Source organism: Synechococcus sp. HJ21-Hayes (assembly GCF_024345835.1).
Lineage (GTDB): Bacteria > Cyanobacteriota > Cyanobacteriia > PCC-6307 > Cyanobiaceae > Vulcanococcus.
The window spans coordinates 1-54,277 of sequence record NZ_JAGQBW010000017.1 but is presented as its reverse complement, the minus strand read 5'-3'; the positions used below and the strand labels follow the sequence as shown (position 1 = coordinate 54,277).

General features: G+C 63.9%; 58 protein-coding genes and 2 pseudogenes (1 of these 60 cut by a window edge). 35 read left to right on the top strand and 25 right to left on the bottom strand.

Annotation, left to right across the window (positions count from 1 at the left end; genetic code table 11):
* Window positions 1-730, top strand: partial view of an RAD52 family DNA repair protein gene (locus tag KBZ14_RS12800; protein ID WP_255118730.1) — the 3' portion only. It extends 38 nt beyond the left edge of the window; the window shows 730 of its 768 coding nt (coding positions 39-768); the start codon falls outside the window, past its left edge; its stop codon occupies window positions 728-730.
* Window positions 731-733: 3 nt separating this feature from the next.
* Here KBZ14_RS12800 and KBZ14_RS12795 read toward each other — a convergent pair whose 3' ends face one another.
* The gene (locus KBZ14_RS12795; RefSeq protein WP_255118729.1) at window positions 734-928 is read right to left on the bottom strand and encodes a hypothetical protein; all 195 of its coding nucleotides are present in this window, start codon (window positions 926-928) and stop codon (window positions 734-736) included.
* 38 nt (window positions 929-966) lie between these two features.
* Here KBZ14_RS12795 and KBZ14_RS12790 point away from each other — a divergent pair, with 38 nt between their 5' ends.
* The 4 genes and pseudogenes from KBZ14_RS12790 to KBZ14_RS12775 all read left to right on the top strand — a co-directional run.
* Window positions 967-1,311, top strand: a complete 345-nt coding sequence (locus KBZ14_RS12790; RefSeq protein ID WP_255118728.1) for a galactose oxidase — start codon at window positions 967-969, stop codon at window positions 1,309-1,311.
* A 7-nt stretch (window positions 1,312-1,318) separates the two neighbouring features.
* Window positions 1,319-1,603 (top strand): DUF1651 domain-containing protein, encoded by a 285-nt coding sequence (locus KBZ14_RS12785; protein WP_255118727.1) that lies wholly within the window; start codon window positions 1,319-1,321, stop codon window positions 1,601-1,603.
* Between the two features lie 33 nt (window positions 1,604-1,636).
* Window positions 1,637-1,903 (top strand): hypothetical protein, encoded by a 267-nt coding sequence (locus KBZ14_RS12780; RefSeq protein ID WP_255118726.1) that lies wholly within the window; start codon window positions 1,637-1,639, stop codon window positions 1,901-1,903.
* A gap of 9 nt (window positions 1,904-1,912) precedes the next feature.
* A pseudogene (locus tag KBZ14_RS12775) lies at window positions 1,913-2,099 on the top strand (NUDIX domain-containing protein); the annotation flags it as partial.
* Between the two features lie 51 nt (window positions 2,100-2,150).
* Here KBZ14_RS12775 and KBZ14_RS12770 read toward each other — a convergent pair.
* Together KBZ14_RS12770 and KBZ14_RS12765 are read right to left on the bottom strand one after the other, a co-directional pair.
* Window positions 2,151-2,246: pseudogene (locus tag KBZ14_RS12770) on the bottom strand (DUF4236 domain-containing protein); the annotation flags it as partial.
* A 5-nt stretch (window positions 2,247-2,251) separates the two neighbouring features.
* Entirely contained in the window at window positions 2,252-2,578 is a 327-nt protein-coding gene (locus KBZ14_RS12765) for a hypothetical protein (RefSeq protein ID WP_255118725.1), read from the bottom strand.
* A gap of 55 nt (window positions 2,579-2,633) precedes the next feature.
* On the opposite strand from KBZ14_RS12765, the gene KBZ14_RS12760 reads away from it, so the two are divergent.
* The 12 genes from KBZ14_RS12760 (at window position 2,634) to brxL (ending at window position 24,603) form a co-directional block, all read left to right on the top strand.
* Window positions 2,634-3,314 (top strand): thermonuclease family protein, encoded by a 681-nt coding sequence (locus KBZ14_RS12760; protein ID WP_255118724.1) that lies wholly within the window; start codon window positions 2,634-2,636, stop codon window positions 3,312-3,314.
* A gap of 386 nt (window positions 3,315-3,700) precedes the next feature.
* The gene (locus tag KBZ14_RS12755; protein ID WP_255118723.1) at window positions 3,701-4,606 is read left to right on the top strand and encodes a PP2C family protein-serine/threonine phosphatase; all 906 of its coding nucleotides are present in this window, start codon (window positions 3,701-3,703) and stop codon (window positions 4,604-4,606) included.
* Between the two features lie 66 nt (window positions 4,607-4,672).
* Window positions 4,673-5,686 (top strand): serine/threonine protein kinase, encoded by a 1,014-nt coding sequence (locus KBZ14_RS12750; RefSeq protein ID WP_255118722.1) that lies wholly within the window; start codon window positions 4,673-4,675, stop codon window positions 5,684-5,686.
* Window positions 5,683-6,777 carry a serine/threonine-protein kinase gene (locus KBZ14_RS12745; RefSeq protein ID WP_255118721.1) on the top strand — a complete coding sequence of 365 codons (1,095 nt, stop codon included), beginning with the start codon at window positions 5,683-5,685 and terminating at the stop codon, window positions 6,775-6,777. Before KBZ14_RS12750 ends, KBZ14_RS12745 begins: the two co-directional genes overlap by 4 nt.
* 835 nt (window positions 6,778-7,612) lie before the next feature.
* The gene (locus KBZ14_RS12740; RefSeq protein ID WP_255118720.1) at window positions 7,613-8,173 is read left to right on the top strand and encodes a BrxE family protein; all 561 of its coding nucleotides are present in this window, start codon (window positions 7,613-7,615) and stop codon (window positions 8,171-8,173) included.
* A 95-nt stretch (window positions 8,174-8,268) separates the two neighbouring features.
* Window positions 8,269-9,165: a BrxA family protein gene (locus KBZ14_RS12735; RefSeq protein ID WP_255118719.1), complete on the top strand. Its 897-nt coding sequence runs from the start codon at window positions 8,269-8,271 to the stop codon at window positions 9,163-9,165.
* Window positions 9,162-9,761, top strand: coding sequence for a BREX protein BrxB domain-containing protein (locus tag KBZ14_RS12730; RefSeq protein WP_255118718.1), 600 nt, complete (start codon window positions 9,162-9,164; stop codon window positions 9,759-9,761). The genes KBZ14_RS12735 and KBZ14_RS12730 overlap by 4 nt, the downstream gene beginning before the upstream one ends.
* A 2-nt stretch (window positions 9,762-9,763) precedes the next feature.
* Window positions 9,764-13,294, top strand: coding sequence for a BREX system P-loop protein BrxC (gene brxC / locus KBZ14_RS12725; RefSeq protein WP_255118717.1), 3,531 nt, complete (start codon window positions 9,764-9,766; stop codon window positions 13,292-13,294).
* 14 nt (window positions 13,295-13,308) lie between these two features.
* On the top strand, window positions 13,309-17,775 hold the full coding sequence (pglX, locus tag KBZ14_RS12720) for a BREX-1 system adenine-specific DNA-methyltransferase PglX (RefSeq protein WP_255118716.1): 4,467 nt from the start codon (window positions 13,309-13,311) through the stop codon (window positions 17,773-17,775).
* Window positions 17,772-19,640, top strand: coding sequence for an ATP-binding protein (locus KBZ14_RS12715; RefSeq protein WP_255118715.1), 1,869 nt, complete (start codon window positions 17,772-17,774; stop codon window positions 19,638-19,640). Before pglX ends, KBZ14_RS12715 begins: the two co-directional genes overlap by 4 nt.
* Window positions 19,637-22,324 carry a PglZ domain-containing protein gene (locus KBZ14_RS12710; RefSeq protein ID WP_255118714.1) on the top strand — a complete coding sequence of 896 codons (2,688 nt, stop codon included), beginning with the start codon at window positions 19,637-19,639 and terminating at the stop codon, window positions 22,322-22,324. Before KBZ14_RS12715 ends, KBZ14_RS12710 begins: the two co-directional genes overlap by 4 nt.
* A gap of 254 nt (window positions 22,325-22,578) precedes the next feature.
* Window positions 22,579-24,603, top strand: coding sequence for a protease Lon-related BREX system protein BrxL (brxL, locus tag KBZ14_RS12705; RefSeq protein ID WP_255118713.1), 2,025 nt, complete (start codon window positions 22,579-22,581; stop codon window positions 24,601-24,603).
* A 76-nt stretch (window positions 24,604-24,679) separates the two neighbouring features.
* Here brxL and KBZ14_RS12700 read toward each other — a convergent pair whose 3' ends face one another.
* Complete coding sequence (locus KBZ14_RS12700; RefSeq protein ID WP_255118712.1) at window positions 24,680-25,312, bottom strand: HNH endonuclease signature motif containing protein; 633 nt, start codon at window positions 25,310-25,312, stop codon at window positions 24,680-24,682.
* Between the two features lie 1,153 nt (window positions 25,313-26,465).
* Between KBZ14_RS12700 and KBZ14_RS12695 the strand changes: the two genes are divergently transcribed.
* Window positions 26,466-26,789 carry a hypothetical protein gene (locus KBZ14_RS12695; RefSeq protein ID WP_255118711.1) on the top strand — a complete coding sequence of 108 codons (324 nt, stop codon included), beginning with the start codon at window positions 26,466-26,468 and terminating at the stop codon, window positions 26,787-26,789.
* A gap of 45 nt (window positions 26,790-26,834) precedes the next feature.
* Here the strand turns inward: KBZ14_RS12695 and KBZ14_RS12690 are convergent, their stop codons facing one another.
* From KBZ14_RS12690 to KBZ14_RS12660, 7 genes are all read right to left on the bottom strand, one after another.
* A complete protein-coding gene (locus tag KBZ14_RS12690; RefSeq protein ID WP_255118710.1) occupies window positions 26,835-27,395 on the bottom strand; it encodes a collagen-like protein in 561 nt (186 codons plus the stop codon).
* A gap of 72 nt (window positions 27,396-27,467) precedes the next feature.
* Window positions 27,468-27,935 carry a hypothetical protein gene (locus KBZ14_RS12685; RefSeq protein WP_255118709.1) on the bottom strand — a complete coding sequence of 156 codons (468 nt, stop codon included), beginning with the start codon at window positions 27,933-27,935 and terminating at the stop codon, window positions 27,468-27,470.
* Window positions 27,935-28,726, bottom strand: coding sequence for a hypothetical protein (locus KBZ14_RS12680; protein WP_255118708.1), 792 nt, complete (start codon window positions 28,724-28,726; stop codon window positions 27,935-27,937). The genes KBZ14_RS12685 and KBZ14_RS12680 overlap by 1 nt, the downstream gene beginning before the upstream one ends.
* Complete coding sequence (locus KBZ14_RS12675) at window positions 28,727-29,140, bottom strand: hypothetical protein (protein WP_255118707.1); 414 nt, start codon at window positions 29,138-29,140, stop codon at window positions 28,727-28,729.
* Between the two features lie 4 nt (window positions 29,141-29,144).
* Window positions 29,145-29,582 carry a hypothetical protein gene (locus KBZ14_RS12670; protein WP_255118706.1) on the bottom strand — a complete coding sequence of 146 codons (438 nt, stop codon included), beginning with the start codon at window positions 29,580-29,582 and terminating at the stop codon, window positions 29,145-29,147.
* A 3-nt stretch (window positions 29,583-29,585) separates the two neighbouring features.
* Entirely contained in the window at window positions 29,586-30,515 is a 930-nt protein-coding gene (locus tag KBZ14_RS12665) for a major capsid protein (RefSeq protein ID WP_255118705.1), read from the bottom strand.
* Between the two features lie 84 nt (window positions 30,516-30,599).
* The gene (locus tag KBZ14_RS12660) at window positions 30,600-31,004 is read right to left on the bottom strand and encodes a hypothetical protein (protein ID WP_255118704.1); all 405 of its coding nucleotides are present in this window, start codon (window positions 31,002-31,004) and stop codon (window positions 30,600-30,602) included.
* A 91-nt stretch (window positions 31,005-31,095) separates the two neighbouring features.
* Between KBZ14_RS12660 and KBZ14_RS12655 the strand changes: the two genes are divergently transcribed.
* Window positions 31,096-31,842: a C39 family peptidase gene (locus KBZ14_RS12655; RefSeq protein ID WP_255118703.1), complete on the top strand. Its 747-nt coding sequence runs from the start codon at window positions 31,096-31,098 to the stop codon at window positions 31,840-31,842.
* A gap of 17 nt (window positions 31,843-31,859) precedes the next feature.
* Complete coding sequence (locus KBZ14_RS12650) at window positions 31,860-32,117, top strand: hypothetical protein (RefSeq protein WP_254935723.1); 258 nt, start codon at window positions 31,860-31,862, stop codon at window positions 32,115-32,117.
* Between the two features lie 39 nt (window positions 32,118-32,156).
* On the opposite strand, the gene KBZ14_RS12645 is transcribed toward KBZ14_RS12650, so the two are convergent.
* On the bottom strand, window positions 32,157-32,831 hold the full coding sequence (locus KBZ14_RS12645; protein ID WP_255118702.1) for an HD domain-containing protein: 675 nt from the start codon (window positions 32,829-32,831) through the stop codon (window positions 32,157-32,159).
* A 216-nt stretch (window positions 32,832-33,047) separates the two neighbouring features.
* Here KBZ14_RS12645 and KBZ14_RS12640 point away from each other — a divergent pair, with 216 nt between their 5' ends.
* Window positions 33,048-33,263, top strand: coding sequence for a hypothetical protein (locus tag KBZ14_RS12640; RefSeq protein ID WP_254935721.1), 216 nt, complete (start codon window positions 33,048-33,050; stop codon window positions 33,261-33,263).
* Between the two features lie 75 nt (window positions 33,264-33,338).
* Here the strand turns inward: KBZ14_RS12640 and KBZ14_RS12635 are convergent, their stop codons facing one another.
* The 5 genes from KBZ14_RS12635 to KBZ14_RS12615 all read right to left on the bottom strand — a co-directional run bounded on the left by KBZ14_RS12635 (window position 33,339) and on the right by KBZ14_RS12615 (window position 37,018).
* A complete protein-coding gene (locus tag KBZ14_RS12635) occupies window positions 33,339-33,623 on the bottom strand; it encodes a hypothetical protein (RefSeq protein WP_255118701.1) in 285 nt (94 codons plus the stop codon).
* 5 nt (window positions 33,624-33,628) lie between these two features.
* The gene (locus KBZ14_RS12630) at window positions 33,629-34,489 is read right to left on the bottom strand and encodes a hypothetical protein (protein ID WP_255118700.1); all 861 of its coding nucleotides are present in this window, start codon (window positions 34,487-34,489) and stop codon (window positions 33,629-33,631) included.
* 70 nt (window positions 34,490-34,559) lie between these two features.
* Window positions 34,560-35,153, bottom strand: coding sequence for a hypothetical protein (locus tag KBZ14_RS12625; RefSeq protein ID WP_255118699.1), 594 nt, complete (start codon window positions 35,151-35,153; stop codon window positions 34,560-34,562).
* 3 nt (window positions 35,154-35,156) lie between these two features.
* A complete protein-coding gene (locus KBZ14_RS12620) occupies window positions 35,157-35,684 on the bottom strand; it encodes a hypothetical protein (RefSeq protein ID WP_255118698.1) in 528 nt (175 codons plus the stop codon).
* Window positions 35,681-37,018, bottom strand: coding sequence for a DUF4055 domain-containing protein (locus KBZ14_RS12615; protein ID WP_255118697.1), 1,338 nt, complete (start codon window positions 37,016-37,018; stop codon window positions 35,681-35,683). The genes KBZ14_RS12620 and KBZ14_RS12615 overlap by 4 nt, the downstream gene beginning before the upstream one ends.
* Window positions 37,019-37,614: 596 nt before the next feature.
* Between KBZ14_RS12615 and KBZ14_RS12610 the strand changes: the two genes are divergently transcribed.
* Entirely contained in the window at window positions 37,615-37,854 is a 240-nt protein-coding gene (locus KBZ14_RS12610) for a hypothetical protein (protein WP_255118696.1), read from the top strand.
* Between the two features lie 83 nt (window positions 37,855-37,937).
* On the opposite strand, the gene KBZ14_RS12605 is transcribed toward KBZ14_RS12610, so the two are convergent.
* From KBZ14_RS12605 to KBZ14_RS12575, 7 genes are all read right to left on the bottom strand, one after another.
* On the bottom strand, window positions 37,938-38,369 hold the full coding sequence (locus KBZ14_RS12605) for a sigma factor (protein ID WP_255118695.1): 432 nt from the start codon (window positions 38,367-38,369) through the stop codon (window positions 37,938-37,940).
* A 106-nt stretch (window positions 38,370-38,475) separates the two neighbouring features.
* Complete coding sequence (locus KBZ14_RS12600; protein WP_255118694.1) at window positions 38,476-40,086, bottom strand: phage terminase large subunit family protein; 1,611 nt, start codon at window positions 40,084-40,086, stop codon at window positions 38,476-38,478.
* Window positions 40,086-40,622, bottom strand: a complete 537-nt coding sequence (locus KBZ14_RS12595) for a hypothetical protein (RefSeq protein WP_255118693.1) — start codon at window positions 40,620-40,622, stop codon at window positions 40,086-40,088. The genes KBZ14_RS12600 and KBZ14_RS12595 overlap by 1 nt, the downstream gene beginning before the upstream one ends.
* 4 nt (window positions 40,623-40,626) lie before the next feature.
* A complete protein-coding gene (locus KBZ14_RS12590) occupies window positions 40,627-41,001 on the bottom strand; it encodes a hypothetical protein (RefSeq protein WP_255118692.1) in 375 nt (124 codons plus the stop codon).
* 104 nt (window positions 41,002-41,105) lie between these two features.
* Window positions 41,106-41,798 (bottom strand): hypothetical protein, encoded by a 693-nt coding sequence (locus KBZ14_RS12585; protein WP_255118691.1) that lies wholly within the window; start codon window positions 41,796-41,798, stop codon window positions 41,106-41,108.
* Between the two features lie 287 nt (window positions 41,799-42,085).
* Window positions 42,086-44,713, bottom strand: a complete 2,628-nt coding sequence (locus KBZ14_RS12580) for a primase-helicase zinc-binding domain-containing protein (protein ID WP_255118690.1) — start codon at window positions 44,711-44,713, stop codon at window positions 42,086-42,088.
* A gap of 10 nt (window positions 44,714-44,723) precedes the next feature.
* Window positions 44,724-44,927, bottom strand: a complete 204-nt coding sequence (locus tag KBZ14_RS12575) for a hypothetical protein (RefSeq protein ID WP_255118689.1) — start codon at window positions 44,925-44,927, stop codon at window positions 44,724-44,726.
* A gap of 105 nt (window positions 44,928-45,032) precedes the next feature.
* On the opposite strand from KBZ14_RS12575, the gene KBZ14_RS12570 reads away from it, so the two are divergent.
* From KBZ14_RS12570 to KBZ14_RS12515, 12 genes are all read left to right on the top strand, one after another.
* Entirely contained in the window at window positions 45,033-46,484 is a 1,452-nt protein-coding gene (locus tag KBZ14_RS12570; protein ID WP_255118688.1) for a DEAD/DEAH box helicase, read from the top strand.
* 21 nt (window positions 46,485-46,505) lie between these two features.
* Window positions 46,506-46,748: a type II toxin-antitoxin system Phd/YefM family antitoxin gene (locus KBZ14_RS12565; protein ID WP_255118687.1), complete on the top strand. Its 243-nt coding sequence runs from the start codon at window positions 46,506-46,508 to the stop codon at window positions 46,746-46,748.
* Window positions 46,745-47,014 (top strand): Txe/YoeB family addiction module toxin, encoded by a 270-nt coding sequence (locus KBZ14_RS12560; RefSeq protein ID WP_255118686.1) that lies wholly within the window; start codon window positions 46,745-46,747, stop codon window positions 47,012-47,014. Before KBZ14_RS12565 ends, KBZ14_RS12560 begins: the two co-directional genes overlap by 4 nt.
* 39 nt (window positions 47,015-47,053) lie before the next feature.
* Window positions 47,054-47,431, top strand: coding sequence for a VRR-NUC domain-containing protein (locus KBZ14_RS12555; RefSeq protein WP_255118685.1), 378 nt, complete (start codon window positions 47,054-47,056; stop codon window positions 47,429-47,431).
* A complete protein-coding gene (locus KBZ14_RS12550; RefSeq protein WP_255118684.1) occupies window positions 47,428-47,607 on the top strand; it encodes a hypothetical protein in 180 nt (59 codons plus the stop codon). Before KBZ14_RS12555 ends, KBZ14_RS12550 begins: the two co-directional genes overlap by 4 nt.
* Before the next feature lie 43 nt (window positions 47,608-47,650).
* On the top strand, window positions 47,651-48,352 hold the full coding sequence (locus KBZ14_RS12545; RefSeq protein WP_488657342.1) for a helix-turn-helix domain-containing protein: 702 nt from the start codon (window positions 47,651-47,653) through the stop codon (window positions 48,350-48,352).
* A 125-nt stretch (window positions 48,353-48,477) separates the two neighbouring features.
* Window positions 48,478-49,203 (top strand): hypothetical protein, encoded by a 726-nt coding sequence (locus KBZ14_RS12540; RefSeq protein ID WP_255118682.1) that lies wholly within the window; start codon window positions 48,478-48,480, stop codon window positions 49,201-49,203.
* Window positions 49,200-49,436, top strand: a complete 237-nt coding sequence (locus KBZ14_RS12535; protein ID WP_255118681.1) for a hypothetical protein — start codon at window positions 49,200-49,202, stop codon at window positions 49,434-49,436. Before KBZ14_RS12540 ends, KBZ14_RS12535 begins: the two co-directional genes overlap by 4 nt.
* The gene (locus KBZ14_RS12530) at window positions 49,429-50,010 is read left to right on the top strand and encodes a hypothetical protein (protein ID WP_255118680.1); all 582 of its coding nucleotides are present in this window, start codon (window positions 49,429-49,431) and stop codon (window positions 50,008-50,010) included. The genes KBZ14_RS12535 and KBZ14_RS12530 overlap by 8 nt, the downstream gene beginning before the upstream one ends.
* A gap of 337 nt (window positions 50,011-50,347) precedes the next feature.
* Window positions 50,348-51,100, top strand: a complete 753-nt coding sequence (locus tag KBZ14_RS12525) for a KilA-N domain-containing protein (protein WP_255118679.1) — start codon at window positions 50,348-50,350, stop codon at window positions 51,098-51,100.
* Window positions 51,100-51,336 (top strand): helix-turn-helix domain-containing protein, encoded by a 237-nt coding sequence (locus tag KBZ14_RS12520; protein WP_255117491.1) that lies wholly within the window; start codon window positions 51,100-51,102, stop codon window positions 51,334-51,336. The genes KBZ14_RS12525 and KBZ14_RS12520 overlap by 1 nt, the downstream gene beginning before the upstream one ends.
* A gap of 145 nt (window positions 51,337-51,481) precedes the next feature.
* Complete coding sequence (locus KBZ14_RS12515; protein ID WP_255118678.1) at window positions 51,482-52,303, top strand: hypothetical protein; 822 nt, start codon at window positions 51,482-51,484, stop codon at window positions 52,301-52,303.
* Window positions 52,304-52,321: 18 nt separating this feature from the next.
* Here the strand turns inward: KBZ14_RS12515 and KBZ14_RS12510 are convergent, their stop codons facing one another.
* Window positions 52,322-53,614: a site-specific integrase gene (locus tag KBZ14_RS12510; protein WP_255118677.1), complete on the bottom strand. Its 1,293-nt coding sequence runs from the start codon at window positions 53,612-53,614 to the stop codon at window positions 52,322-52,324.
* Window positions 53,615-53,954: 340 nt separating this feature from the next.
* Here KBZ14_RS12510 and KBZ14_RS15955 point away from each other — a divergent pair, with 340 nt between their 5' ends.
* Window positions 53,955-54,155: a ribbon-helix-helix domain-containing protein gene (locus KBZ14_RS15955; RefSeq protein ID WP_399211273.1), complete on the top strand. Its 201-nt coding sequence runs from the start codon at window positions 53,955-53,957 to the stop codon at window positions 54,153-54,155.
* Window positions 54,156-54,277: the final 122 nt, after the last annotated feature.

Genomic DNA, 54,277 nt, shown 5'->3' with positions numbered 1-54,277 from the left:
CCTATCGGCACCTCTCGATCGGGCCAAGGTCCAGACCCGCAGCCAGGCCGGGCGGTCCCTGGCCTACCTGGAGGGTTGGCAGGCCATCGCCGAGGCCAACCGCATCTTTGGCTTTGACGGCTGGCAGCGCGAAACCATCGCCGTGCAGTGCGTCGCCGAACGGGAGCGCACCCTCGGCAGCAGCAACCGCGCAGGCTGGGGCGTCACCTACACCGCCCGCGTTCGGATCAGCGTTGGGGATGTCATTCGTGAGGGCAGCGGTGCCGGTCACGGCATCGACGCCGACCTGGGCCAGGCCCATGAGTCCGCCATCAAGGAGGCCGAGACCGACGCCATGAAGAGGGCCCTGATGACCTTTGGCAATCCCTTCGGGTTGGCGCTCTACGACAAGCAGCAGCGGGAGGTCACTAGCTCATCCGCTCCCACGTCAGCCCGCCACTCACCGGCACCTCAGTGCAACAGCGCCGCTGCCGAGCCCATGGCAGAGATGGGCCTTGAGCCCCTCGATCCCGCCACCATCCAGCAGATCCTGGCCACTGTGGGGGGCCTGCCGCGCCCGGCGCTGGAGGGGTTCACCAAGGCATTTCGCAAGCGCTTCCAGGTACCGCCTGATGCCCCCTCGATCGCCGATCGGATCTGCCAGCGGCGCCACTACGACTGGATCGAGGCGTTTCTGGTGTCGCATCGATCCGTGCGCTCGGCTGAACACCGCCAACCTGTCCCCGCATGAGCCTCAGCGCTGCAGCAGCCAGCGCAGCAGCGACAGGCCGATGATCAGCCCGATGCCGGTGTTCCAGAGCCAGGACGGGCGCTCGGCCAACCGCTGCAGCCAAACCGGTAGCTGATCGCGCCACTGCTCCATTGCCAGCACCGCCAATAGCAGCAACAGCAGGGGGATGCCGATCGCCAGTACGAGTTCACGGAGCATCGGCACCTCTCCTCTGCCTGAACCGTATCCAGCCCCAGATGCCGCGGCAGCCAACTCCTCGAACCCGTGCTAGTACAGGTGTACGCGTCTGGAGGTTTCATGGGCATCCCTCTCCCCGGCCAGCGGCCCTGGCAGCCCGGCTTGAAACCCCGATCGAGGAGTGGCCGTATCTCGACGGACAGGTGCTGTTCAAGACCCGCAGCCGCAAGGTCTGCATGACCTGCCACTGGTTCAGGCATCACGCCGGTGTGAACTGCATCCCAGTGCTCACCTGCCAGCTGCACCAAGGGCTGATCGCCTACGGCGAGCACCTCACCAGCCGCTGCCAGGGCTGGACCGATGACATGACGCGCAGTCGCGGCTGGGCGCCGGAGGTGGCTTGAACGGCCGATGAACGTGACAGACAGGCCCGGTCGACCGCCGCTCTCCCCGCAGGAGGGGTGGATCAGTGATGGCCGGCAGGTGCTGCATTTCAAGCCGCTCCGCTACGACCGCTGGTGCCAGGCTCTGGAGGTCACGCTGGGGCAGCTCATCTCGGGGGAAGCGACTCCGCTGCTCAAACGCCGCAAGGAGCTGACACGGGAGCAGGCCATCAAGCTCTGGAACCAGAAGCGGCAGCTGGGTTGGCGCGCCTGCTCACCGCAGTGGATTCCGCCGGAACCGCCGCGGGCCTGAGGCCAGCCACCGCTGCCGGTTCAGTCCGCCAGCATGAGCTCACGTCGTGGTCTCGCTGTGCTTCTGAACCCGTTCTGCCCGTTCAGCACGGCCAAGGTGCTGGCCCTCAAGGCCACGGTGGTGCTGCTGCTCACCATGCTGATCAAGGCCAGGGTGCAGATTGCGGCTGGGTCAGCTCTGGGCATCACCCTGTTGTTGCTTCAGACCCTGGTGTTCCTGGCCGTTAGCGGTGGCCTACTGCTGGCGGCCGGCGGAGCCGCGCTCTACGCCACCCAACAGCGCCGGCCGGCAGCGGCCTGAGGTCGATCCATGACCGTTGAAGTCGCCCTGGCGATGCTGGAGCGGCAGGGTCGCTGGCTCGTGCAGCTACGCGATGAGATCCCCTCGATCGTGGCCCCTGGCTGCTGGGGGTCTCTTTGGTGGCCACCTCGATCCGGGCGAGACGCCGGAGCAGGCACTGCGAAGGGAGCTGCTGGAGGAGATCAGCTGGCAGCCCCACGGTGGTGCGGGCCCCGCCGCTGCGGCTCAACGGGATGTTGAAGGATGCGCCCCGCCCGCCAACGGAGATCGAGCTGAGGCCCCCCTTGGCGAAGTTGAAGCGCAGCGGGCCAAGGCGTGCAGAGCGGCGAAAGCGGAAGCCCATGGCGATCAGCGGCTCTTGACGCAGTAGCTGCCGGAGCTGAACCAGCCCAGCGGGCAGGAGTTGCCGCTCTTCTGGATCGCCTCACGCTCATTGCTGGGGCTGCTGAGGCAGTAGCTGCCTGATGAGTAGAAGCCCAGAGGGCAGCTGTTGCCCGTTTTCTCAATGGCGCCGCGGGCATTGCCGCTGCTGCTCGGCACGCAGTAGCTGCCTGAGCTGTAGTAGCCCAATGGACACCCTCCCACTTTCGGGATGGGTCGCACCGGTTGCTGGGCCAGGTCTGATCCGCTGGCCAGTGTGAGTGCAAGCGTCAGCCACAGCCAGGTCGGTTGCATCGACATTCCGGAGCTCATCTCAGGTTGCCTTGCCGGTTCGGTCAGCTGCAAAGGAATGTCCCAGCGCATAGAAGTGCCAGGGATGCAGACTCCAGCGATGGCATCGCGCTGGCTGCCCCTGCTGTTGGTTCTGGCTGCTGTCCTGCAAGGGGCCGGTTCGGCTCAGACCCTCAAGGGAGAGATGCTCTCGATCGGCGACGGCGACACCATCCGTGTCCGCCAGGGTGGCAGGGCCATCACGGTGAGGCTGGCCTGTATTGATGCTCCCGAAACGGCTCAGAGCCCCTGGGGGCAGCAGGCACGGCGCTTCCTGCAGCAGCGCCTGCCGATTGGCCGTGAGGTGTCGCTTGAGGTCAAGACCATCGACCGCTACGGGCGCACGGTGGCGGAGGTGATCAGCGAGATCAACATCAACCTGGCGATGGTGGAGGACGGCCAGGCCTTTGCCTATCGGCAATACCTGGCCGGCTGCAATGCCCAGGATTATCTCGACGCCGAGTTTCGTGCCAGCCGGCGGCGGTACGGGGTCTGGCAGCTGCCGGGAGGGATCACGCGGCCCTGGGATTTCCGGCGAAGCCGCAACGCAACGGTGTTCCCCGATGGCACCACTCCCGGTGGGCGGCGTTACCGCTGCAGCGAGATCGGCTCCTACGACCTTGCCCAGGAGCTGCTGCGCCAGGGTCACACCTATCTCGATGGCAACGGCGATGGGCAAGCCTGTGAAAGGCTGCGCTGAGTCGGTAGCCCGGAAGCCGCACCTGATAACGCTGCCGATACCTTAGACATTCAGCAGCGGCCTGAGGCTCCTCCGATGGTTGCAGAGTCAGAGCCAGCAGCAAGCCAAGAAGCAAGTCCACGCCTAGGCTGTCCTGGCAGTGCACTGTCGCCAAGGTGGCTCCGGCTGGCTCCTTCCGCGAAGAGGTCAAATCGGCGACACTCCGATGGCTCAGCCAAGGAGAGCACTCAGGAACTTACGTCGTTGAGAAGAGATCGGTATCTTTCTCAAGTTCAATAGGACGTCGTGAAGAGAATCAGGACAGAACTCTATTTCTTCGACTGCTCCCTCAGGTAGAGGCATGGCCAGTCCTTGAAGCCATTGTTCTATGCGACGGCATGGGAGGTATGGTTGAGGGCGCCACAGCGGCGGAGCTTGCATTGAGCTCCTTTGTTGCCGCATTCTCTACCAAGAAACACGGCAGCCTTGCCGACCATCTCTGTGCCGCTGTTGAAGCTGCGAATGAAGACGTGTACCGCCGCTTTGGCGGACGCGGAGGGGCGACTCTATCTTCGGTGGCTATCTCCAGTGACGGAGAAATGGCAGGCGTCAACGTTGGCGATAGTCGGATCTATGGCCTCCTTGAGGACAGCCAGTTAATACAGTTCTCGAAAGATGACACGCTGGGCAATGCGCTTTCCGATATCGCGGTGCCCAGTGCAGTCGGAAAACTTGGAGAACTGCTCCAGTTTGTTGGGCTTGGCAAGGGGATTGTTCCGCATCGTATCAATCTCAATGGGTTGCCGTCGCCATTCAAGTGTCTATTCCTGACCAGCGATGGAGCTCATGGGCTTCATGGTCCAGTGTTCGATGAATTGGTCAGGAATTCCCCTGGCATTGTTGAGATGGCTAAGCGTCTAATTGCCATCTCTGAATGGACGGGTGGCAAAGATAATGCCACTGTTGCCATTTGGCATGCACCCCACAATTCAAGGGAGTTGCCACGGCTTGAGGGACGAGGATCGCTTGAAATCTGGGGTATCCAGGGTAAATATGAGCTCACGACAAGACAGGAGACTCCCTCTTATTTTCGAGGCAAAGACTCAGATGCAGAGCGTGGAAGCCGGAGAAAGCCGACCACTAGAAACCGAAGGGGCTCTTCTGGAGAGGGAGTCAATAGAGGCAATAAACGTGAAGGCCTAAGTCAGGATGGCCTATCTCAGGCTGACCCTTCGCAAGCTGCTCAGGCTCTCGGTGAAGGGAGCTTGGAAAAGAATAGAAACCAACTAGAGATTGAGGTTCTCGATAGCTAAAGACTCCCCATGACTCCTTTGATTCCCGATAGGTATCAGCAGCTGGAGCCGCCCTTGCGTGGGGGGATGAGCCGTATCTACATCTGCGAAGACAGACTACTTAAACGGAAGGTGGTCGTAAAATACATTGAGAACCCGCGTGAGAGTCGTCGCCTCCTCGATGAGATTAAGGCGCTCCAGAGCGTTAGATCGAAGCATGTTGTCCAGGTCTATGATCTTTTTCACGATTCCACAATTCCAGGATATGGAATTGTTCTTGAGTATGTAGACGGCCCGAATCCAGGAGGTATTGCGAATGAGCAGCGACCGCTGGAATCCTTCGCCTCCATCCTTTATCAGATTGCCACCGGGATATATGACCTGCACTCCCAGGGCATTATTCATCGTGACATCAAGCTCGATAACATCAAGATAGACGGGTCAGGAATCGTCAAAATATACGACTTTGGCCTAGCACGTTTCTCTGGAATCAACAACGAGACCCAGGGATTCGCTGGGACGCTTGGCTATGCAGCACCAGAGCTGCTAAGGGCCGACAAAGTCGGTTTCACAGAGTCAATAGATGTCTATTCATTCGCTGTGCTTGCGTGGTACTTGTCAGGAGAAAATCTCCCGGCCAACCTTTCTCCAGTCCGCCGGGGCGAGGTTCCCAGCTTCGCCGTCCTCTCACTCGGAATCCCAGCCAGAATCTCCAATCTGCTCGACGCGTCTCTTTGTATTGATCCAGCTGAAAGGCCAAAGATAGGAGAGATTCAACTGGCCCTAGAGGAGTTTCTGCTTGTCGGCAGGCACAAGGGCCTGCTCGTGACCTCGGACAAGGTGTTGACCATCGATAAGAGCCGCCCTTCTATTCGCATGAGACTGGGTAGCGCGACGAACGGGGAGGAATGGTCAATCTCTATAAACTATTCAGGTGCATCTTTTGATGTAGCCGAAACTGTTGGGGATGTGCGAGTTAATAACAAGCCTGTTCTTGCTGGCCAAAAGATGCCGAAGAATTGTGTGATCACTCTTGGTGTTGGTGGCGACAAGAAGGCGTTCGCAACCTTCGATATTTCTAATCCTGAGGTTGTGCCATGAGGAGTCGTCGAGTACACGCGACGGGTGATCGAATTGCGGATCGATACGAGATCCTCGAATTTGCGGGTGAAGGCGGAATGCAGGAGGTTTATCTTGCTGAAGACCTTCATCTAAGCAGGCGGGTTGCAGTCAAGACTCCCAAAAATGCCTCTGCAGACAAGCGTTTTGAGCGCAGCGCGATTGTGAGCGCACAGGTTAACCACCCAAATGTTGCGAAAACGCTTGACTACATCAATGAAGGAGAGGCGCAATATCTAGTCGAGGAGTTCATTGAAGGAAAAGATATCAAGAAAGGATTGTTGGAGCCTTTCTTTGCGCTTGATCCCTCGCTTGTCGCCAAGATCCTGCACCACTTGGCCAAGGGATTGGCGGCATCGCATCGCGCGGGGGTTGTGCATCGTGATCTTAAGCCGAGCAATGTGATGTTTGTTGGTGGCCCTGAAGTCCATGGGATCAAAATCACTGACTTTGGCATCGCGAAGATGGCCAAGGAGGAGATCGACGATGCTGTTGTGGGTGGCGATGAAACAATGTCAGCTTCCAAGACGGTTGTTGGTGCTCTGCCATACATGGCTCCTGAAGTGCTTAAGTCTCAAGAGAGCACGGGAAAAGAATCTGATATCTGGTCAGCAGGAGCAATGATTTATGAGCTGTTGACCGGTGACCCTCCATACGGGCGTGGCTTTGGCGCTGTTGCCAAAATCATGCAGGCGGAAATTCCTGACCGACCCATTCGCTTCCCGGGTAAAACACAGTTTAAGCCGCTGGCGAGTGATCTCGCGGACATCGTTCTCCATTGCCTGAGCCCGAACCCGGTGGACCGACCGAATGCTGAGGCGCTTTCCGCTGTATGCGCTGATTTGTGCTACACAGTTTCGGAGAGGAGGTTCGGAGAGTGCGTCTTTCTGCATTCCTCCGGGGCTTTTGGCAAGATCAGGGAGGACGACGGCAGCAAGGTCTTCTTTAACAATAAAAGTGTCTATGGACCCAGGCTCACCGTTGGTGCGAAGGTCTGTTTCTCTTGCTTCCCTGGTTACCCCAATCCTCGAGCTCATCCGGTCCTCCTGCTCAATGAGGAGGACCGACCTTGAATGGACCTTTTGAGCTTTTCTCGGTGCCCAGAGTGCAGGTGATTGGCGATGTCAAGTAATTCTGACTTCGCAGCTCACTGCAAGGCGGTGATTGCAAAGGCTCGTTCTGGGGGAGTTGAGCCACAGGCGATCAACGAGGTCTTGGCGGCTCTCCATGCCTTTGAGAGTGGACGGGGTGGCCTGGAGAAGCTGCGCCAGCTCACCAAACGTTTGAATAAGCGAGCCAACTTCATCCAGCTGCCCACACAGGAGAAGCCCAAACCTCGAAAGAACACAGGGATTCAGATCGTCCAAGGGGGTGCTCCGGGCTAAGAGCAGCTCCTGTCGGTTGTCTGGCGGCTGTCTCGTTGCGCTCACGGCTTGGCGTTGGTCGGTCCATCAGTTCTGGCGATCACTCAATCCGGTGTGCCCCTGCTTGCGCACCACGTGAGGGCTTACGCGGTGCGCTACGTACTCCTTACGCGGCGGTTCCATCGCCGGGGATCAACGGCGATAGCGTGCGGCAGCTCAGCCATGGCCTACTGCTGGCACCTTCAGTAACCCTCCCGGCAGCGCGGGCGATTTGGCCTCGGCCGGCCTGATCCGCGTGGGCATGGAGCGGTTCATTCCTCATGAGGACTCCGGGCAGCGGATCGATGCGGAGTGCCAACAGTCGCTGCGGTTGCGCGCCAGCTCATCGGATCCTCCCCGAAAAGTATGCACCCAGCGCATACTTTTCGGGGAGAGGTGCCCTGCAGGCAGACCTCCACTGCGGCAACGGTTTTGCCAGGCAGTGGCCAGCGGTGCCATCAAGGCATCATCCTGGGGTTCGATTAGCCGCAGCCTGCGTCAGCCGTTGGACTTCCGCCAGCTCTTCAAGCTCCGCCTGATGGTGGCGGCCATGGGCGAGACCCAGCGGCTGGGTTGGTGGAACAGTGGCGTGCTCACCGGTACGGGGGAGTTCCTGTTCCAGCAGGGCTTTCCCCGCTCGGCGCCGTTTGCCCAGACCCGGGCCGGGTTCCGGGTGGCCCAGCTGGCCTGCGATGAGGCCCTGGCGATCCAGCCCACCTCGGGCGGACCGATCACCTGCCACCTGTTCCGGCTGACGCCCCAGCTGGAGGACGCCTTCGAGAACGAGCGCAACCGCTGGATGGATGAGCCCCAGGAGTGGGCGGACTGCTTCCAGGCGGCCTGGGGCCTGAGCGCGGAGCAGTGGCCCCAGGCGCTTGTGGAGCTAGCCGAGCTTGATCCAGATGCGATCGCGTGGGCCCGCCAGCAGACCCCCCAGACCGCCAAGGCCTTGCGGCTGGACGATCCCTTCGAGATCAACCAGGGCCACATCGAGCGTCTGGCAGCAGGCTTCGTCTGCGGCCAGCCCGGGCAGCTTGTGGTGCCCTACCTGCAGGTGGCGGGCTGATGGCAACGGCAACCAAGGCCAAGCGCAAGCCGGCTGCTGCCGCAGTACCTGCTCCAGCAGCAGAGAAGCAGGCTGCGGCCAAGTCAGCGACCCCCATGCCTGCGCGCAAGGCCAGCACCAAAACCACGGCGAGGGCGAAGGCCGAACCACAGCCCAAGCCAGCGGCACCGAAGGCAAAGACCACGCCCAGAGCACCCAAGGCCAAGGCCCAACCAAAAGCCCCCGCCATCACCCCTTACAGCAGCTACGGGCTGATCAAGGGGGCACTGATCAGCGAGACCCTCCAGGTGCTCCAGGGCTGGGACCTAGAGACCAGCAAACGGGCCAACCTCGATCAGGTCCGCGCCAGCAACAGCATCGGCGCCCCCACCCAGGCCTGGCTCAAGCAGGTGTGCACCACCTTCAGCCGCAGGTTCGAGCCGTCCGGGCGCGACCGCTCGCTGGCCCTTGCTGCTCGTACCGCCACAGGACGCCAGCACTGGCGCCCCCTACTGCTGTGGCACATGGGCAACAGCGAGGGCCTGCTCGGCGATGGCCTGGCCTGGACTTGGGAGATGTTCTCCGCCGGTGGCGATCTCCTCCAAACCGATCAAGCACTCGACTGGCTGGAGAGCACTGGCAGCCAAGGCCATCCAGAAGTCGCGGAATGGGGAGAGAGCACCCGCAAGCGCGTAGCCGGTGGCCTGCTGAAGGCCGGCGTCGATTTCGGGCTGCTGCAGGGCCGGGTGAAGCGGCGCTTCACTGCGTACTACCTGGCAGATGAACCCCTGCTCTACGTGCTGCTGCAGTGCTTGGCCAGCAACCGCACCACCGCAGCGGCCCTGGCCGATCCGCGCTGGCTGTGGTTCCGGCTGCCGGAAGCGGAACTTGAGCATCGCCTGCTGCTCCTTCACCAATCCCAGGTGATCAGCTACTACCGCGCAGGGTCAGTGGTGGATCTCAAACTGCCGGCCAGCAGCGCTGAGGCCCTGGTGCAGGAGGTGTGGACATGAGCCAGAAGGAATGGCAGCGCTGCCTGCAGCAGCAGCTCGAACCGGTGCTGACAGCGCCCGACTCCGGCGTGGGCCTGAGCACCTACACCGACATGCCCTTCGGGATCTTCCTGTATCCCCCGGAAGACGAATGGGAGCTGCGCCAGGCGTTGCGGGATCTGGTGGTGCGGCTGGAGAACGCCGGCAAGACCGTGCAGCGCCTGTCGATGGCCCAGCTGCTGGAGCAGTCGATCGAAGCCGCCGGACTGTCGCTGGAGGAGATCGCCCAGGGGGAAGCCGACCTAGGCATCGCCATGGTGCGCGACACCATCCGCGACGTGCTCAGCGGCAAGGCTGCAGGCTCCACACCCCTCGATCAGCTGGTGGCCGAAGCCGTTGATGGGGCCAAACCCACCAACAGCCACATCGTCTTCCTGGAGCGGGTGGGGGCCCTGTTTGGCCTGCACCGGCCGTCAGCGCTGCTGGAGAACCTGCACCACAAGGTGAGCCATCCGGTGGTGCTCTTCTACCCGGGCCAACGGGATGGTCCGGCGGGGCTGCGCTTCATGGATGAAGCCGAAGCCGACCACAACTACCGCCCCAAGCTGTTCGCCTGACCATGACCACCACCGCCATCCGAGAGCTGTTCTCCGGTCGGATCGACCGCAAGATCGAAGAGGTGATCAAGGTCGATCAGGACGACGTGGCGATCGTTCGCCAAGAGATCGACGAATACATCCTCACCGAGTCGATCGAGCAAAACATGCTCAAGGTGCTGGATGGCTACCGCCAGTCAGTGAATCAACCCAGCGAAGCGATCGCCATCTGGGTGGCGGGCTTCTTTGGCGCAGGTAAATCGAGCTTCGCGAAATATGTGGGCCTGGCGATCAGCAACCGCGACCTGGCGGGCAACAGCGCCGGTGATCTGCTTGGCCAGCGGGCCAAGAACCTGCAGATCAAGGCCCTGCTGAAGGCGATCAACGAGCAGATCCCCACTGAGGCGATCATTTTCGACGTCTCGGCTGATCGCAACGTCAACGCCAGCGACGCGCTCACGAAGATCTTCTACCGCAAGCTGCTCGATCACCTCGGCTACTCCAGCAGCCTGGAGGTGGCGGAGCTGGAGATCGAGCTGGAGGAGCAGGGCCGCATGCAGGCCTTTCTCGATGCCTTTGCCCAGCTCTACCCCGGAGAAGACTGGGCCGTTGCCAAAACCCGGCTACTGCAGGCGATGCCCAGGGCCAGTGCGGTGATGCACGCCCTCGAACCGCAGACCTACGCCGAGAAAGACAGCTGGCTCAAAAGCGCCCGCGATGAAAGCGTGCCGATCACACCCGCCAGCCTGGCGGAGCGCACCATTGAGCTGATGGGGCGCAAGCACCCCGGCAAACAGCTGATGTTTGTGGTGGATGAGGTGGGCCAGTACGTGGCCCGCGACATCCAGAAAATGTTGGATCTGCAGGCCATCGTCCAGCAGCTCGGCGTGAAGGGCCGCGGCAAGGTGTGGGTGATGGTCACCTCCCAGGAGAAACTCTCCGATGTGGTGGGCTACCTCGACGACAACCGCACCGAGCTGGCCCGCCTGCAGGACCGCTTCCCTTACAAGCCGGTGCTGGAGCCCTCCGACATTGCCGAGGTCACCAGCCGGCGCGTCCTTGGCAAAAACAGCAGCGGTGAGCAGACCCTGCAGGGCCTGTTCCAACAGCACCAGGGGCGCCTCGCCAGCCACACCAAGCTCGACACCAAGATCCGTCTGCCCGAGCTCACCGGCAAGGCCTTCGCGGACCTCTACCCCCTGCTGCCGTATCAGATCGAGCTGATCATTCAGGTGGTGTCGGGTCTGCGCCTCTCAGGCGGCGCCAGCAAGCAGTTCGGCGGCGCCAACCGGGCGATCATCAAGCTCGCCCAGGAGCTCCTCACCAATCCCCAGTGCGGCCTGGCCGATGAAGCGGTGGGCGCGCTGGTGACGCTGGATCGGGTCTACGACCTGCAGAGCAACAACATCGATTCGCAGTACCGCGGCAAGATCAGCGACATCGCCACCAAAGCCAGCCACCCGCTGGCTGTGCGCGTCGCCAAGGCGATCTGCCTGCTGCAGTTCGTCGATCAGGTGCCGGTCACCGAGCGCAACATCGCCGTGGTGTTGCACCCGCGGGTGGATGGCGACTCGCTCGAATCAGAAGTGCAGGAGGCCTGCCGGCATCTGGAGGAGCGCAACCTGATCCGCAAGGCGGACGGGCAGTACCGCATTCCCAAGCCGGAAGAGGAGGACTGGGAGCAGGTGCGCAGCCAGCAGGCGCCATCGGCCCAGGATCGGCACAACCTGCTCCAGGAGGCCCTGCGGCAGAACTGGGAGCCCGTGCCCAGCGCCGGCCTGGGCAATGGTGTGAAGAGCTTCAAGGCCGCATTGCACTTCCGCGGCAGCGAAGTGGTGAAAGGCGATGTGCCGGTGAAGGTGGAGCGGGTGGATGGCAGCGAGGGCTTCGAGGATCGGGTGGAGCAGCTGCGCCAGCAGAGCCAGCAAGACACCAACACCTTCTTCTGGGCCATGCGTCCCAGCCCGGAGCTGGATCGTGCGCTGGGGGAGTGGTTCCGCTCCCAGAAGGTGATCGATCTCAAGGGCCGCGACGCCAGCGGCAAGGGCCAGGTGCAGCTGGTGAGCGAGGAGCGGCGCAAGCTGGAGGGCTTCCGCCAGGAGGCCTGCCGGCTGGTGGATCAGGCCCTGATCCACGGCCAGGTGCTGCTCAACGGCGGACCCTGCGCCGTCGGTGCCAACGCCAGCCGGGCGGTGGAGGCCATCCGCCAGGCCCTCAGCGATGGCCTGGCCCAGATCTACGAGCGCTTTGGGGAAGCGGCGGTCAGCCCAAGTGGCGACGAACTGAGCAAGCTGCTCAGCGCCGACAACCTCAAGGGCCTGACCGGCTCGATCGAAACCCTGCGCCTCTGCAAGGAGGAGGGCGGCCAGTGGGTGATCGACACCAACCGCCCGGCCCTGCAGGCGGTGCTCAACCGCATCAAGGTGAAAGGCGGCCAGAGCGGCAAGGAGCTGGCCGATCACTTCGCCGATGCGCCCTACGGCTGGACGCTTGATGCGGTGAAGTTCCTGGTGGCGGCTTTGCAGGTGGGCAGCCAACTGAAGGCCACCCACAACGCCCAGAGCTTCGTGGGCGCGAGCAAGCCCGAGGTTCGCCCCCTGTTCACCAACAACAGCACCTTCCGGGCCACGGCGTTCGCCCTGCATGAGGCCAGCCTCAGCCACCAGGCCGTGATCGAGGCCTCCTTGCAGTTCCAGAAGTTCGCCGGCAAAACCGTTGCCGGCATCGCAGCAGCTCCGTTGGCGAAGGAAATCCGCAACACGGCGGTGGGCGTCAATGCCGACCTCAATGCCGCCAGCAAGGCGATGGTGCCGCTGGACTTGCCTGGCCGGGAAGCATTGGATCAGGCCTGCGAGCAGGTGTCCACCTGGCAGGACAGTGACGATGAGGAGGTGGTGAAGGCCTTCCGCGCCAGCGCTGAGGCCGTCAAAGAGCAATGGCAGCGTGCCACGGCAATCAAGGAGGTGCTCGAGTCCCGTATGGAGGATCTGCGCCGGGCTCGCCATGCCCTGGGTGAGCGGCTCTGGGGACAGCTGCAGTTGGAAAGTGACCTGCCGCAGGAGCTGATCGAGGCCGAGCATCAGCTGCGCGACCTGCTCCAGTCGCTGAGCTTTTACGAGCGGCTCCCGGAGATCGACCAGCTCGCCAAGAAGCTGGAAGACGCCTACGCCCAGCGCCGCAGCGCCGCCCAACAGGCGCTGGCCGCCCAGGTGCAGCAGCGGATGGCTGAGCTCGAGCAGGCCCCAGGCTTTACCGAGCTCGACAGTGAGCGGCAGGAGCAGCTCAAGCAACCCTTGATGCAGAGAGCCAGCGCCGCCGAGGGACTGGATCTGGTGCGGCTGCGCGATCAGCCCGCCATGCTCGAAGGTGTGCTGCGCCAGCAGGAGCAGAAAGCCCAGCAGTGGGCGTTCCCAGAGCAGGAGGTGAGCAAGGTGATCGTGCGGGAGCTCTGCCGCGAGCCGTTTGATTCCGATGGGCTCGAAGAGGTGCTGGGTCGCATCCGCCAGCGCTGCGAAGAAGAGCTGGGCAACGACCGCAAGGTCTTGTTGCAGTGAGGAGGGGCTAAACCATGGAAAAGGAACAACGCACCAGGCTGCAGAAGGCCACCCAGGATGCCCGTCGCCTGCTGGAGGAGGAGTTCCGCAGCCAGCTGCTGCAGACCTACGACATCGACGTAGACAAAGTGCGTTGGGCAGAGGAGCCCGGTGCGCACCTGCTGGCCGGACAGCGGTTGATCAGCGAGAAGCTCATCGCCTGGATCGAGCACAAAGAAGCCCAGATCAACGACCGCAAGGAAGCATTGCTTCTCGCTCTGCGGGAGATGGCGTTCACCGCGCTGAACCGCTTCGTGGCGCTCAAGCTGATGGAAGCCCGGGAGCTTGTGCGGCCCTGCGTGAGCGGAGGGCTGGAGAGTGCCGGCTTCCTGGAATTCACCGCCGTGGCCCAGGGGCTGCTGGCGGATCAGGAGAGCAGCTACCGGATCTATCTGGAAACGATCTTTGAGGATGTTAGCCGCGAGCTTCGAGCGCTCTTCGATCCACGTGATCCGGCGAGCCTGCTATGGCCGAAACGTGCAGCGCTGTTGGAGCTGCTGGAGATCCTCAACCAACCGGAGCTGGCTGAGCTTTGGGGCGAGGACGAAACCCTGGGCTGGGTGTACCAGTACTTCAACGGCGATGCCGAGCGCAAGAAGATGCGCGAGGAATCAGCAGCACCGCGGAACAGCCGAGAACTAGCGGTGAGGAATCAGTTCTTCACACCTCGCTATGTGGTGGAGTTCCTCACCGACAACACCCTAGGCCGCATCTGGTACGAGATGCGTCAGGGCGATACGGGCCTGAAGGATCGCTGCCGCTATCTGGTGCGGCGGCCGACTGAGATCTGGCTGCAGCCCGGTAAGGAAGCTCCCGGGCAGCCAGATACCGATCAAGCACTTGGCCAAGAAGAGCTGCTGCGCCAGCCGGTGCACATTCCCCATCGTCCTCTCAAAGATCCTCGAGAGATTCGCATGCTGGATCCGGCCTGCGGGTCGATGCACTTTGGGCTCTATGCTTTTGATCTGTACCTGGAGATCTACAGGGAAGCATGGGAGGTCGCCCAAGGAGCTGACCAGCCGGTAAATCATAGTGATACTTTTTCGTCATTTGTTGCTTATGCAGCCGACTTTGCAGACAAAGCCTCCTTCCTGCGAGAAGTTCCACGGCTGATCCTGCAGCACAACATTCACGGCGTCGACATTGATCCCAGAGCCACCCAGATCGCCCGTCTTACACTCTGGCTGCGAGCACAGCGTGCCTGGCAGGAAGAGCAACGGCTGGTTGTTGATCGCCCACCAATTAGTCGCTCCAATGTGGTCTGCGCCGAGCCAATGCCAGGAGAACGGGAGCTTTTAGCCGATTTTGTTGATCGGCAATTCCCAGAGGCAGAAAGAGGTCTGGTCCGCCAACTTATGGAGGCGATCTTCGACAAAATGCAGCTGGCGGGCGAAGCCGGTTCGTTGCTGAAGATCGAAGAAGAAATACGTGATGCGATTGATCAAGCGAGAAAGCAATGGCGAGAACTTGCTGTTCACCAGCAGAATCTTTTTAGCGGAGAAGAATTAGTAGCGCTAGGCCAGACGAGCGCATCAATTGACAATGGCCTTCAGAGGCTTACTACAGATTTCTGGATTGACATTGAGGAACGCATCTACGGCGCGCTGAGCGAATACGCCAAACAAGCCGAAAGCGCAGGAGGCTTCCAACGACAACTCTTTGCAGAGGATGCGGCGCAGGGATTTGCCTTCCTTGATGTCTGCCGAAAACGATACGACGTGGCGTTAATGAATCCACCTTTCGGCGATGCATCACATGCTTCCCTTGAGTTACTCGATTCGACACTGGCGGCCTGCGGTCGGGATATAGGCGCTGCCTTTGTTAGAGAAGCTGCACTCCGCTGGACGGATGGTGGGAAGGTCGGTTTCTTGTTGGCTACTGCGCCGTGGTTCAAACCCGTATTTGAGAGATGGCGAGAAACCCTATTTTTGGGGAAGAAGATGCACCTAGATGTCGGCAGTCACCTTGCCGGTGAGGTGCTAGATGATGCCACCGTGACCGCGTCACCGATGGTTTTGACAGGATCATCGGCCGGAGCATCCGCGGTATTCCGCTTAACTCGAGAGAAGGAGATCCAACCTGCACTAAGGGATTGCATTGATAGCCTGAAATGGGGCAGGAGTCTGCCTCAGACATATCTTGTTCATCCTGTAGATGTCTGCACATTTCCAGGGCGACCCTTTTGCTACTGGGTCTCATCTCAACTGCGAAGAAACGTCGCAGATCTTCCTCCCTTTGAAGGCAATGGAGGAACAGTCAAACAAGGAACTGCCACTGCAGACGAAGCACGTTTTTCTAGAGCCTGGTGGGAAGTGCCTGCAGAATCGGTGGCCTGGACTCCTTATACCAAGAGCAGCACATATAGCCCGTACTGGGATGACATTACGTGGGTGGGCATGTTTGAGAATGGTCTAAGGGAGATCCTGGCCACAGGGCGAGCAAGGGTTCAGGGAGTTGAGTTCTTTGGCAAGCCGGGCGTAACTTATCCAAGCAAGGCGGTGCTGGGGTTTAATCCCAGGCTTCAGCCAGAGGGTAGCGGATTTGGTCATTCAGGCTCGGTCGTTTTTAGTGATGACATCCACCCACTAGCTTTGCTGGGTTTTCTCGGCTCGCGTCCGGTTGAGTACTTGTTAAGTCTTTTCATCGGAGAACTTCAAGGCAAGGCGGGAGTCCATCCAAATCATTATGAAGTAGGAACGGTTCAGAGGATTCCTTGGCCCGGATTAAGCACAGAGCAGGAGGCAGACCTTCGCCGATGCGCTGGCGCGGCGGTCAAAGAAGTCTTCAAGCTCCATCAGCATGAAGAGACAACAAGAAACTTTTCTTTTCCCTTCTCGAAAATCGGCGCCGGACTCAGAGATGGTGCTGTTGAACTGAACCAGATTGAGCAGGTCTGCCTGGAAGCACTATGTGCATACCGCAAAGAAGCTGACCTTGTGGTTGCGTCTGCTTATCGATTTTCGGGCAGCGACTACGAGGAGATGGAGGAAGCATTTGAAAATCGCATTCCCCCTGCGGATGGACGATGGCGGATTTACTTTGGAGAGCATGGCTCAGACCACGATGCTCCTGAATATGCGTCCCGATGTATTTCATGGTTGCTGGGAGTTTCGCTTGGGAGGTGGGCATATCAGCCAGAGACGGAGAATATTGTTCTTGATGAAGAGTTGATACTCGCAGCGCCTGCCAGATGTGCCCCTGGTCAGTTACGGAACAAGCAAGGAATGCCCGCCCAGGCAGGGGATGTGCCCGCTTCGTATCCGATACCTGTCGCGTGGGGCGGCATCCTCGTGGACGATAGGAATCATCCACTGGATCTCGAGCGCAGCACTCGCCAGGTTATCGAAATCATCTGGAGTGCCCAAGAAGTAGCTCCAACGGCTGACGCCATTGAACGCGAAGCCTGCGACATCCTCGGCGTGAGGTCGCTCCGCGACTATTTCCGCAAACCCGCTGGCTTCTTCGCCGATCACCTCAAGCGCTACTCCAAAAGCCGCCGGCAGGCTCCTATCTACTGGCAGCTTTCTGCGGCAAGTGGGAGCTATTCCATTTGGCTTTACTACCACCGCTTCACGCAGGACACGCTGTATCGAGTTCTCCGTGATTTCGTCGAGCCTCGCATTCAGCAGGCTGAGCGCGAACAATTCGAACTTGAATCCCAAGGAGCCCTTTCCGGTGATGCAGCCACCCGGCTTCAGGAGGCGCAGACCCTGCTCCAGGATCTACGGATTCTCAAGGGCGAGCTGGAGCTGATCGCACCGCTCTGGAATCCCAATCTCAACGACGGCGTGATCATGAACCACGCCATCCTCTGGCGCATCACGCCCTACACCCCCTGGCAGAAGAAGTGCAAGGAGTGTTGGGTCAAGTTGGTGAAGGGCGATTACGACTGGGCCCATCTCTCCTTCCACCTCTGGCCCGAGCGGGTGATTCCCAAGTGCACCACGGATCGCAGCCTGGCGATCGCCCACGGTCTTGAAGAACGCCTCTGGCAGGAAACCAACAACGGCAACTGGCTGCCGCGGCAGCTCTCAGAGACTGAACTGCAGGCGCTGATCAGCGAGCACAGCAAGCCTGCGGTGAAGAACGCCCTGGAGCGCTTCCTGGTCGCACCACCACCGGTGACGCCAACCCGCACCCGTGCGCCTCGCGCGACACGATCGTCTACTGGCGGGACCTCACGCAAGCCCCGCGGCACCGCCACCGTGGTGGATGCCGAGGCATCGCGGCAAACCCTCCTCGCTCTCACCGCCGCGCCAGCGGATGGCCTTGGCCGCAACGCCATCGCCGAGCTCCTGGGTGTGGAAGCGGCCTCTCTTACCGCCGTGATCAAACAGCTCAAAGAGGGCGGTCAGATCGAGCAGCTGGGTGCCGCCCGTGGGGCGAGGTACGTGCTCACGGAGGCGGGGCGGGCAGCAGTGGAGCTGGAGGAGGCGGGATGACAGCCCCTGGGCTTGGATTCGATGTGACGCCCTTTCTCCACCAGGACGAAGGGCAGCACTTCGATCGCAAGTCGCTGTTCCACGGCCCTCCGGAAGCCAAGAAACCGCGCGACCGCAAAGAAGTGCGCGATCAAGTGGCGCGTTATGTGGCGGGCTTCGCCAATGCAGAAGGCGGTGTGCTGATCCTTGGCATTGAAGACAACCACACCATCACCGGTCATCAACTGCCGCAGTCGGCATTGCAGACGCTGCTTTCTGTTCCCCAGTCGCGCTGCGAGCCACCACTGCCCCCAGGTCTCGTTGTGCCGCATGACGGACACGAGCTGGTGGTGTTCGACGTGCCCAGCACGGATGGTCCTGTCCAAGTGACAGGCGATGGCTTTCCGCTGCGCATGGGCGATCAGACCGTCGACAGCAGCGAAAGCAAGATCCAGGCCCTCAAGCTTCAGGGGCTGGTCGAAAGCCACGAAAGCCGCCCTTCCGCCCTGAAGCTCAGCGATCTCGACAGCGACCTGCTGGCGCAGGCCCGTCGTGGCGCCGGTTTGGAATCCCTCAGCGACTCCGACTACCTGCTCAAGCGCAAGCTGGCCGATCGCCGTGGATCGGAGTTGGTGCTGCGTCAAGCCGCTGAACTGCTGTTCGCTCGTCTGGGCCCTGATCACCCCAACGCCGGCGTGCGGGTGTTCCGCGTGGTCGGAACGGAGCGGCGCCTTGGCGCCACCCACAACGTGGAGGAGCGCCCGCGCATCGAGGGGAACCTGCCGCAGGTGTGGCAGGAAGCCGTCGGTGTGATCGGTGGCCTGATGCGCCAGCCCTCCCGCTTGGTGGGCAACCGCTTTCAGGCCGTGAGCGAGTATCCCCGCTTCTCCTGGCAGGAGGCCCTTCTCAATGCCATCGCCCACCGCGACTACAGCATTCAGGGCAACTGCATCGAAGTCTGGCTCTTCGACGACCGTATGGAAGTCGTCAGCCCCGGCGGCCTGCTGCCCGAGCTCGACCTTCAGGAGCTGCTCAGTCGTAAGCGCGTGCACTGCAGCCGCAACCCACGCCTCATGCGCACCCTGGTGGATCTGGGCCTCACCCGCGATCAGGGGGAAGGCATCCCGCGCATGTTTGCCGAGATGGAAGACGCCTTCCTGCCAGCACCCCGAATTGAACCAACAGCCCGAAACGTCTCGGTGGTGCTGGGCAACACCACCACCCTCACCGAAGCCGACCGCACCTTTGTGGAGCGGCTGGCCGCCGAGGACCTGACCCAGGAAGAATTCCGAGCCCTGCTCCAGGCACACCGCAACACGCAGGTGGACAACGCCAGCCTGCGGCAACTGATGGGCCTCGACACCCTCGCCGCGAGTCAGGTACTGCGACGCCTGCGAGATCGCTCCATGCTGGAGCTGCACAGAGCGGGCGCGCAGAGTTTCTACACCCTCGATCCCGGGCTATTGGCTGGCGATCGTCCCGGTCAAGGGAATCTGGTGCTCGATCGAGGGGAGCTGGCAGCGGATCGAGGGGAGCTGCCCGCGGATCGAGGGGAGCTCGGGGCGGATCGAGGGGAGTCCGGGCCGATCTCCAGCACCGTCACAGTTGGCGACTTCCTGGGCCTGGATCCTGCCCTGCAACAAGCTCTCGCCTCACTGGGTACTAGGCCCCGCAAGGAAAAGCTTCGACAGGTGATCGGTCAACTCTGCTCAGACCAGTGGCGAACAGGCGCCTGGCTGGCTGGTCTGCTCAATCGCCAACCTGAGAATTTGTCGGATCGACATCTGAGCCCAATGGTGAAAGACGGGCTACTGGAACGGCGTTTTCCTGATATCCCCAATCACCCCGAACAGGCCTACCGAAGCCCGAGCCCGTCCAATCCATGACCCAGGCAGCTCCCAACAAACTGGAGGCCCGCTTCTGCCAAGAGCTCTCCAAGCAGCTCAGCCTGCACCGGGTGGTGCTGCTGTTTGACCCTGCAGAGCAACTGCGCTCGCTGCTCGATGCCCTGGCCACCAGCGAGCCCAGCGACGAGGCGCCCGGTGGGCTGAACCTCGGCGAGCTGCAAGCCCAGTGGGTTGTGGCGGGCTCCAGCCTGTTTGCCCTGCGCAACCAGCTTGAGCCGCTGGTTTGCGCAGACCTGCCCGATCCTCTGCTCGTCTACCTGCCCCAGAGACACGAGGCCGACTGCCGGTCCACGTTGTTGGAGCTGATCCGTGCTGGCACGGTCTTCGAGGCGCAGCTGGTGAACAGGGCCCGCGTCTACCTGCGCGAGGTGATGGAGCCCGACAAGGTGGAGCAGTTGCTCAAACGGCCCGATCTCACCTACCGCGACATCGCCATCGCCCTGGAGCAATCTGGCGACGGTGGCTTCAGCCAGCTCAAGGCCCTGTTCCGCCAGCATCTCGGTGGCATGAGCAGTCCACCTGAAAATGCCGAGTTGGCCCGGCTCTGGCTGGCATCCGATCAGTGCGATGCCGGTATCACCGCCAAGGGGCTGGAGAGCGAACTGCAGGATCTGCTCCACAGCCGCTGGGGCCTTGGCTTGCCAGCAGACGCCACGCTGGCCGACTGGCGCCAGCGCGCCCAGCGGGCACTGCTGCTGCACGAGTTCCTCCACGATTGGCATGGCGATGAGCTCACCGCCTTCGCCAAGCAATCACTGCCGGTGGGCAAGGCCGCAGAGGAGAACGCCCTCACCGATGTGAAGGCCCTGCGCCGCAACCATGCCGGCGCCTACATCGCCATCGCCGCCCGCGTGGAAGCAGAGCTGGGCCTGCGCGAGCTGATCAGCAGCGAACGGCCTGGCGTGCTCGGTGCGATCGACACCTTCCCCTGCGAGGAGCAGTTCCTGCTGCGCAGCGTCGATGCCTTCCTCTCAAAAGGCGAATCCGCCAAAGCCCAGGAGCTGGTGCTTGCCCGCCACGACAGCTTCTGGCTGGTGGGGCAGCCCACCGATCCCACCCAGTCGCAGCGGCGGCTGCAGTGGGAGCTGGCCCGCACCGCGGCATCCCTTGGCCTGGCCCTCGATCAAGCGGAAGCCCAGCTGCCCAAGCCAACGGCTTCCGTCGAAACCTGGTTGGCCTATCAGGCTGAACTGGCCCATCACGTGGATGGCCTGCAGCGGCGCCTGGAGCAGCAGGTGGCCGAGCTCAGCGCTGCCGCCGTCGAAGTGGCCCAGGGCCTGGAGCAGCTGCGCACCCGCTACGAGCAGCTGCTCGACAAGCAGACCCAGCGCTTCACCGATGCCTTCCAGCAGGCCGGCTGGTTGATTCCCGGCGCCATGCCCCAGACCCGCATCTGGGCCGAACGGGTGCAGCCGGGGGCCGGCCGGGCGGTGGTGTTCTGGGTGGATGCCCTGCGCTATGAGATGGGCGCCTCCCTGCACGAGCGCTTCAGCGGCTGGAGCCGCGAGCAGCTCAGCGATCTGCGGCTCGAGATCGCCCAAGCGTCGCTGCCCTCGATCACGCCGGTGGGCATGTCGGCCCTACTGCCCGGCGCCGAGCGCAGCTTTGCCGTCACCGAAGGCGACGGCGAACCCTGCTCAGTGGTAGATGGCGTGCCGGTGGGTTGGAACAGCGATAAGGCCAAACGGTTGGCCCACCTGCAGCAAAGGGTGCCTGCGGCGGTGGTGCTCAACCTGGTGGAGGTGATCCGCAGCAAAGACGCGGTGCTGCTGGAGAAGCTCGCCGGCTCCGGCCCGGTGGTGATCACGAGCATCGGCATCGATGAGGCCGGCGAGCGCGACAGCGACGAGCGCCTCGCCAATGTGCGCGCCGACATGCAGCGCGAGCTCGACACCATCGAAGAAGCCGTGCGCCGTCTGGCTGCGCTGCCCCTGGAGCAGTCGCTGGAGCGCTTCGTGATCACGGCCGATCACGGTTTTTTGCATCTGCCCCTGGGCCGAGAGCCGGCGATGCGGATCCCACCCCCTGCCGGCAAAACCTTCAAGCTGGAGCGCCGCTGCTGGCTGGGCCATCCATCAGCCGTGCAGGAGCCCTGCATCGAGATCCCGCCAGCAGATCTGGGCTACGGCAGCAAGGGGCTCTCGGTAGTGGTGCCCCGCTCCGCCGGCGTGCTTAAAGCAGGCGGCAGCCTTTGCTATCACCACGGCGGCACCAGCCCTCAGGAGGTGCTGATCCCCCTACTCAGCTTCCGCTGCAACCCAACGGGCTTTGCTCCGCAAGACGACGGCAATGCCGCCAAGGGCAAGCGATCCAAGAAGGAAGCATGGCCTGGTGATCTGCCGAAAAAGATCACGAACCGGATCCTGATGCTGCCGATCCAGCTACCAGTCGACCTGATGAATCATGGGTCCGAACGCCAGGCCGTCCTGGCGGCTTACGACAGCAAGACTGACGACCTCGTCGCCACCCCCATCCAGGCCATCGGCGCCGAGCTCGACCGCGAAACCAACCGCCTCACCCTCACTCCCGGCCAGGTCGCCACCATCGGTCTGATGCTTCCCGCCGAGGTGAGCGCCAAGAAGCTCTACCTAGAACTCCGCGATGCTGCGACGGATCTGGTGCTGCACAAGAGTCCTGATCTGCCGGTGGATCTGATCGGCTGATGGGTCCTGTTTTCTACCACCTGGGTTGCTTCCCTCCTCCACAGCTGGATTGGCAGCTACTGATCCCGCTGTTGGCTCCTGCAAACGCCAGCCGGGCCTGCTACGACGGGCTGCTGGATGGGCGACCATGACCCATTTTGTGGATCACGAAAACCGATCCGTGATCCACAAGCCCGTTTGTCGTTCGCCGGTGATCTACAAGCCGCCCTGTTCTGCCGAGCACCCCGCCCCAGCCATTGCCCCCTGAGCCAGCCATGAGCACCGCCACCCGCGACGCCCTCGACGACAAGGTCAATCAGGTCTTCGCGGGCAAGTGCGTCCGCAAAGACTTGGTGCGGGCCGTGAAAGTGGGCGCCAACGTGCCGGTGTTCGTGCTCGAGTATCTGCTCGGCAAGTACTGCGCCTCCTCCGATTCGGCCGCCATCGAGCTGGGCCTCTCGGTTGTTCGCGACACCCTGGCCAACAACTACATCCGCCCCGACGAGGCCACCAAGGCTCAGAGCAAGGTCAAGCAGAAGGGGCGCTACACCTTCATCGACAAGGTGAAGGTGCGCCTAGTCGGCAACACCTATGTGGCCGAGTGCGTCAACTTCGGCAGCAACAGCCTGCGCATCTCTGATGAAGATGTTCATGCCTTCGAGCGACTGCTCACCGGTGGGGTCTGGGCCCAGGTGGAGGTGGAGTGGGATGAGAGCGACAGCAAGGCCCCCTTCTCGATCAGCCAGCTCACGCCGATTCAGCTGGCCAGCTTCAACCTGGATGAGTACCGCAAGCTGCGCACCCAGTTCAGCACCGAGGAGTGGATCGATCTGCTGATCCGCTCGATGGGCTACGAGCCCTCTCAGTTCAGCCAGCGGCTCAAATACCTATTCCTGCTGCGCCTGATCCCCCTCTGCGAGCGCAACTACAACCTGGTGGAGCTAGGCCCGCGCGGCACTGGCAAGAGCTTCGCGGTGCAGGAGCTCTCCCCCTACGCGGCCCTGCTCACGGGCCCCACCACGGTGGCCAATCTGTTCGGCCACATGAACGGCAAGGTCAAGGGGATGGTGTCCATCTGGGACGTGGTCGGTTTCGACGAGGTGGCCGACCTTCAGAAGATGCCCAAGGAGGTCATCACCACCATGAAGACCTACTGCGAGTCGGGCCAGTTCCAGCGGGGTGCCGAGAGCTTTGCCGGCGACGCCAGCATTGCCATGTTCGGCAACACCCAGCAGCCGATCGATGTGATGGTGCAGACCGGGCATCTATTTGCCCCGATGCCCGACATCATTCGCGACGATCGGGCTTTCATCGACCGGCTGCACTGCTACCTGCCGGGTTGGGAAGTGCCCAACATGCGCAACGAGTTCTTCACGGACCACTACGGCTTCGTAATCGACTACCTGGCCGAGGCCCTGCGCGTCCTGCGCAAACTCAACTACACCGAGCTCTGCGACAGCCACTTCGGCCTGGGCAGTCACCTCAACACCCGCGACCGCAAGGCCGTGCGCCGCACCGTATCCGGGCTGGTCAAGATTATCCATCCCCATGGGGAACCGTCGAAGGAAGACCTGGAAGACATCGTCAAGCTCGCCATCGAGTGCCGCAGGCGCGTCAAGGAGCAGCTCAAGAAGATGGGCTCCTTCGAGTACAGCCAGACCTCCTTCAGCTACTCAGACAACGACACGGGCGAGGATCATTTCGTTGGTGTGCCCGAGCAGGGCGGTCAGGATCTGATCGCAGCGGAGCCGATGGCACCGGGTTCGGTCTACACCGCGTCCGTAACCGGGGATGGCACGGTGGGCCTCTATCGATTGGAGGTTTCCATCGCTGCAGGCAACGGCAAGCTCAAGCCTGCAGGGGGGATCAGCGGGCAAATGAAGGAATCCATCCAGCGCGCCTTCGCCTATCTACAGGCCAACAAGAGCGCCTTCTCGATTAGCCACGAGGCCGACAGCTACGACTACAACGTGGAAGCCATCGACCTGCTGGGGAACAAGGTGGAAGCCGAGGTGGGCGTGGCCTTCTTTGTGGCCGCCTTTTCGGCCATCAGGCGGGCCCCTGCCCGTGCCGGCATGCTCGTGATTGGCGACATGAGCATCCAGGGCAACATCAAAGCCGCCCGCTCCCTGGTGGAACCACTTCAGGTCGCTATGGACAACGGTGCCCGCTGTGCTCTCATCCCCGGCGAAAACAAGCGCGCCTTCCTAGAGGTCAATACCGACGTAATAGACAAGATCGATCCAATTTTCTACAACGATGTGAAGACGGCGACGTTCAAGGGGCTCGAGCTAAATTGAGCCTTTCGGGACTGCTTGACGCCTGAGCAGAAGCGCACCCCTGTTGCCTTGTCGCGCCGAATATCGCAAGGAGTCTCTAGTATTCCTGCCTTCTTCTCGCACAAGCTTCCTGCGATTCATTGGCAGTACAAAGGAGCTTGGCTCCTTTGCGCATGTTTTCCGAGGCTTCCAGAACGCGCAAGTTGTCCGGATGATGCAGGCCGCCAGCAGCTAGCGGATGAATGTGATCAACGTGATAACTGATACGCCCCTCAGCTTTGTTGAGAGAGTCTCGAAGTCCATAGATCTGGTCTAGTCGCTCCTTTTCCCCCTCCGAAAGTGCTGGAGACTGGGCCATGATGCGCGCCTTTCTCCTCTGGAGGCCGGAAGCCCCCTTGAGTCGATTGACCTCATGCACAGCCTCCGGCTTAGGGCAGCAATCCTCGCTGATCTCAAGAGTTGGTCCCTGTAGCTCCCACATCTGCCGCCTCAGCTGCCGAGAGCACCACTGGTGAAATCGAGTGTCACCATGGAGATCAATGAGATCGCGAAACCGTGTGACCTCATACACAAAGTCCTCTTCCAGCTTCTCGCCGGTCCAGCGGGTCCAGCAGCGGGCCAGGAGTCGGTCAGGTTTCTTGGCCCAGATAAACAACGTGGGCAGTTCATGATCTTCTTCGCCTTTGGCGGGACCCCTGCTCGCAAAGGTTCTGTCGCCTGGCCGCGTCACGAGCCCCCTGTTGTTCGACTGGATTAGCCTAAATTTCATTACAGCTAGCCTTCTAGCGTCGCGCGACTCTTTCTGGGAGCTGGAATGCCGATGTCTTTGGCGATGAGATCGAAGCCCTTCTCATTATTGAATGGCTCAATTTCGGCCTGAAGCCGTTTGAGTTTGACTTTTCCCTGGTTGAGCTCGAATAGTGGTTCCCTGATGAACTCCTGGGACAGTGTATAGGACTCGGGTTCTTGCGCCCCGGTGCTGCCATCTTTTTGCCATAGAAGTTGCCAATATTCGGGAAGGCAACGATCAAATAGTCAAAAGCGCCCGGGCTTTTCTGCTTGACAGGGAAGCCTCGGTCGAAGTCGGTTGCATAGCGACTGTTCACCTGCACGCGGATATGTGCTTTCTCATCCGGCCCAGGCTGATGCCGTGGATCCGGATGGAGGCAGATCGAGTCATATCCCTCATTCCCCGATGGGGCCTCGTAGGTGAGGATGTTGCGCCGCATCAGGTGGCCCATCACAAGGTATTCGGAACCGACGGTCACGACGGATAGCCGTAGCCAGTCTCGACCTGCCTCGCCGATCAGCCATCAGCTCCTGCATCAAGGATCGGCCAGGCCATCTCAACATGCCAGGGCATCCCTGTGGGCCTGCCTCCATTTGCGGCTGCGGCGCAGATGTGGATGACTCCGATGGGCGCGTAGCGGTGGCCCAGAAGAAGGCCCTCACTTCCTTGCGTCTGCAGCTTTTGGAGTAGTGCTCAGGCTCCACTTCAGCTCAGCGGCCGTGGGTTCCGCCTAATCGGCCGCATGGCGGGCTTGAGGCTTGCCGGAATCTGCAGTTGCTGATCGGCCCAGTGAGCTGCCAATGCAGCCAGCAAGCTGTCGCGGGTCCCGTGAACACGGAGCATGGGGTGGGCTGAAATCGCTGCTCACCTGCCTGCTCTGGTCAGCTCGCGGGACCAGTGCAGAAGGTGACAGGGCAGCGCAACCAATGGCATAACCACGACGATCGATCGCACAGGTGCTTCTTTGCGTATGGCACTGAGCGCGACTTTTCCCGCTGAGCTTGCTCCGGGCCTCTCCAGTCTGAGGCTCTCCTGACGTCGGGCCTCCGCTGGGATCGGTCCCGTCACTGCGCCGCTCTCGGCGCCGATCGTCATGGCCACACGCTCTGCTGCTGGCATCCCGGCTTCCGCGGAATCACCGTTCTGCCGGCCTGAGGAAGATCCCTTCCTGCTGCTGGAATCCACGATCCGCTCGGTGCAGGAGATCCTGCTGCGCCGGCGCGGGCTGGCGCTGCGGCGCACCTGGATCGAGCAGCCCTATGGAGAAGAGGAGATCACCCTGCTGGAGGAAGAGGTGATTCCCGCGATCCAGCAGTGCCTGGCTCGCATCGATGAGCTCGATGAGCGGCTGCTGGCCGAGCAGGAGCTGCTGCGGCGCTCCCAGCTCGAGGCGCAGCGCCGGCTGATGCTGGCCTGAGCCCATCCCGGCCCGGCGGGCGTGATCAGCACGCAGCGCTGGGCCTCAGCTCAGCACGTACACATCGCCGCTGGGTTGATCGAGATACAAGTCACCCGACACAGATCCGGGCACGGTTGTGGGTGCGCCACTGCCGGTGAACCAGCCGGTGCCGCGGCTGCCCTGGGGGCCGCTTGGGCCCTCCACCCCCTGCAGGCCCTGTGGCCCGGGCTCTCCCTGCAGCCCTTGCGGTCCCTGCGGGCCGGCGATGCCTTGGGGTCCCTGGATCGAACCCCCATCCACCCAGGTGCTGCTGGTGGCATCCCACACGCGGAAGGAGTCATCCGCCTGCACGATGTAGGCATCGCCCTGGGCTGCATCGGCGGGCAGGTCCGCCACGGTGACCACATCCCCCTTGAAGGTGATGCCCAGGCCCGGTGCGCCTTGGATGCCTTGCTGGCCCTGCGCTCCTTCCGGGCCTGCAGCGCCCTGCATCCCCGCTGGTCCCTGTGGGCCTTGCACGCCTTGGGCGCCATCGGCACCGGGTTGGCCCTGCACCCCTTGGGGGCCCTGCGGGCCGGGATCCCCTTGCGGACCCTTGAGCGAACCGGAGGGAATCCAGGCCATGAAAGAGCAACGGCCCTGTGGCCGGCGGGAGCACACCCCCTATTGCCGTTGTTGCGCTCGGCTGAGTGGAGTTCAGTGCTGCAGCACCTGCCACCAGGAGCCGCGCAGCACCGTCACCGCTGTGCCGGCCACCTCTGAGCGGAAACGCAGGCTGAGGTTGCCAGGATTGGCGCCGTTTTCCACCGTGCCGCTCACCTGGGCCCTGAGCACCGAACTTCCGGCGGAGGTGGTGCCGATCAGGGGTGTGTCATAGCTGCTGGCGGTGAGGTTGCGAAAGCTGGTGAGCGATTCACCGGTCACCAAGTTGTGGATCACCGCCTGCGGTGTGGCGGGGCCTGAGAGGGTGGTCACCAGGCCGGTGTTGTTGGCGCCGCTGGAGAAGTAGAGCTCCGCCGAGAAGGAGAGCACCTGCTGCGCCGCCAGGGTTGTGGTGAACAGGGTGAGCCAGCTGGTGTTGGAAGTCGTGCTGAGCGCCGCCGGCAGCCGCGCCACTCGCAGCATCGAGGGTCCCTTGAGGTTGGTGCTGCGTGTCCAGGGCATCAGCTCAGTTCCAGTTGATAGAGATCACCGCTGCGGGTGTCGAGGTAGTAGTCGCCGGCTTGGGCATCAGGCAGGTCACCGGGCGGTCCGTCTCCGCTCCACCAGCGGGTGCCGCCGCCACTGCCCGGAGGGGTGGCCCAGAGGCCATCGGCCCGCAGGAAGGTGTGGCTGGAGCCATCGCTGGCGGGTACGCCGCCGCTGCTGGTGCCGCCACTCCAGCGCTGCAATTGCCACTGCTCGCGGCGGCGCCCATCAAAGGGTTGACCGAGCAGGCCACTGCCGGGGATCAGCGGTTGAATCGCCCCCGGCGGTAGGGGTGGCGGTGGAGGCCAGATCGGGCAGCCCAGCAGATGCACCGCCAGCTCGGCGGTGATGCCGTTGCCGCTCAGTTCTGCCGAAACTTGCCAGTCCTGGGCGCAGCCATAGGCATGGCGCAGCCGCGGCGAATTGTCGCCGCTGGGCCAGGGCCAGGTCTCAACGCTGCCGTCGCCCCAATTAATCGTCAGGGATGTTGGCAGCGGCGGCCGAGCCAGCAGCACCACCACAACGGCTGTGCTGTTGGCCGGGTCCTGCGGCACGGCTACCGCCGGCAACCAGGCCAGCTCCAGCGGTGCGGCGGGGATGGGAGCGCGGCGGTAGCCCTGCTGCTCCCAGCGGGTCACCTCCACGGGAGGCACCCACACGCTCTCGCCCGGGCAGCCAAAAGGCGGCAGCAGGCGGACTAGCTGCGGGCTGGCTGCCGTGCTGCTCGCTTGGGATGGCAGGTGGGAGCGCACGGGAGCGATCACCAATCACAGCAGCGGGTCGTCGAGCAGCAGCGCCTCGCCTGCGGCGCTGCTCTCCAGCTCCCAACTGGCAGCCTCCCCTGCCGCAGTGCTGGCTTCGGATGAGCTCGGCTCTGGCGTTGCTGCGGCCAGCGCTGCCTCGATCACTTCTGCAGGCGCTGTCGGCTGCGGCGTGATCTGAACGCCGGCGGCGGTGGCGATCAGGGTCCAACCCTGCTGCTGCCAGCCGCTCAGATGCACCGGCCAGATGAAGCGTTCCTGGCTGCCGTCACTGATTCGCGCCAGGCCGGCCGGAACGGTGGGATCCACCAGGTCGTGGCGGGTCGGCATGGCTGGTGCCACTTCGATCGCAGTGGGCTGCGCCGGCAGCAGCTCGGCTGCCGGCTCCTCTGCGGGGCTGGTGGAGCGTTTGCGGGCCATGGGCTCAGGCCGCGATGGTGGCCGTCAGACCCACGTGCATGCCCGCTGGTGTGGTCGGGGTCACGAGCGCCTTGGCGAAACACACCGCCGGAAGATCGAGGTTGGGCAGATCCGCCGGAAAGATCTGGATGTCATGGCCGGAGAGGAATGCCTCCACCCGCCCACCTTCTGCCGGTAGGGCAACGCGGACAGCACTGATCCAGCTGCCGGTGGTGCCATCGCGCAGCACCGGTGCCAGCAGCAACTCCACCTCCACCGCGGCAGGCGCGCCGGGATGGGAGGCCACCAGCGAGAAGCGGGAGGCCGCATCGAGCTTGGTGTTGAGCAGCACCTCCTCACCGGAGAGGAAGGTGTGCTCGCTGTTGCGGATGGCGCTGCGGTTCGTCCACCCCACCAGGGTGGTCTCCGCATCGATCAAGGGGTTGCCGTTTGTGAGGGCCATGGCTCAGGCAGCGGGGGTGATGTTGAACAGACGGCCGGCGGCGCGGGGCTGCAGCACGGCAAAGCCCACGTACCAATCCACGCGGGTGCGGAACACCGGGGCATCGGGCACCTCGCCCAGGTCCCGCACCGAGATGCCGTAGCGGCCCTGGAACGGGCCCTGCAGGCCGGTCACGCCCTGATCACCAAAGGTGCAGCAGTAGATCGAGCTGGTGCCGCCCGCCTCGTCGTAGCCCATCACCTCGACGCCCTGGGCATCGCGGTCGACGGTGAGGATGTCGCAGTCCTGGTAGCGATGCACCGTCATCCCGTAGGAGTTGGTGCTGGTCTGATACACACCACCGCCGATGGAGGTGCGGGCGAGGGCATTGAGCTGGCGGCGCATCGCCTTGCTCATCACCAGCACCTTGCTGCCGCCGTAGGCATTCACCGAATCGATCAGCTCATCGAGCCGATCGAAGTTCAGCGGTGCGCCGGGGATAGCGCCGGAGGCGTTGTTGATCGCCATCGGGTTGCCGGGTGGCAGCCGCTTGCTCAGGCCGTCAAAGGCGCGGGGATTGCTGGCGGTGTCGCCGTTGATCACGGTCGCCTCCAGGGTGAGGCGCATCGAGCGCACCTTCATCTCGATCTGGCTGGCGCGGGCTTCAGGGCCCATCAGGTCCACGATCGAGCGGTCCACATCCACGTCACCGCCGAAGAGGTGCACCGCTTCGGCGCGCTGGTCCACCACGCCGTAGCTCTGGGTGTAGCCCTCGTTCACGGCGCGGAAGCCCACCGAGGGCAGTTCCTGCTCGGCGGAATAGAAGAGGCCGCTGCCGGCGATGTTCATGAACGGCAGCCGGGCGAGCAGTTCGCCCTCCGAGAAGGTCTTGAGCACAGCGAGGTGCTCAAGCCGGTGCTCGTATTTGGCTGCCTCGATGAGGGTGAGGCCCATGGCACAGGTGGGGCCAGGCCCCAGTGATGTCAGGGGCTATTGCCGAGCAGCTGCGCTGAGCGTTTTGGGCCGTCGCCCGTCCCCTCAGAGTTGCTCTAGTGGGGTCTGCCGACCTGGAAGCGTGTTGATGGCCAGTCTTCTGCTGCTCCGGCAGCTCTGCCAGAACACCACCAGCAACCGGCCGATCAAGGAGTGTGGGAGCTTGCGCTCACGAGCGGCCGAGCTCCATAGCCCCCGGCTGATCAGCCAGCGCTTGATCGCTTCCATGAAGCGGCCGCGGCGGCTGGCGAGCCAGAGAGAATGCTCGAGTTGCTGACGCCTGAATTCGCGGCGCTGATGGATTTCGCCCATCACGATCCCGTGCAACTCCCAGTCCACTGAACTCCTGGAGTTCTGCCGGTAGTGGGCATCGAGCTCCAGCAACTTTTCATCCTCGAGATTGCGCGCCAGCTGGCAGTAGTGCTCGTGGCTCTCAGGCAGGAGGCACATCAGCCGACTTGGATGACCTACCCCACAGTTTGCGCCGAATGCGGCTGACTGGATTGGCGAAACGGCAACAGCAGAGGACTGCCCTGCTGCCATGTCTCCAAGCTCTCCCGCTCCGGCTGCCGTTGCGCCTGCTGCCCAGGCGCCGTTCAACGCTGAGCGCTGGCGCCAGTTCTGGGACAACTGGAAGGCTCAGCCTCAGCAAACGGACGGCATCGAGCAGTTGCGCCAGGCGGTCATAGCGGCCGATCCGACGATCCTCACCGAGTCCGCCCCCTGGCGGCAGACCTTCTCCTCGGCGCCGCCGGCTCCGTCCCATGTCAATCCGCTGCCGGTGGCCTGGGAGAACCAGAACGACAACGCCTCAGGCACCGGCTACCGCGAGTGCTTCTCCAGCAGCTGCGCCATGCTCGCCCGCTTCTGGGGCAAGGTCAGTGGCGATGACGCCTACAACGTCATCCGTGCTCGCTATGGCGACACCACCTCGGCAGAAGCGCAGTTGGCGGCGTTGCGGTCCCTGGGGCTGACCGCCAACTTCGCCACCAACGGGCAGCGCGCAACGCTGGAGGAGCAGATCAACCTGGGGCGGCCGGTGGCGGTGGGCTGGCTGCACCACGGCCCCGCCTCAGCCCCCAGCGGCGGCGGTCACTGGAGCGTGGTGATCGGTTTCACCGAGACAGTCGCCATCCACAACGACCCCAACGGTGAGGCCGACCTGATCCATGGCGGCTACACCGCCAACACCAATGGAGCAGGGCAGCACTACAGCTGGAAGAACTGGCTGCCGCGCTGGCAGGCGGATGGTCCCTGCACCGGCTGGCTGCTCACCTGCCATCCCTGACCCCAAGGAGCACTGCCATGGCTGGTGGCGATGGATTTGATCGCGAGCGCTTCCTGCTGCGGGCGGTGGCTGGGGTGTTCATCGCCCAGTTCGCGCTCTATGCCGCTGGCCTGGGCGGTTGCTTCTGGCTTGGTCTGCAGCGGCGGCTTGGCCCGGTGTGCAGCAGCTACGCCGAGAACCTGCAGCAGACCTTTGAGACGGCGGTTGGCACCAGCCTGGCCTTGCTCGGTGGCGGCAGCATCGTCAGTGCCCGGCGCCGCGATCCAGACAATTGAACCAGCCTGGCCGCAGCGCTGAGAACGGCCGCAGGACGTTCAAGGCTGGGGATGGGCCTCTGGCCGCTCCAGGTAACTGGCAGCCCACACCGCCGGCGCGATGCCATGGGGCACCAGACGCCGGTAGGGCTCGCTGCTGAGCAGTTCCTGCACCGCTTCTGCCAGCAGGGCGGTGGAGCGACTCTCCGGCAAGCGATGGCTCAGGGCCTGCTGCACGCGCAGCAGGTACCAGGCACTGCCCTCCAGCCCAGCCGTGAAACGCTCCCAGTCATTGGGGTTGCTGCGCGCATCGAGCACCAGGTCACGGGCGTTGTGGGCCTTGTCAGCTGCCGTCACCAGCAGAGAGGTCTGCGGCTTTTCCTCCAGTGAGGCGATGTAGCGGGTCTTGCGCAGCAGCCAAGGTTCCTTCTCGGCGCCGGGCTCCACGGGGCCAGCGGTGTCGGTGCAGTCCACCACGATCGCGGCCACCTCCGCGCCAAAGCGTGCAGCAATCGAGGCCTGGCTCTGGCCCGCATCCTCGATGGCGTCGTGCAGCAGACCCGCGATTGCCTGGTTTTCGCTGCCGCCGTCCTCCCACACCAGAGCACTCACGGCAATGAGGTGGGCGATGTAAGGAACCGGCTTGCCCTTGCGCCGCTGACCGCGGTGCAGCTCAGCCGCCCAGCCCAGGGCATCGGTGTAGCGCTGGCTGTGGGCGTTCTCAGGAGCCGTCATCGCCACGTTCTACAGCCGGTGTTGCGGCTGCTGTCTCAACCAGGCCCCGGCAGCCATCCGGCCATGGGGTCGGCGAGGAATCACCAGCACTGCCCCGGAGCGCAGGGCTGCGCCCTGCTCGCCCCACCCTGGCAAGGGCTAACGCGAGCCGCTGCGCGGCCCTTGCCAGGGCGTGTCGTCCGGGGCGTTGGGACAGGTGTTCCTCGCCTCCGTCCCATGGCCTCCTCTGCTCCTCTGGCCTGTCCGATCCGTCAGCTGGTGCTGCACAGCTACCCGGCTGGGCTCAAGGTCGCCGCTGCCGAGCGCGTCACGGTCTTCTATGGCCGCCGCGGCAAGCCCGTGAAGAAGCCTCGCTTTCTGCCGGCTGAGCTGGCCCATCAGCTGGCCCGCAAGCTGGCCGCCAAGCGCCTCGGCACCGTCTCGGTGCTCTGATGCGGCGGCCTTGTGGCCCGGCGTTGCCGGGCCTTTCTGCCCTTGGCCAGCTCACCTCCAGGCCAGTGGCTGATTTCAAAGCCAGGGCCGGTAGCGGCTCCGTTGCCTGCGCGCTGCCGCACGAGCGGGAGCTGAGCCGAACTGGGGGCTGCTGCCATTGCGGCGCCGCCGCACCCAAACGCCCTGTCGGATCAGGCGGCGGTCGGCCTTATTGGCTTGCTGGATCGCCACCAAGCCGCCGTAGCCGGCTTTCTGCCTGGCCTGAGCACGATCCCTGGCCTGGCTGCGATTCAGCGCCGGAACCACGGTGGCAGTGGAGCGACGGCTCCAAAAGGCCAGGTAGTAGTGCCAGCGCGTCATGGCGCTCAGCTGCGCGGGCTGCGGCCATTGAGGGCAAAGCCGGCCCGGTACAGCTCGCTGGCGCTCATCGCCTGTGGATTGATCACCTCGCCAAAACCGCTGGCGCCGAGGCTGCCGGCAGCAGTGCCCGCGGGCAAAGCGCCCGTGCCCATGGCGCCGCGCTGCTGGAACAGGAATCCATACACGGGGTGGATGCGCAGCTGATCGAGGTAGTCGGCCGTGGTCATCGGCCGGCCGTCATCACCCAGCAGCGGCTGGCCCTGAGCGTCCAACGGTTCGAGCGCATCGCTGCCGTCCTTGCTGCTGCCAAGCCGGAAGCAGTCCCAGAGCATCGAGCGGAACACCTGGAAGAAGGTGCCGCGCCCATCGCCGCCGGTGCGCCCTTCCGCTTCTGAAAAGGCGCGCTCCAGAAGTCGCTCCTTGCGTAGCTCCTGCACCCGCTCATGGGCGGCGTCGCGCTCGGCACTGACGGCTGCCACCCGTTTGGCGGCGGCCTCCTCCATCTGGCGTTCCCGTAGCTCCAGTTGCTGCTCGAGGTGCTGCTTTTGGCGTTCGGCCTCCTGCAGGCGGGCGTACTCCTCGGGGTTGATCTCCGAGAAGCGGGTGAGCTGCTGCCGCAGCCCGCGCAGTTCTTTTTCGAGGTTGTTGCTGCGGCGGCGCTCGGCCTTGAGGGCTTCGCTGAGGCCATCGCCGCCGGATCCCTGGGTGGGTTCATTGGCAGTGGTTGCAGCATCAGAGCCACTGCTGTGCTCGGCCTGAGTGCTGTCCTGCTCGCTGGCCTCCGGTTCGCGGAGGTCCAGGAGTTCGTTGCCATCAACCCCGCTGCGGGCGGTGCTGGTGCTGGGGGTTGCAGATGCAGTGGCCATGACCCGTCTCGGCTGTCAGTGGGATGGCAGCCCATCACGGCGCTGCCACCCCCTGTTGCCGAGGCAGGAATCAGACGACTCGATTCGGCTTGAGGGTCCCGAACACCCGCTCGCCGATCAGCGGCTGCACCAGGAAACCGATGCCGCCGGAGCCGTAATCGGCGCCGAACTCCAGCACCACAAAGGCGGTGTGCTGGGCGTAGGGATCCACATCAGCAGCGCCCGCAGCGTTGAGCAAGCTGAGATCCCCCAGCCAGATCAGTCCCTCGCAGGGGGCCACCACGGTGCTGCTGAGCGCACCTCCCGGTGCGACGCCGCCACCGCTGGCAACGCGGCGGCCGTTCTGCTGCCAGCTCAAGGTGCTGCTGAGCCAGATGGCGCCAGGGTGAGGCGGCAGGCGAGTGGCCCGGCAGATCATGCCGCTGTAGGTGAAGTCGCCGGTGTCGACCCCAGGGCCGTTCTCCTTGGCGGAGATGTAGTTGGCGCGCACCAGAAAGCACTCGAACACATGCGCCGCCACCACAGCAGAGGTGGTGTCACCGGGGATGGCGTTCTCCGCCAGCAGCAGGCGTGCATTGGCAAACGGCTGCAGGGGCGTAGCTGGCCAGGACCCGGCTGTCCGTGGATGTTGGTTGCTGGTGAAACGTCTGGGGCTTGTGGTCATCGCTCAACCCCGCAGCATCGGCGTTGTGCCCAGCTGCCCTGTGGCCTGGGCGGTGAATTGCACCCAGCTGCTGAGGGAGGGCAACAGCAACAGCAGCTGGTCGGCATAGCGACGCCGCTGACGTAGCAGTCCCATGGCGGACGAACTGGGGTTGGCGTAGGTGGTCTCGCTCTCCTCACGCAGGAGCGCCGTGTCGTACTCGATCACGTCGGCTTTCTGCAGGGGTGCATCACCAGCCGCGGCGACCGAGCCGGCGATCGGCCCCGAGTGGCTGCGCTTCTGGATCGCCTGCTCCCGCTCGATGTCACCGTCCAGGAGTTGCTGATCGATTAGGGCCACCGCATCCAGCAGGGCGCGGGCGCTCAGCACACCAGCCGGGTGTTGGCGCAGCAGATCCGCCATCGCCCGCCCGATGGCATCCAGACAGGGAACGGTGGCGGGCAGCGCCAGACACTGGCGGATGGCCTCCTGGTCTTGCGGTTGCCACGTCGCACCACCTGGCGCGCTGGGCACTTTGCTGCTGATGGTCATGCAGAAGCCGGTGCCACACCGGCCAGATCCCCCAGCCATTGCCGCAGGGCCTGCTCGCTCACGATGCCGCGCTCATGCAGCTGCAGCATTTCGGCAACGGTGGGTTGCGGCTTAGGCGCCGGTGCCAGAGGGCTGATCTCCACCAGCAGCGCCGGGCCCTCCTGCACGGGAACTGGTTCTCCGGTGATCGCGCACCAGTGCTGCAGCAGAGAGGAGAACATCGAGGCCTTCTGGATCGCCTGGCTCTGCAGCAGCGCATAGGCCTGCGAGGCCGCCAGGGAAATTTCGGTGGCGGTGCGTGGAGCCCCCTGGGCGCCGGATGGGATCAGGGCGTCACGGCGCATGCCCTGGTCGAGGGATTCCAGCCAGGCGCGGTGCTCGGCCAAGGAGCGGGCCTGGATCTCCACGAACTGGAAGCTGGCCCCATCGGGCAGATCGATCACGCTGTTGGGCCCCAGCACGACCGGCTCGCTGGTGCCGCTCCCCATCGGGCCCACGACCCCTGTACGCACACCCACCGGCAGAGCTGTTCGGTACAGCAGCTCCTGGTAGTCGCTCTGGCAGCGGAAGTGATTGAGGTACTGATGAGCCAGGCCAAGGTGCGGCAGGTCACCCTCGCCAAAAGCGGCGCCATCACTGGCGTACCAGATCAGGGGCAGCTGGCCGATGCCGCGGTAGTGCTGCAACCCCGTGCGTTGCGGTCGCCAGCCAGATGGGGCCTGCGGGTCTGCCACCAGCTCGATGGTTTCCACGCTCATCCCCTCGCCATCAAGCGCAACGGAGCCGTAGAGCCATGGATGCTGGGGTCGATCCGGGTCCAGGGGCTCGTCCTGGGCCTTGGGGTTGGGCAGCCGAAAGCTGACCGCATCAGGTAGGGACTGGGGTCCGGGCAAGTGCCAGTTCAGGACGTCGCGGCGCTCCAGCAGAGCAAGACGCGGCAGGGAGAGGCGATCGCCACGGCGCAGCGCCTGCTGGCGGTCGCCCTCGCTGGGCCAGAGGTGCTGCGGTGGCAGCACGCCAATCAGTGCTGCACCATCGCGGAGCACCAGCACGTCGGCGCGCTCGAGGAACACACCCAGGTCGGTGCCGCGTCCATCCACATCACTGATCACCGCCTGCAGCGAGGCCGGCAGCTCACGCCAGTGGCTGGAGGCCAGCATCCCCGCGAAGGTGCGCAGGGCATCGCGGAAGAACCCTGAGGGCAGAGCCGCCTCCAACCGGCGTCGGTAGGCGGTTTCAGGTTCTCGTTCACCGCGGGGGAGGTAGTGCTCCTTGCGGCCGGCGAGGAGGTCCCAGCAGTCTTGGACCAAGTCCAGGCGCGGGAGCAGGGCCATCAGGGTTGGATCCAGAGGCCAGCTAAAGGAACTCGAGATTGATGAGGGCAACTTGGCTTAATGACTGATCGCTATTGCCGGAGGGCATCAGCGCTGCCAGCAGCATTTGGCTGTCGGGCCTACACAGAGGTTTACTCGTCAACTATTCGGCCCTAGGCTAGAAATGTTTGCGGCCATCTTCACGAAAACACGGGCAAGCTATCGCCTTCTTCTATGCCACTTTGGAGACCAGCGAAGAAACAGGAACGCTTTAGGAGGATGAATCTTTCAATGGACCAGAAACGCTTTCAGCTGATCTCAGATTCGCTGACGCGCGAAAGCGCGACATTACCCTGCCCTAGGTGCGGCGGAAATCAATTCCAAATCGTCGGCGAGAGCCTTATCGTCCTTCAGAATGATCCAAGTGTGGTGCGAATTGGCGGCCCCTCGATTCCCGTCGTTCTAGTTGGGTGCTCACGTTGCGGTTGCATGTTCCAACATGCGGTCAATTTGCTCCTGAGTGATGGAACAAGGGAGGATGGCCAGTGAGCCTAACTGAGTCTTCTCAAAACCGTAGCGCTACGTATACGCAGCCGACAGATGATTGGCAGCAGAGGATGGATGAGAAAAAGCTTGATGCCGGTCAGCTTGGAAGACTTTTTGGCACAGGCGACTCTGCGCCTAGCAATATTGCTGGCCTGGCAGTGCTAGGCGGCCTTGCGATTGGAGGATTAGTGAGCGGAGTCTTGCTCCTCAAGTCGAATGCGGGCACGAGTGATGTGACAGAAATATGGAAATACATTGCCCCCATCGTCACTGCTGCGCTCGGTTATTTATTTGGAAAAGGGCGTCCCTAGCCTGATTATTCCGCGATAAGCTTTTCCGGCTTCCGCAATGAGCAGTGGACGCAAGTTCGCCTACCGAGCTGTTCTCGCGGGCTTTATTCAGCCAAGTTAGCAATAGCAATCACCCGCACCGCACAGGCCGCAGAAATCTCAGCCCACCGTTGGCCACTCAGGCCCAGCTGTTGGGGGATGTGATCAGTCGGGACACCCTCCCGCAGTAACTTCTGTCCACGCGCATGCAGCTCCCGCCAGCGGCCTGGCACTGAAATCAAGAACCCCTTGTCGCGCAGGTAGTGCGTGATCTCGCCATTCACGAACGGCCTGGCGTAGGCGATGAAGTGGTTGGGGCTGCGGCCCGGGCGGTGGATGTCGTAGCGGCGTGAGGCTTTGATCAGCCCGATTGCCGCCAGCTGCTCCAGGTCTTCCTTGGGGTGACCAGTGCGGCGGGCGTAGTTGGCTGCCACCTTGGCGGCGAAGGGCAGGTGCTCCACCACCAAGGCATCAGCAGCAGCATGAGGCGAGCGCAACGGGCTTCGGGAACGACCTGATGTCGTCACGCGAGCGGTGGCCTGCTGGGGCCTAGGGCGGTGGGCGTGTGGTGTCGGGCTCATCAGAAATGGGGGGTGATGTCCTTCAGCGGGAGAACAGCAGGGGGCGGGGCGTGGCCTTGCCCTGGCTGCGCCAGTGCTGGGTCTGCAGCCAGATCACGCCCTGGCAGAAGGCATCCGCCAGGTCGTCATGGGCTCCGTTGGGAAAACCCAGCAGTTCGCTGATTAGGGCCTCGTTACCGCTGCGAAAAGCCAGCTGGCCGGCTTCCAGCAGCGGGGCCACGGCATGGGCGCGGCTCACCTTGCTACCGGTGGGCCGCACGGCAATCAGCCCAGGGATCTGGCGCTGCAACAGCTGGCAGACGGCTGGGCCATTGGCGGCGTCCTCGATCAGCACCCCATCAGGACTAAGACCCTGGTCCAGCGACCCCAGGGTCTGGACGAGGAAGTTGACCACCCCCGGCAGGTCGAGGCGGTGGTGCTGGCTCCAGATCACCTCGATCCGGTGGACAACGCCTTCTTGCGGGTCGGCCGGTGAGCGCACCCGGGCGGCGCTGGGGTGGAGCTGCTCACCCCGTGCCTTGGCCTGGGCCGCCGGGTGGCGGGCCTCCTGATCAGGCAGCAGGCCGAGGAGGCAGAAGCCGCAGTAGTCGTTCTCCGCTCCCCCCTTGAAGCTCAAGTCGCAGCTCAGCACCACCGCGGCAAAGGACCGGCCGATAAGGGCAGGCGGCCTCGCTGTGGTGCGGATCCAGGCGCGTTGGAACAGCAGACCCTCTGCCGGCGACGGCCGCTGCTGATACAGCGCGTTCCACCAGTAACTGCCGGCGCGGATGCGGATCTGCTCCAGCTCCCCAAGAGGGAACCGTTCTGGGCAGAGCGGCTCGCCGGGCTGGCGCCAGTCCGGCTCGATGGTGCAGGTGGCTGGGAACTTGATCTGCTGCTGTGTCGGTTCAGCAATGGCTGGCAGGTTCAGCACCTGCCAGCGCTGCGGGGCATTGCCGCTCTCCTGCTCCAGCAGCCAGCCGATCAGGTCGTCCTGATGCCAGCGAGTCAGCACCACCACCTGCGCCGCCCCAGCACTTCCATTCACCCCGGGTTCAGCGCGGGTGAGCCAGACGGACTGGAACCACTCGATCAGCTTCTGGCGTTGGCCGGCGGAGTTGGCGTCTTCTGGACCCTTGTAGGGGTCATCGATGATCCCAAGCGCGTAGCCCTTGCCGGTAAACGGCCCGCGCACACCAGCGGCGATGCAACCGCCGCGATCAGGGGTGAGCCAGTTGCCCACGGCAGTGGAGTCCTTTGAGAGGGGGTGGCCGACCGCGCGGTAGTAGTGCCGTGCCTCACGGCTATGGGCATAGGCCAGCTCGGCCGAATAGGAGGCGATGGCGCAGAAGCGCGTGGGGTAGCGGCTCACCCAGTAGGCCGGGAACAGCTTCGACACCAGGAGCGACTTGCCCAGCCGCGGGGGGCAGCAGACGATCAGGCGGTTGAGCTCCCCATCGGCCACGCGCTGCAGCAGGGCGATCAGGCGTTCGGCCCAGGTGTGGAAGGCGTAGCCGGGATAAGCGGCCACGATGAAATCCCGGAAGGCCTGCTGGGCCTGGGGTCCGTTCTTTTGGCGGTCAGGATCGGCGACATCCAGTAGACCCCAGTCGGCCCAGCGGTCGCTGGCCGGATCGAGAAGCAGGCCAGCCATCAACTTCTGGCCCCGCCCCCATGGGGCTGGGGTGGTTTGATCGGTGCCCGCAACAGTCCGCCGATCTCGGCGATCACCCGGAAGGCACCCACCGCCGCGGAGAACTGCTCAGCGTCCATGGCGCGGCGGGCACAGTCGTTGAGGGCAAAGATCTGCTCGGCCTGGTGGCGGCGCCGGTCGGAGATCAGCTCCTCCACCATCCGCTCACGGGCCAGGTTGAGGTAGCGATTGATCGTCTGGGTGTTCTTGACCCCCCAGCTTTCACGAGCTTTTTCGGCGATCAGTGCCAGCGGAATGCGCTGGGCAATCCACAACTGCGCCTCAGCAATGCGGCGCTCCACCTCCAGCCGCGTGGGCCGAGGGGGTGGCTGCATGAGCAGTCCCCTCGTGCGGCGCGGGGGGTTGGAATGCCCGATCGGTCGGGCGGGGTCGGTCGGCTCATACAGCGGCTGGCCGTTGTCGTCTTCTGCGCTGGCTGCAGAGCGCAGCTCTTCCACCGGATCAGCGGCGCTGTGCTGGCGGGAGTGCTGCGCCATGGGCTCAGAACGGCAGTGCCGGCGTCTTGGGGGCACGGATGGTCCAGAAGGGTTTGCCGCGCTTTTCAGTGGCATTGCCCTGCTGGATCGCGCTGTCCTTGGCGGCCTTGAGCTGCTGCTCGATCTGTTGCACCACCGGCGGGAAGTCGTAGCTCAGCCGCCCGGGGCTGTGGGCAAAGGCCCAGTCGTTGTGGGAGAAGGCTGGATCCAGCTGGCCGGCGGCCATCGCCGCGTTAAGGGCCTCCAGCAGGGGCTCCAGTTGCTGCTCCAGCTCCTTCTGCCGGGCCTTGATCGCGGTAACGGCATCCAGCAGGGCATCGAGATCAGCCGCATCTGCGGGGGATGCCGATGGAGCAGCAGCGAGCAGGAGGTCCGCCATCAGAGAGCACGAGATCATTGACCCGGGCAATTCCGAGCCTGCTCAATCTAGTGGCTCTGCATTGCAAGCCAACTCTTTGGCCTGCCTCGCGGGTGCCTGAGTGATCAGAAGGGGCGGTGGCTCAGGCAGTAACGGCTCCAGGCCGCAGCCCAGGACGCCAGGCACTGCTCGCGGCTGTAAAAGGTGCTGGTGAACGCCTCGCCGGGCTTGCTCCAGATCGTCTGTCCCAGCTCGTAGTGGTTCCCCTGGGCGGCCTCGAGCACCATGTATCCGCCCAGCTGGGCGGCGGTGGAATAGGGCCGGCCGTGGGCCGAGAGGGTCTTGAGGTCGTAGAGCACCCGCACCGGCTGGCCATGGCGCTCGCTTAGCGCCGCTGAGACATACCCCCCATCGAAGGCACCAGCCACGTTGCGGGTGAGGCAGCAGGTGAGCCGTTCGCTGGCGATCACCTGCACCTCATCCCAGAGCGGCAGCTGCAGCAGCGGCAGGATCCAGTCCCGGTACTGGTGATGGCCTGGCATGGTCTCGGCGTCCAGCAGGGCCTCACGGGCGCTCTTGCCCACCAGGAAGCGGGCCTGGCTGTAGTGCTCCAGAGCGGCATGCACCGTGGTGCCGCGCGGCTCCCAGATCGGCCGCTTGGCCTCGATCGCCCGTTTGGCGGTCTCGCTGAGGCCATGGGCCAGCACACCGGTGATTGATACCGGAAACAGGTGATCGCCCAGCCAGTAGCGATGGGCCTCCTCATCCCGCCAGAGGCCGGGGATGGGATCAAGCCAGGTGGAGGTGGTGGTGACCATGACCGTTTCAGGTGTGACGCGCTGTGACGATGGGCGTCACAGCCGAGAGGGCTTGCCGGCAGGAGCTTCTAGGGGTGGCTGTAACGCTGTAACCCTTTTTCAGAGATAGAGGCTTTGGCAAGCAGCAGGGGCTGATTCGGAGGGTGTGCATGTGCCGTTGAATTCATAGGGGGCTCTATCGGATCCCTGGAGCGTTACATCGTTACAGCGGCCCAAATCGATTGCGGGGCAGGTGATCTGGGCGTTACCGCTGCTGTTATGTCTGGCCCGTTTGTGACGGCTTCTCGTTACAGCTCGCCCAGGGGAATGGCGACCGCACGGCTGACCATGCCGGCGCCACAGAAGCGCACCGGTCCGGCCCGTTGCGCACCGGCCAGGCGCAGCAGCACCACGGGCCAACTGTTCTGCCAGGCGGTATCAGCAAGAAACTGCTCGATCGCCTTGGCGGTGTTGCTCACCAGCAGCCGGTCCTGATCCACCCGCAGGCCATGGCGCCCGAGGGTCTGGGCTGCCAAACCCGGGCTCACGTCGATGCAACTGCTGTGGCAAGCCGCCAGCTCCACCAGCTCGCCGATCGTGCGGGTGACGGGTTTGTCGTCGGTCTCCACCCGCACCTGGCGCTGCAGGATCGTCTGAATGCAGCGGGCCTCATCCGGCACTTCGGTGCTCTGGCTATAGCTCTCCCAGTCGTGGCAGGCGATGCAGTGCTCCGCCTCCTCCTCGGTGGGCACCGCATCACTGAGCAGCGACCAGGCACCGGCCATCAAGGTCCCGTACTGATCGCCGAGGCGCTGAGAGTCGAAGTGCCGTGCCGCCGCAGCGGAAAAGACCACCACCGACTGGCGGATCACCGGGATCAGCGAGACGGTGCGGGCGATCAACCGCCGCGCCAGCTCCGGGGTGATGTGGCGTTCGAGATCGCGATCGAGGCTCTGCCAATGCACCTCCCGCTCCTCCTTGCCCATCTCGGTTGGGCTGCGCAGGGTCAGCTGTGCGAAGCGGCTTTTGTCAGCGCCCTGCTTGAGGGCCGTGGCGATCGATGACATCAGGAACATCGAGCGCACCCGGTAGCGGCTCACATCACCGCTGGGGGACCCCTTGAGCATCTCGGCGCTGCTCTCGCTGCTGGCCACCCGCGCCAGCGACAGGATCGCCTGCATGCGTTGCTGGTCGCCCTTCTCGTTGCTCTCCGCCTCATCGAAGACCACAGGCACGGCGTCGCAGCAGATGGTCTGGCGCAGACCGGCTTCTGTGGTGGCGCCCACCACCACCAGGCTCAGATCACCGAGTAGTGGCGCCACGAAGCGATCGAGGATCTGGCTCTTGCCTGAGCCGGCGCCGGCGGTGAGCCAGAGATGGGGGCGCCAGCGCAGGGCACCGCAGATCGGTGCCAGCACCACCCAGCCCAGCAGCAGGGTGCCGGACGCGGGCACCTCCCAGCGAAAGCGGTTGGCGATGCCCACGATCACGGCCGCCTCCTGCACGCTCAGGGGCTCAACGCCGCAGGGCCCCTCCAGACGTTTGAGGCGTTGGTAGATGTGCCGCGAGCGGAAGGGTTTGGTGATCGGGTGCTCCCCCTCGGGGGTGATGAGGCGATCACCGAGGTGCAGCACGGTGCGGCCCTCGTCCCACCAGGCCCCGCGGCCGCGAATGCGCTCCACCGCAAAGATCCCCATCGCGGCGGAGCTCTTGTGCAGATCACTGGCTGCTGCCGGCCAGTTCACACCGGTCCGGCTCGGGTAGAGGCTCTCCCAGTACTCCAGTGGTGCCAGGGCCACCAGGTGGGTGGCGGTGTGGCAACCCCGGGGCAGGCGGATCACCTGACCGGTGCTGCCGGGTTGATAGAAGTTCGCGTCTGCGTCGTAGCCAAGGCACTGAAAAGGCGTGCCCGGGCTTGGTGCTGCAGCAGGCGCTGTTACTGGCTGAGCACCAGCGTCATCGCCATCAGCACCCGCGTCAGCGGGGCTCCATGGCTGGGCTGCGTTCGCCAGCTGCCGGGCAGCCTGCCGGGGTGTCCAGTCGGCATCGGCCAGGTCCCAGCCTTGGGGCAGATCTGCCGGTAGGGCCACCAATTGCAGCTGGCAGTCGAGCGGGTGCAGCAGGGCGACCAGGCTCTGCATGGCCTCCAGGCCCGCGGCATCGGCATCGGGCCAGAGCGTCACTTTGCGGCCGGCTAGCGGCGTCCAGTCCGCCTTGGCGAGCGCCTTGGAGCCGTTAGCCCAAGTGAGCACCACGTGCTGCGGAAACAGGCGCGCGGCCGCATCGGCGGTGCCCTCCCCTTCCACCACCAGCACCGGAGCGTTGGGGCGCTGCAGCAGATCCGGGAGTCCGTAGAGCGGCCTGGGAGAGGGCCAGTCGCAGCTGAAGGCGTCGCGGCGGCTGGGGCGATGCCAGTCCCCATCAAGCCAGACGCGATGCAGGAAGGCTTTGCCGCCGCTGCGCACTCGGATCCGCTGGATCCAGAACAGCACTTCCCCTGCTCCATTGCGGTAGGCCCACTGGGCGGTGGCCCCGCGGTTCAACGGCGGTGGCTGGGCATCGGCGGGAGGCTTCTCGGGCATCCGCCAGGGCTTGCCGTTTCGGCTGGTGGCCCTGCCGGCACGGGTGTCCTGGTGATCAGGCACCAGGCCAAGGAAGGCCTCCACCTGCCGGGCGGCCTCCACAAAGCTCCAGCCCTGCCGGCGCATCAGCAGGTCGATGCCGGAGCCAGCGCCGCCGCACTGGTCCTTGCCGCCGCACTGATTGCAGAACCAGGAGCCGCTGCCGTCCTTGTCGTCAAAGCGGTAGCGATCCGTCCCGCCGCAGAGCGGGCAGGGCTGATGACGATTGCTGAGCTGCTCACCGCTCAGTCCCGCCAGGGCAGCCAGGATCTCTGGCCAGCGGCCCCGGGCCGCGGTAATGGCATCAAAGGCCATGGGTTCCGGCTCACCTGCTCGCTGTTGAGGTCGCGGTGGGATTCGGTGATGCCCGATCCGGTCTGTCCAGCAGGAGTTCGCGGTCCATGGCGGCATCCAGCACCTGCCGCAGTGCCGCCGAGCGACTGAGGGAGCCGTGCCGCCTGCGGGCATCCAGCCAGGCGAGTTGCTGCTGGGTGATCGAGACACTCACCGGCAGGGCGTAGTCAGGCATCAGGCCATTGCTCGTGATCTGCAGCCTAATAGCTTTGGCCATGCCTCGCTAGCCTGAGTCATAGAAGGCGAGCGGCTAGCAGTCGTCCCGCTCGAGCTGGTGCCAATGCCGTCAATCGTTCTGCGTGACTACCAGCTGCAGTTGCTGGCCGATCTCCGCGCGGCCCTCAAGGCCCATCGGCGGGTCTGCGCCGTCATGCCCACCGGCGCGGGCAAAGGCCAGACCATCGGCGCCATCGTGCAGGGCGCTGCCCGCAAGGGCAGAAAGGTGCTGGTGCTGGCCCACCGGGCCGAGCTGATCGAGCAGCTCACGGGCACCGTTCGGGCCTGGGGGCTGGAGCCCGATGAGATCGCCCCCGGCCACCGGCTGCAGGGCCGGCAGTTGGCAGTTGGCTCGGTACAGACCGTGGCCCGGCGGCTGGGGCAGCTGTCAGCGCCGGATCTGATCATTCAGGACGAGGCCCATCACCTGGTGGCCGGCAACGTCTGGGGCCGGATCATCAACACCTGGCCAGAGGCGCAGCTGATCGGCAAGACCGCCACGCCCGAACGCCTCGATGGCAAAGGGTTGGGCGTTGAGGCCGGCGGCTTTTTCGAGGCCCTGGTGCTCGGTCCATCAGCGGCCTGGCTGGTGGAGCAGGGCTGGCTGGCCCGGCCCAAGGTGTTCTCCTGGCCTGGAGCCAGAAACAGCAAGGGGCATGGTCCCGAACTCCACCAGCGGATGGGCGAGTACGACCTGGAGTTGGCGGCGCGCGCCTTTGGGGACCGGGCCGCGATCGGTGATGCGGTCTCCCACTACCTGCGCCGGCTGCACCCCGGCACGGCCATCTGCTTTTGCTGCACGGTCGAGCACGCCGAGCAGATGGCTGGCGCCTTCCGCGCTGCGGGGATCCGGGCCGCGTCAGTGAGCGGTGGCACGTCAGCCGAGGAGCGCAAACGCTTGATCGCCGGGCTCGGCACCGGGGAGGTGGAGGTGCTCACCAGTTGCATGATCATTTCCGAGGGCACCGACATCCCCTCAGTGGGCGGCGCGATCCTGATGCGCCCAACTGCGTCCTTGTCGCTCTACCTGCAGATGGTCGGCCGGGCCCTGCGTCCCGCACCGGGCAAGCAGGAGGCGGTGATCCTCGATCACGTCGGCAATGCCCATCGCCATGGCCTGCCCACCGATGAGCGCGCGTGGAACCTGGCTGGCCGTCGCCGCCGGGAGGCCGTCTCGATTCCGATCAAGGACTGCCCGGTCTGCTTCTGCAGCTGCCCCAGTGCCGCACAGGTCTGCCCCGACTGCGGCCATCTGTTCCTGAGCGAGGAACGCGATGAGCAGAGGCGCGGGCTCCAGCAGGTTGAGGGCGAACTGGTGGAAGTCACGGGTGCAGCCCACCACCGGCCCAAGCCCAAGCAGCAACAGCAGCGGCCGCGCCGCACGCACCCGGCCGCAGGCTGCCGCACCTTCGAGGAGCTGCTGCAGCGCGAGCAGGAACGCGGCTACAAACCCGGCTGGGCCCACCACGTCTGGGCTGCAAGGCAGCACAACAAGGCAAACGGCAGTACGCTTTAACGTACGGGCGAGAGCCATGCCATGACAACCGTGTCAGCCACAGAAGCCCGCAAGCGGCTCTATGCCCTGATCGACGAGGTGGGGCAGTCCCACGAGCCAGTGCAGATCACCGGCAAGCGGGGTAATGCCGTCCTGCTCTCGGAAGACGACTGGCGCGCCATCCAGGAGACCCTGCATCTGGTCTCGATCCCAGGCATGCGCGAATCAATCCTGGAAGGCATGGCCACGGATACTTCTGAGCTGAGCGGCGAACCGGGCTGGTGAGCTGGACGGTTCTCTTCACCAAGCAGGCCCAGAAGGACGCCCGCAAGCTCGCCTCGGCTTCTCCGGCGCTCAAGCAGAAAGCCCAGGCCCTGCTGGATCTCTTGGCCGTTGACCCCTATCAGCAGCCACCGCCCTATGAAGCCCTCGTCGGGGAGCTGCGCGGAGCCTGCTCACGGCGCATCAACATCCAGCACCGGCTCGTCTACCAGGTTCTGGAGGAGGAGCGGATCGTGAAGGTGCTGCGCCTCTGGACGCACTACGAGTAGGCGCGCCGTTCACTGACAACCAGCCCGGCAACAGGAGGTATGGCCTCCTCTCCGAGCGAACACGAGATCCAGCAGCGCATCCGCCTGGTCTGCGGCCGGGGGCCGGTGCGGCTCTGGCGCAACAACACCGGTGCCCTGGTTGACCAGCAGGGCCGCTTCGTGCGCTTTGGGCTGTGCAAGGGCAGCAGCGACCTGATCGGCCTGCGCTCCGTGGTGGTGACGCCAGAAATGGTGGGCCAGCGCATTGCCCAGTTCGTCGCCCTGGAGATCAAGGCGCCCCAGGGTGTGGTCAGCCCTGAACAGCAGGCGTTTTTGCGCTTGGTGCAGCAGCTAGGTGGCGTGGCAGCGGTCTGCCGCTCCATTCAGCAGGCCCAGGCGGTCCTGGGCCTGGTTGCGAAAGACAGGGAGGCGGCATGAAACGGCCCGAGCTGCGCCGGCAGCTGCAGGCCCTGGCCCGCCGCCATCCAGGTCTTCATCCCTACACACTCGCCCTGCAGTTCCAGGCCCAGAGCGGGCGCATCCTCAGCGGCCAGCAGGTCAAACAGCTCCTGGCCGAGTCCGATGCCTGCAGGGACAAGCACGCCAAGCTGTAACAAGCTATGGCTAGCTGTGCCAAGCAAACTCTAGGATCGGGCTATGGCACAAGAAAAGAAACCCGTCAAGCGTTCCTACCAGGCCGTCCTGGACTGGCAGGACGAGTCGCGCCGAGCGTTTGGGAAGATGCTGCTCAATTGGCGACGCCGTAACGGCTGGACCCAATACACCGCCTGCGAGTGGGGCGCCGAGGCCGAGTTCGAGGTGATCTCTTACGGCAACCTTTCGGTGATCGAGCAGGGCAAAGCCGGCGAGCTGCGGCAGAAGGCGTTCTTCCAGCTCGAAGAGATCAACCGCCGTCTCGATGACGCGGGGAGCAAGCTCGCCGGGGTGAAAAGCCAGCGCCTGAAGGAGCAGTTGAAAGACGCCGAGCCCCTGCGCGGGGATGACGGCAAGCTCTGGGATGCCGTCGACTTCTGGAGCTGCTACATCGGCTATGTGCCGGTGCCCCAGACCTATCAGAGCGCACCGGCGCCCACACTCACATCCAAGCGGGCTGAGGAGCTTTGCCATAAGTGGCGCCAGCAGGTGCGGCGCGTAATTAAGGAAGCTGGCCTGGACGTCACCCAGGGCCTGGAGCAGCTGGTCAAGGGTGCACCCAAGGAGCACCAGAAGCGTTTTTCGGAAGTGCTGGCCATCGACGACTACAGCTCGGTTGAGCTGGCCCAGCTCTGGGTGGATGGCGAGGACTTCCTTCCCGAGCAGTGGATCGGCACCTGGGAGCAAAAGGCGCTGGGCACATGATCGCTCCGCTCCGGCAGGCGACGACCAAGTCAACCCGGATGAACGCGAGGAAGGCAGGGGTTGCACCTCGCGTCAGCTAGCCGCTAAGCTCAGGCCAGCGGGCACAAGCCCGGCTCTCATTTGCCATGACGCAATCCCCCGCGCACGCAGGCGTGCCACCCGATGCTCTCGAGCTTCTCGGCGAAAAGGGCAGCGCCGAGCGTGCGCTCACTGCCGCCCTGGCCTCCTTCCAGGAACAGGTGCAGGCCGTTCCATCACTTGATCTGGCTGCCGTGGTCGATGCAGCTAGGCCAGCTTTCTCCTCCGGCATAGCGTTCAGCGCACAGCTGGTCGAGATCCGCGGCCGCCACAAGCTCCGGGTCACCGTGATGCACGCTGGCGGCGCTGAGGTCACCAGCGAGGAGTGGGCCGACGAGGTCGACGATCTGCTGCAGGCCGCTGGTTGGATGCTGGCTATGCTGCTGGGCATTCCTTTGGCCAAGCAGGCTTGGCCTAGCGAGCCTCGTGGTCGGCTCAAGGCTGAGCTAGCGGATGTGCCTATTGCTGTCGATGCGGCTCAGTCCTCGCCTGCCTCGCATGAGGAGTCCGCTCCAGCGGCTGATCTTGATGTCGCATTGGAGCCGCTCATGCCCCAGGAGATCGAGGCCACCCACCAACGAATCCTCGCCCTGCCCCAGGCAGCGCGTCAGCAGCTGACCAGGGCCTTCCGCGAGCACTTCCGGGTGCCGCGCAATGCCCGCTCGATCGGCGATCGCATCACCCAGCACCAGCACGCCGCCTTCATCGATCACTTCCTTGAGGAGTGGGAAGAGCAAGGCCTCGATGGCGCCGCGGCGCCGGCAGAGCCATGAAAGGACTTCGTCGCTACGGCGAGCAGCCCCGCTCCCAGGCCGGTCGCCACTTCATCCAGACCCAGGTGCGCACCGACGTGTATCTGCGCGTCCGAGAGGTGATGGAGCACCACAACCTCTCGGCCAGTGGAGCGGTGCACCACCTGCTGCGTGAGCGCTTTGGTTTACCACCCCTGCCTCCCTTCGATCAACAGCCCATTTCCACCATTCACCCCGATTCAACCCATGGCTAAGGACATCTTTCGTACGCCCCTTGCCGAAGTGTGCTGGGCCCACCTGATCACCCCCCGACACCAGCTTGACAAGAGCAAGCCCAAGGCCTGGACGGCCGACTTGCTGCTCCCCAATAGCGATGAGCAGGCCCAGTCCTTCCTGCTGGCGATGGAAGATCAGTTCATCGCCCTCCACGGCAGCCGCAAGCGCCGCGCCGAAAAGGGCTTCCCCTGGAAGCCCGACAAGGAGAAGCCGACCGAGATCACCGTGGTGCGGTTCAAGGTGCCACAGTTCCAGCGGCGCGATGGCTCCCTCTCTGACGGCCCCCGCATCGTCGATGCCAGGAAACAGCCCTGGGATGGGGCCGCCATCGGCAACGGCTCGAAGGTGATCGTCGCCTTCGACATCTACGACTGGGACGGGGAGAACGGCTGCGGCATGACCTTCCAGCCTCGCGCCGTTCAGGTGGTCGAGTTCGTGCCCTTCGAGCAGGTCGATCCCACTGACGGGTTTGAGGAGGTCGAGGGCTATACGACGGGTGCGGGCAACGGATCCGGTTGGGCCGTTGATGACGATGACGAGGCCGCCTTCTGATGGGCTCGCCTCACGTCACCAGCAGCCGGGGAGGTGGTCGCCATCCCCAGCTGCCGGCTTTCTGCCGGACTCGCCGGCCCGCCACCGTCGCCGTCACGGCCAGCAGTCTCGCCTCCCTGCGCCTGCTGCTCCTGCTGGGGCTGCTCTTTCAGCTGAGCACCCTGCTGCTTGTGCTTGCAGGCCCCGTGCCACCGCGATTGTCGCCGCTCAGTACCAGCACTGCCTTTCCCTCTGACGCCGGCGTCGCCGCCAGAGGAGCTCAGCTCATCGCGCCGCATTCAGACCGATGAACACCACAACCACGTCGTCCTATCCAGCTGCACCACCTGTCGTTTCGATGAGTCACCCCGCTCTGGTCTCCCGTTCCTGGAACGGCACACCGATCTCCCGTCGCATCACCGATGGCTATGTCAATGCCACGGCCATGTGCAAGGCCAACAACAAGCAGTGGTCGAAGTACCGGGAAAGCGACCGCTGCCAGACCTATCTGGAGGCCCTCGCTGAAACCTCCGGAATTCGGATGTTTGACCTGATCGAGTCCCGCCAAGGCCAGGGCGGCGGCACCTGGGTTCATCCCCAGGTCGCTGTCGACCTGGCCCGCTGGATAAGCGCGCCTTTCGCGGTGTGGATGGATGGCTGGTTCCTGGAGAGCGTCCAGCAGGCTCAATCGACTCCAGTGGAAACACCTCTAGCTCGGATCCGGGAAGCCGACGTGATCGCCCTGGTGGAGCGCAGCATCGATCTGTTTGAGCGGTTGGGCGGCCTGGATCAGCGCGACCAGCTTCTTTTCAAAGACATCGTCCGCAGCAACGTGCTCACCGCCAGTGCTGGGTTGCTGCCCGGTGCGCCGACTGACGAGGAGCTCACCTTGGGAGATGCCTGGCTGGAGGTGTTCCAGCAAGCGCTTCCGCGCAGCCAGTTCTGCGCCGCCGGCAAGCTCGTGGCCAGGGCTTACCGCGAGGAGTTCGGTGAAGAACCCCCGTGTCGCCAACAGTTTGTTGACGGGGCCCCGCGCCAGGTCAAGAGCTACCGCCGCAGCTGGTTGGTCGACACGCTCCAGCGCTGCTGCGCGCAGCTGGCGGGGAGCTGATGGAAACCCAGGTCACGACCACCCGCCAGCGGGTCTGGATCAGCACAGCTGAGGCCTGTGAGCTGCTCGGCATCAGCCGCGAAACCCTGCGTCAGCTGCGGCTGCGCGGGGTGCTCCAACCCGGCAAGCACTTCCGCCGCTGGGGCTGCACCGAAGGCAAAGGTCCCCTGCAGTGGCATGGGGAGAACATCGAGGCCTCGATCACCGGCTGGAGCCGCCGCCATCTCAAGCAGTGAGCGGGGTTGCAGGCGCGGCCGCTCTTCCTACGGTTCGGAAGAGCAGCCTGCCTTTTGCCTGGTGTCTCTGCGAGCTCGTTTGATTGCCGTACTGATCGGAGTGGGTGCCATCTGCGGCAGTCCGGCTGTCGCCCAGGTCCTGAAGATGGACTACCAGAACAACCGCATGAGCGGTTCGTTACGCAGTGGCGCCGTGGAGGTCAACGCGCAGCAGCAGCGGCGGATTAACGAGTCCGGATCGAATGTGCTCCAGCCGGTGGCTGTCGTTCGTGTGAATGGCAACGAGGTCGGCCGGCTCGTTGGCGCCGAGAAATGGGGTGGCAGTCCAGCTGCGGTGGTTCAGATCGCAGAAATGGATCCGGAGAACCCCTACCCCGAAGTACTGCTCTCGTCCTTCACCGGAGGTGCGCACTGCTGCAATCAGATCCAGGTGCTCACCAGCGATCGCAGCGGGCAGACCTGGCGAGAGGTGACACTCGGGCCCTTCGACGGGGGCGATTCACCAGCAGAGGACCCGTTGCGGAATGGCCGCTTCCTGATCGTCGATGTCGACAACCGGTTCCTCTATCGCTTTGCCTGCTACGCCTGCAGCACCGCACCTGCCCGCATCTGGCAGCTGCAGGGCGATGCCTTTGTGGATGTGTCCCATCGGCCTGAGTTCAAACCACTTCATCGCCGCAACCTGCAGCGCATGGCCGAATGGTTCCAACAGAAGAACCCTGAATCACCCAATGGGTTTCTGGCCGGTTACGTCGCCAACAAGGCGCTGGTGGGCGAGCTGTATGACGGCTGGGATCGCATGACCCAGCGCTACGACTCCTCAGACTGGGGGTTGAAGGAGTGCAAGGGCGACCTGGATGACAACGGCAAATGCCTGGGCCGGGAAATCGTCTACAGCTCTTTCCCGGAAGCCTTGCGGGCCTTTCTGATCGACACTGGTTACATCAAGCCAACCGGTGAGCAGTAGCGCTGCACAGCAGCAGGCTCACGACGTCATGCCACTGAGCCGTTGGGCCGCTTTGCTGAAGGCGTCATCCACCACGTCATCCCCGCACCAACGGCTGTAGGCCGCCAAATGGGTTTGAACGCTGTGACCCATTGCGGCGGCAACCACCTTGGGCGGCAGGTCACAGATCACGTGGGCCCGGTGGGCGTAACCGTGCCGGCAGGAATAGAGCACCAGCTTTTCTCCCTGGGTTTCGTACTGCTGGCGCAGGCTTTGCCAGTGGTCTCTCCGCAGCAGGTAGCGACTGAAGGAATCCGAGCCGAAGCCAGCTCGCATGGGCGGGAGCTTTGCCGGATCAAAGGTTTCGAGGAGTCGCCATTCCGTGGCCCATTGGTCACAGGGCAGCAGTCGCAGGGGCCTGGGCTTGGTTTTGCCGCGAGAGGCAACCTTCTCATACGTGCACCAGAGCCGTCCCTGGCGAAGCTGCAGATGCTGCAGCTCTTCGGGTCGCAGACCAAAGGCGCAGAGCAGTTGAAAGGCAAACCGCCAGCGCGGGTCCGGGATGGCCTGCACCATCGCCAGGATGTCTGGCACGGCGATTGGCGTCGTGACCGCTCGGCTCTCCCGTGATCGGCCGATGATTGTTGAGAGGTCAGGTGGCGGAGCCCATTGGGCTGGAAGCAGCTTCTGGCTGGCCGCCCAACGGAGCAGAGCAGCGGTGTACTGGATTTGCAGTCTTCTGGTGCGACATCCAGGGCGCTGACTCCACAGATCAGCTTGCGCTTCCAGCAGTTGGGTTGCATCGCGGGCAGCCGGTGGCCCTTTCGCTGTCTTGAGAACCAGCGCCATTCGCGGCTTGTAGAGCCGTTCCCAGGTCGTTTCCTTGATTTCACCGCTGCGCAGCTTGTGCTGCTGGTAGCGGCGGATCAGGCCGGCCCAGTCAATCGAGATAGGGCGGCTGGCTGTTGCTGGAGATGGAACTCTCTGCTGCGGGTTTGAGGGCTGGCTGGCCATGGCTTCTGCATGGCGCCTGGCCTCAGCCTCAGCCTTCGCTGTACTCAGCTCGGCGATGGAAAGCTCGAGAGGGGCCCCGTTTTGGAAGGCCTCGTAGACCGTCACCACGCCGTCTCGGATGGCTTCGAGTTGGTCCGACTCCCAGGGGTACGGCAGGAGCAACTGCTTGCGATGCCCGTCCCCGGCGCGAGCCGTGATGTGAAGCCGGGCACGTCCCCTGAAATTCGACACCGTCCAGCCACTGCGGCAGCCCCTCTGGCCAAGGGCCCGCAGGACGCCGCCGCGGAGCAGAACATCCCATTCCGGGACCGCTGGCATGTGAGAAGGTATGTGAGAAGGTCCTTCTCACAGCCTGGCACGGGCGAGCAGAAGCCGGCAAAGCCTGTCAGCCCAAAAGCCAGTGTCAGAAAGGCTTTTGGGCCGAGAAAGCAGGCCCTGACTGAAACGCCCCCTGATGGATTCGAACCATCGACCGGCTGCTTAGAAGGCATGCCTTAAGCCAGTTCCAGCAAGCTTTCTGGGCTTATTCGGGCAGCTTTGAACGCAAGGGGGCACGCAAGGAGGGCGTGTTTTCGCTGCGTTTAGCGGCGTAACGTCGTGTCGTGGGGCCGCGCCGCGTCAACGGCCGACCCCGTGACCGATCTGAGTTGGCAGACCGATGACCACGTTTTATGCACGGCAAACGCCGCCGTCACCCTCCAAGCAATTCGCAGGCGCCGTCATGCAACGACGCCCCCAACGCGTCACAACCACGATGTCCTGGCAACTCCATCAGAAGCTCCAGCGAAGGGCGGACGAGGAGGGCCGCAGTTTGTCCAACCTCATTGCTCACCTGTTGGAGGTGGAGAACAACGGCTAGGGAAGCTCTGGAAAACCCCAGCGATCCACGGGACAATGGTGCTGTGATCACAGGCCAGGACTGGATTGATGGGTGGCAAGCAGCTCGGCTTCTCGGACTACGAGCTGACGACGGCCAAAAAG

Coding starts and splice junctions, on each gene's coding strand:
- KBZ14_RS12795 (WP_255118729.1), bottom strand. CDS start 928: ATGCTCCGTGAACTCGTACTGGCGATCGGCATCCCCCTGCTGTTGCTG.
- KBZ14_RS12790 (WP_255118728.1), top strand. CDS start 967: ATGCCGCGGCAGCCAACTCCTCGAACCCGTGCTAGTACAGGTGTACGC.
- KBZ14_RS12785 (WP_255118727.1), top strand. CDS start 1,319: ATGAACGTGACAGACAGGCCCGGTCGACCGCCGCTCTCCCCGCAGGAG.
- KBZ14_RS12780 (WP_255118726.1), top strand. CDS start 1,637: ATGAGCTCACGTCGTGGTCTCGCTGTGCTTCTGAACCCGTTCTGCCCG.
- KBZ14_RS12765 (WP_255118725.1), bottom strand. CDS start 2,578: ATGCAACCGACCTGGCTGTGGCTGACGCTTGCACTCACACTGGCCAGC.
- KBZ14_RS12760 (WP_255118724.1), top strand. CDS start 2,634: ATGTCCCAGCGCATAGAAGTGCCAGGGATGCAGACTCCAGCGATGGCA.
- KBZ14_RS12755 (WP_255118723.1), top strand. CDS start 3,701: ATGGTTGAGGGCGCCACAGCGGCGGAGCTTGCATTGAGCTCCTTTGTT.
- KBZ14_RS12750 (WP_255118722.1), top strand. CDS start 4,673: ATGAGCCGTATCTACATCTGCGAAGACAGACTACTTAAACGGAAGGTG.
- KBZ14_RS12745 (WP_255118721.1), top strand. CDS start 5,683: ATGAGGAGTCGTCGAGTACACGCGACGGGTGATCGAATTGCGGATCGA.
- KBZ14_RS12735 (WP_255118719.1), top strand. CDS start 8,269: ATGCCTGCGCGCAAGGCCAGCACCAAAACCACGGCGAGGGCGAAGGCC.
- KBZ14_RS12730 (WP_255118718.1), top strand. CDS start 9,162: ATGAGCCAGAAGGAATGGCAGCGCTGCCTGCAGCAGCAGCTCGAACCG.
- brxC (WP_255118717.1), top strand. CDS start 9,764: ATGACCACCACCGCCATCCGAGAGCTGTTCTCCGGTCGGATCGACCGC.
- pglX (WP_255118716.1), top strand. CDS start 13,309: ATGGAAAAGGAACAACGCACCAGGCTGCAGAAGGCCACCCAGGATGCC.
- KBZ14_RS12715 (WP_255118715.1), top strand. CDS start 17,772: ATGACAGCCCCTGGGCTTGGATTCGATGTGACGCCCTTTCTCCACCAG.
- KBZ14_RS12710 (WP_255118714.1), top strand. CDS start 19,637: ATGACCCAGGCAGCTCCCAACAAACTGGAGGCCCGCTTCTGCCAAGAG.
- brxL (WP_255118713.1), top strand. CDS start 22,579: ATGAGCACCGCCACCCGCGACGCCCTCGACGACAAGGTCAATCAGGTC.
- KBZ14_RS12695 (WP_255118711.1), top strand. CDS start 26,466: ATGGCCACACGCTCTGCTGCTGGCATCCCGGCTTCCGCGGAATCACCG.
- KBZ14_RS12690 (WP_255118710.1), bottom strand. CDS start 27,395: ATGGCCTGGATTCCCTCCGGTTCGCTCAAGGGTCCGCAAGGGGATCCC.
- KBZ14_RS12685 (WP_255118709.1), bottom strand. CDS start 27,935: ATGCCCTGGACACGCAGCACCAACCTCAAGGGACCCTCGATGCTGCGA.
- KBZ14_RS12675 (WP_255118707.1), bottom strand. CDS start 29,140: ATGGCCCGCAAACGCTCCACCAGCCCCGCAGAGGAGCCGGCAGCCGAG.
- KBZ14_RS12670 (WP_255118706.1), bottom strand. CDS start 29,582: ATGGCCCTCACAAACGGCAACCCCTTGATCGATGCGGAGACCACCCTG.
- KBZ14_RS12665 (WP_255118705.1), bottom strand. CDS start 30,515: ATGGGCCTCACCCTCATCGAGGCAGCCAAATACGAGCACCGGCTTGAG.
- KBZ14_RS12660 (WP_255118704.1), bottom strand. CDS start 31,004: ATGTGCCTCCTGCCTGAGAGCCACGAGCACTACTGCCAGCTGGCGCGC.
- KBZ14_RS12655 (WP_255118703.1), top strand. CDS start 31,096: ATGTCTCCAAGCTCTCCCGCTCCGGCTGCCGTTGCGCCTGCTGCCCAG.
- KBZ14_RS12650 (WP_254935723.1), top strand. CDS start 31,860: ATGGCTGGTGGCGATGGATTTGATCGCGAGCGCTTCCTGCTGCGGGCG.
- KBZ14_RS12645 (WP_255118702.1), bottom strand. CDS start 32,831: ATGACGGCTCCTGAGAACGCCCACAGCCAGCGCTACACCGATGCCCTG.
- KBZ14_RS12640 (WP_254935721.1), top strand. CDS start 33,048: ATGGCCTCCTCTGCTCCTCTGGCCTGTCCGATCCGTCAGCTGGTGCTG.
- KBZ14_RS12635 (WP_255118701.1), bottom strand. CDS start 33,623: ATGACGCGCTGGCACTACTACCTGGCCTTTTGGAGCCGTCGCTCCACT.
- KBZ14_RS12630 (WP_255118700.1), bottom strand. CDS start 34,489: ATGGCCACTGCATCTGCAACCCCCAGCACCAGCACCGCCCGCAGCGGG.
- KBZ14_RS12625 (WP_255118699.1), bottom strand. CDS start 35,153: ATGACCACAAGCCCCAGACGTTTCACCAGCAACCAACATCCACGGACA.
- KBZ14_RS12620 (WP_255118698.1), bottom strand. CDS start 35,684: ATGACCATCAGCAGCAAAGTGCCCAGCGCGCCAGGTGGTGCGACGTGG.
- KBZ14_RS12615 (WP_255118697.1), bottom strand. CDS start 37,018: ATGGCCCTGCTCCCGCGCCTGGACTTGGTCCAAGACTGCTGGGACCTC.
- KBZ14_RS12610 (WP_255118696.1), top strand. CDS start 37,615: ATGGATGAGAAAAAGCTTGATGCCGGTCAGCTTGGAAGACTTTTTGGC.
- KBZ14_RS12600 (WP_255118694.1), bottom strand. CDS start 40,086: ATGGCTGGCCTGCTTCTCGATCCGGCCAGCGACCGCTGGGCCGACTGG.
- KBZ14_RS12595 (WP_255118693.1), bottom strand. CDS start 40,622: ATGGCGCAGCACTCCCGCCAGCACAGCGCCGCTGATCCGGTGGAAGAG.
- KBZ14_RS12590 (WP_255118692.1), bottom strand. CDS start 41,001: ATGGCGGACCTCCTGCTCGCTGCTGCTCCATCGGCATCCCCCGCAGAT.
- KBZ14_RS12585 (WP_255118691.1), bottom strand. CDS start 41,798: ATGGTCACCACCACCTCCACCTGGCTTGATCCCATCCCCGGCCTCTGG.
- KBZ14_RS12580 (WP_255118690.1), bottom strand. CDS start 44,713: ATGGCCTTTGATGCCATTACCGCGGCCCGGGGCCGCTGGCCAGAGATC.
- KBZ14_RS12575 (WP_255118689.1), bottom strand. CDS start 44,927: ATGCCTGACTACGCCCTGCCGGTGAGTGTCTCGATCACCCAGCAGCAA.
- KBZ14_RS12570 (WP_255118688.1), top strand. CDS start 45,033: ATGCCGTCAATCGTTCTGCGTGACTACCAGCTGCAGTTGCTGGCCGAT.
- KBZ14_RS12565 (WP_255118687.1), top strand. CDS start 46,506: ATGACAACCGTGTCAGCCACAGAAGCCCGCAAGCGGCTCTATGCCCTG.
- KBZ14_RS12555 (WP_255118685.1), top strand. CDS start 47,054: ATGGCCTCCTCTCCGAGCGAACACGAGATCCAGCAGCGCATCCGCCTG.
- KBZ14_RS12550 (WP_255118684.1), top strand. CDS start 47,428: ATGAAACGGCCCGAGCTGCGCCGGCAGCTGCAGGCCCTGGCCCGCCGC.
- KBZ14_RS12545 (WP_488657342.1), top strand. CDS start 47,651: ATGGCACAAGAAAAGAAACCCGTCAAGCGTTCCTACCAGGCCGTCCTG.
- KBZ14_RS12540 (WP_255118682.1), top strand. CDS start 48,478: ATGACGCAATCCCCCGCGCACGCAGGCGTGCCACCCGATGCTCTCGAG.
- KBZ14_RS12535 (WP_255118681.1), top strand. CDS start 49,200: ATGAAAGGACTTCGTCGCTACGGCGAGCAGCCCCGCTCCCAGGCCGGT.
- KBZ14_RS12530 (WP_255118680.1), top strand. CDS start 49,429: ATGGCTAAGGACATCTTTCGTACGCCCCTTGCCGAAGTGTGCTGGGCC.
- KBZ14_RS12525 (WP_255118679.1), top strand. CDS start 50,348: ATGAGTCACCCCGCTCTGGTCTCCCGTTCCTGGAACGGCACACCGATC.
- KBZ14_RS12520 (WP_255117491.1), top strand. CDS start 51,100: ATGGAAACCCAGGTCACGACCACCCGCCAGCGGGTCTGGATCAGCACA.
- KBZ14_RS12515 (WP_255118678.1), top strand. CDS start 51,482: ATGGACTACCAGAACAACCGCATGAGCGGTTCGTTACGCAGTGGCGCC.
- KBZ14_RS12510 (WP_255118677.1), bottom strand. CDS start 53,614: ATGCCAGCGGTCCCGGAATGGGATGTTCTGCTCCGCGGCGGCGTCCTG.
- KBZ14_RS15955 (WP_399211273.1), top strand. CDS start 53,955: ATGACCACGTTTTATGCACGGCAAACGCCGCCGTCACCCTCCAAGCAA.